This window comes from Desulfosarcina ovata subsp. ovata (assembly GCF_009689005.1).
Taxonomy (GTDB): Bacteria; Desulfobacterota; Desulfobacteria; order Desulfobacterales; family Desulfosarcinaceae; genus Desulfosarcina; species Desulfosarcina ovata.
Genome location: NZ_AP021879.1, coordinates 4,613,136 through 4,670,806, shown reverse-complemented (window position 1 = coordinate 4,670,806; position 57,671 = coordinate 4,613,136). Strand labels below are relative to the sequence as shown.

The window sequence follows — 57,671 nt, the reverse complement described above, 5'->3', positions numbered from 1 at the left end:
GCCGGTTATCCTTGATTTTGGTAACGTAATCCACAATCGCCTGCTCCACCTGGGCGTAACTCATGCGTTCGGCATGGCGGATCACCGGCACCACCAGTCCGCGCTCGGTACCCACGGCCACGCCGATATGCTGGTAGTTGTGATAGATAATGTCGCCGCCATCGATGAAGGCGTTGATCTCGGGGACCTCCTTGAGCGCCTGCACACACGCCTTGACGAAGAAGGACATGAAACCCAGGGCGACGCTGTGGCGTTTCTGGAAGGCATCCTTGTACAGCGAACGGATCTGCATGGCCCGTGACATGTCGATCTCGTTGAAGGTGGTCAGCATGGCCGTGTTCTGCTTGGATTCCAGCAGGCGCTCGGCGATGCGCTTGCGGATGGGCGACATGGGCTTGCGCGTTTCGAAAGCGGCCGGATCGTCAGCGGCCTGGACAGCCGGTGCCGACGGGACGTCGGGGATACCCGCAGGGGCTTTTTCCAGATGCAGCAGGATGTCACCCTTGCTGATGCGCCCGCCGGGACCGGTGCCCTGTATCTTGGAAATATCGAGGTTCTTCTCGGCAATCAGGCGGCGGACCGAGGGGGCCAGGGCCATGCCCTGCGGAATGACGGGTGAGCCCGCCGCTGCCGGTACCGCCGGTGTCGGCGCGACGGATTGAGGAGCCGCCGATTCCTTTTCCGGCGGGGTCACCGGTTCTTTCGCCGCCGTCGGTTGCGGAGCGGCTGCGGCAGCCCCCCCAGGCTCGATCGATCCGACCACTGCGCCAATGGCGACCGTTTCACCGGCCGGAACGGTAATGGTAAGGACCCCGTCGGCTTCGGCCACCACTTCCAGGGTGACCTTATCCGTCTCGATGACGAACAGGGGGTCGTCCTTGCGGACCGTGTCGCCATCCTGCTTGAACCATTCGGCCAGGACGGCTTCCTGAACCGATTCGCCAACACTGGGTATCTTGATTTCGATGGACATGGACGCTCCTTGGAAAAATTTAATGTTTGGATGGATTACCCGGCGACCTCACCCGACTGGCCGTGGAGGCCGATGGCCTGATCCATAATGCCATCCTGTTCCATTTTGTAAATCTTGGGGAACCCGGTGGCCGGGCTGGCCGACGCGTTGCGGCCCACATAGGCAAGTGTCTTTTTCAGCATCTCGCCCAGCCGGGGCCGGATATACTGCCAGGCGCCCATGTTTTCCGGTTCCTCCTGGGCCCAGATCCACACCGAGGCTTTTTTGTACCGGCCGATTACCGCCTTGAGCGCTTTTTCCGGAAAGGGATGCAACAGCTCCACCCGTACGATGGCCGTATCGTTGGCTTTGATCTGCTGGCGCCGGGCGATCAGTTGATAGTAAAGCTTGCCGCTGCAAAAGACTACCTTTTTGATCGAGGCGCCGGCCCCGGCATCATCGATCACCGGCGCAAAGGCTTCGTCGGTCAGCGACTTGAGAGAAGAGATCGCCATGGGGTGGCGAAGCAGGCTTTTGGGCGTCATGATCACCAGGGGTTTACGAAACGGGGCGTTGATCTGGCGGCGCAGCAGGTGGAAGTACTGGGCCGGTGTGGTCAGATTGGCCACCTGCATGTTGTCGCCTGCGCACAGCTGGAGGAAGCGCTCCATCCGGGCGCTGGAATGTTCGGGCCCCAATCCTTCCCAGCCGTGGGGCAAAAGCAGGGTCAGCCCGCAGAGCTGCTGCCACTTGGCCTGTCCGCTGGCGATGAACAAATCGATAACGCACTGGGCGTTGTTGGCAAAATCGCCGAACTGGGCTTCCCACAGGGTCAGCACATCGGGCCGGGTCACTGCATAACCGTATTCGAACCCCAGTACGCCGGCTTCGGCCAGAAGGCTGTTGTAAACGGCAAACGGCGCCTGATCCGGCATCAGTCGATTCAACGGAATATGCGGCTCACCGGTCTGGTAATCCCAGAGCACACTATGACGCTGGCTGAAGGTGCCCCGGCCCACATCCTGACCACTGAGCCGCACGGGGTGGCCCTCGGCCAGCAGGGAGGCAAACGCCAGGGCCTCGGCACCGGCCCAGTCGATCCCCTCACGGGCCGTGACCGCCTCCAGGCGCTGATCCAGCACGCGTTTCAGCCGTGGATGAACGGTAAAGCCGTCCGGCATATCGGCCAGGCGCTGGGCCAGGTCGGTCAACGTCTTTTTGGCAACCGCCGTTTTCACCGAATTAAAACTGAAGGTCCCGCCGACCCCGTCCCATTCCGGGAAAAAGCGCGGTTCCGGAAAAAGGCAGGTGGACCCATGGATCTCCTCGTAGGCGGCGTCAAGCCCCTCATTGATGGCCGCTTCAAATTTCTCGACGGTTTCCCTGGAGACGATCTTCTCGGCCATCAGTTGTTCAGCGTACACCCGATTGAGCGGTGGCCGTTCCCGGATGCGCTGGTACATGGTCGGCTGGGTGAAATAGGGTTCGTCGCCCTCGTTGTGACCGTACCGGCGGTAGCAGACCAGATCGATGACCACATCCTTGCCGAAGCGGTAGCGATAATCGGCGGCCAGGCGGGCCACGTGCACCACGGCTTCGGGATCCTCGCCGTGGACATGGAAAATGGGCACCATCAAGCCCTTGGCCACATCGGTGGAATAGCGGGTGGACCGGGCGTCTTCGGGAAGGGTGGTGTAGCCGATCTGGTTGTTGACGATCACATGGATGGTGCCCCCCGTACGGTAGCCCTTGAGCTGCGACATATTCAGGGTTTCCGCCACCACCCCCTGACCGGCAAAGGCCGCGTCACCGTGCAGCAGCACCGGCATCACCATCTGCTCCGGCCGCTCGGGAAGCCTGTCCTGCCGGGCCCGGACCATGCCCTCGACCACCGGATCGACCGCTTCCAGATGGCTGGGATTGCTCACCATGTAAAGGGTCAACGGATCCCCGCCGCCCATGTCCCGCTGGGAGAGGTAGCCGTTATGGTATTTGACATCTCCCGATCCCACCAGGTCCTGGGGATCGTAGCAGCTTTCGAATTCCGAGAAGATCTCCTCGGCCGGTTTGGCCAGGATGTTGCGCAGCACATTGAGGCGCCCCCGGTGGGCCATGCCGAGAATCAGTTCCCGGCAGCCGGCGTCGTGGGCCCGCCGGCAGAGGGTGTCCAGCAGGGGGATGAGGGATTCGCCGCCCTCCAGCGAGAACCGGGTCACACCCACATATTTTTTATTGAGAAAGGCCTCGAACAGCGCGGCCGCCGAAATCTGCCGCAGCAGATCGATGCGCGAATCCGGGGAAAGCTCGGTCCGGTTGCCGCCAGGCTCCATGCGTGCCTGCAGCCAGGCCCGCTCATCGGGGTCCTGAAGGTGCATATATTCGACCCCGACGCTGTGGCAGTAGGTCTGCTTCAGACGGCCGACGATCGCCTTGAGCGGTGCCGCGCCTGACGCCATCAGGTCCGGTGCGGCAAAAGTCCGCTCCATATCGGCGGCGTCCAGCCCGAAGGCTTCGAGATCCAGCAGGGGGTGGGATGTGGGACAGGCCGAAAGCGGATCCATGCAGGCCAACAGATGACCGATATCCCGGTAGCGATGAATCAGGGCTCCGACGTGGGCCTGGCGAAGGGCCTGTTCAGGGTCCCCATCGCCCGCCGATACGGGTGTTGCAGCGGCGATTTCGAATCCCCGGAAGAAAAACTGCCAGTCCTCTGGCACGGAAGCGGGATCGGACTTCCATTTGCGGTATTGGGCGTCGATAAAATCGGCGCTCAGGGTTTCGGACAGATTCATCTTCCGCACTCTCCTGTAAGCGCTATAGCATTCAAGATAATGTTTTTCGGCGGCGTTATCGGTCGTCGCGGTATAATTGATACAGCTTCCTCCCTCTGGCCTTGCCAAAAACATTATCTTAAACACTGATATGATGGGTTATTATTTTATTTCTCTATTAAAAGATCATCCGGCTGAAGCGCCGGTCACCGGCACGCCGGCCTGCCGGCAGAACCAGTCGGTAACCACACGACCGACCTGTTGCTGGTGCTCGGAACGGGAAAGCATGTGATCGCCACCCTCGACAATCAACAGCTCCACCCGTGCCGGATTGGCCTCCCGGGCCAGGTGGGCTTCAGACACGGGAATGATCGTATCGCGGTCACCGTGCACCACCAGCATGGGGATGTCCAGGGCGCGGGTGGCCGCCAGCATGTCGTAATGGTCGGCGTCGTCAAAAAAATCCCGTTTCAATTGAATCTGCTGTTCCATGCGATCTCCATGGAAAAATGCGGATCTTGCTCCCTATTATCAAGATCCATGCCACCACCGTCAAGGAGAAAGGCCCCGTAAAAGGGCCTTCTTCCCGTGGCTGAAGATAAAAACCATCACGTCGGGAACAACGGGCCGGCTGTTTTATGAGACAACGTGTCTCACGTTTCACGAATCATGGCGCACCCGTTTATGGATGCCGGTCTCTGAAGCTTTTGATGATAACGGGAATGAAAAATGAGAAAACAAACAGGCCGATGGAAAAAAACACCTTGGGGGAAATCAGTGCGGCCCAGTTCCCCGAAACCCAGACCGTTTTGAGGGTACCGATAAAAAAAGTGAAAATAAACGTCCCCACAACAATCCCCAGGCCAGTACCGGCAAAATAGTCTGCAAAACGCACCCGGGTCAAGCCCATGCCGAAATTCATGGGCGTAAAGGGAAAGTAGATCAGCCGCAAGTAGAGCACCGTGGCAAAACCGTTGCGCGCAATGGCGGCATCGTAACGGCTGAGCCGGTCTCCGATCAGTGAAGCGGCAAAATCCCGTCCCAGCGTCCGTCCGATGAAAAAACCGCCGACCGACCCGATCATGGCACCGATCCAGACCCACACGAAACCCCAGAAAGGGCCAAAAATAGCAGCGCCGATGCCGGTCAACAGGGTCCCGGGAATGAACAGGCAGATGCCCACGGCGTAAATGACCACGTAAACCACCGGCGCCCACCCGCCGGCCGTCGCCATCACCCCTGACAGCCCATCGGGTGTCAGGTAGGCACGAAGCGGGGAGTAGCGAATCAGGACAACCGCACCGGCAATAAACACGATCAGCAGCAAGGCTTTGATCCTGGCCCTGGTCTTGCTGGATTCGGAGGGTACCGATTGCATCATCAAACTCCCGTTCAGGATTCCGCCGGACCGTCACCCACCGAGGGTGTGCAGGCCCGCCCCTTAAGGTTAAAAAACAACTTGAGCCCCTTTTGCACCGTCTCGGAAAAGATCTTTGGCGAGAAGAGATTTCCGGCAACCCGCTTATTGATCTCCGCCAGCGTGGGGTATGGGTGAACGGCCGAGGCCAGGGAGGACAGCTTGGTACCACCGTTCAAAGTAGCCACCCACTCGGCAATCAGGTCACCGGCCCGCGGGCCGAGGATCTGCACGCCCAGGGGTTTTTCCTTTTTGTCCAGGATCAGTTTGATCCGCCCGTCGGTCTCCCCTTCGGCCAGGGCCCGGTCGTTGGCCCCGAACGATTCGATCAGCACCGTGCAGTCGATTCCCGACGCCCTGGCTCTGCGTTCGTTCATGCCAATGCTGGCCAGTTCGGGATCGGTGTAGGTACACCACGGCAGCCAGGTGTAATCGACTTTGCGCGGCAGATGAAATACGGCGTTGCTGACCACGATGCCGCCTTCGTAGCCGGCGGCGTGGGTAAACTGAAAGCCCCCATTAACATCTCCGGCAGCAAAAATGTGTTTCTGGCGGGTCCGCAAACGCGGGTCCACAACGATGCCGGCCGGCTCCACGGCCACACCGGCCGCTTCCAGCCGCAAATCCTCGACGTTGGGTCTGCGGCCCAGGGCTACCAGGAGCGCATCGGCCCGAATGTCGATTTTCCTACCCGAATCCAGCTGCAAACGCACGCATTTTCTCGGCCCGTCCGGGGATACCCGCTGCACGCTGGCCCCCAGGTAAAAGGAGACCCCTTCTGCGGCCAGACGGGCCTGGACCGCGTCAGCCATATCGCGATCCTCCCTGGACAGGATCTGACCGGACCGCCCCACGACCGTCACTTTCGTTCCCAGTCGGTTGAAGGCCTGGGCCATTTCAATGCCGATGGGGCCGGCACCCAGAATAATCATGCTGCCCGGCCGGGTTTCAAGGGAAAAAATTTGGCGGTTGGTTAAAAAATCAACCGCCCCAAGCCCGGGGATGGGCGGAACGGCCGGCGAGGAACCGGTGGCCACCACCCATGTTTTGGCACTGACACGGCTGCCGTTCAGGTCCACCGTGTGCGCATCCCTGAAAAAAACGCTGCCGAAAACCACCTTGGCCCCCAGCCGGCAGAAGCGTTCCTCCGAATCGTGCCGCTGGATTACGGCAATCACGTCCTGAATCCGTCTGGCGATCCGGGAAAAGTCAACCGGCGGCACATCCACCACCGACAGACCGAAGCGATCGGCGTGTTTGATCTGATGCCAAACGCGGGCCGAGTGGATCAGGGTTTTGCTGGGCACACAGCCGTAATGCAGGCAATCGCCACCGAGAGCAGGCTCTTTTTCCACCAAAAGGGTTTTGGCTCCCAGCTGGGCCGCCCCCGACGCCACCGTCAGACCGGCGGCACCGCCGCCGATGATCCCGATATCGTAATCGTAGACGGCCATGCGATTCTCCTCGTTTCAATGCCCGTCCAAAACCCGCGACGGTGTACAAACGGCTCTAAAATCTTACTCCTCACCGGGCCAGACAGCACCCCGCTTCTCTTCGGCCAGGTAGCAGAAGCGGTTCCAGTCGAACTCCTTGTGGCTGAACGGGCAGCGCAGCCTGACTTTGCGCTCGGTCACCCCCACCACCTCCCAGTCACCCTTGCGGGGACCGGATGCAATGTTGATTTTCTGCCCCACCACAAAGGGGTAGGGTTCGAATACGGCGACATCATGGGTTTGCATGGATCACGCTCCTTCATCGGCGGCATCACACAGCATCTGCCGCAACCGCTCACTCAGAAAAACGATGGATTCAATATCCAGATGCTCGATGACGGTTTCGTCAAAAAGCAATTTGGCCGTGGCCCCGAAACCATCCTCGGGATCTTCATCCCAGAAAAGCAGCATCACCGGTACCCGGGGGAAGGGATGAAAATGAACGGCGACATCGGCGCTGTTGGCCTTGCCGGTGGCGTCTTCGCCGCCCATACCGGCAGCGGCCGAACGCAACTCGTCAATCCGGCCACAAAAACGCGCCACCAGGGGGGCCTCCACATGCGCGGCCATGGTCTTGACCTTGGACACGGTGTTGGGGAATTCCTCAAACCCCTTCCACTTGCCGGTGGGCATCCGCCGCCCCCCCTGGGCCATATGGTTGTAGATGAACACCTTCTCCCAGCGGGTCAGGGCCGCCCCGTCCGCCCGCACGATATCGTCGCCACGGATGATCACGCTGGCCGTGTAGTAGGGTAGGTGCAGGGCCGGCTCTCCGTCTTCGTTCGTCAGATGCCCGCCGATACGTTCTGGCAGGTCGACCAGCCGCATGGAGGCGGAACGCTCCCTGGCCCACGTCAGGGCATCTTCGGCCAGATCCCGTTTGGTCCACTTCCCGGCCGCATATTGCCCGCCCAACTCCTGGTTGCAGCGTTCCACCACCTCCGGCGCCAGGTGCGGGCAGCCGTCCAGGGGGTGTTTCTCGGCAACCACCATCCCGGCAAAGGCCAGGCAGCTATTAAATCCGCAGTCGCCGCAATTGGTCCGTGGCAACACATCCCGGTATAGATCAACGACGGATAGCGCCATCGCTTACCATACCTCGGGATAGCCGATATCCACAAACGCGGATTCCATTTTCAGTTTGTGATCCCGCTCCATGGCGGCCAGATCCAGAAAGATCTTGCGTTTTTCCGCATCGTCACACAGGTTGGCCATTTCGGTGTACTGCTTCATGGCTTCTTCTTCCTTCTTCATGGCCAGAGCAAAGGCGTCGGCCGGTTTCATATCCATGGAGAGTTCCGGTGCATCCACGGTCTCTGCCACTTTGTAATCCCGTGTTTCCGAAAAATAGGTCTCCACGGTATCGCTGGTGTAGATTTTGGTGAGAATATCGCGATGTTTCTTCTCCTCTTCGGCCAGGGAGGCGAAGAGCTTTTTCAGGTACGGATCCTTAAGGGTGTTGGATGCATCCTCGTAAAACTTTCTGGCCTCGACTTCGTTGGCAATGGCCTGCTTGATGATGTCCTTGTACTCGCTCAAATTCATGGTTACGCCTCCTCCATAAGATGGTGAGAAATGGGCGCCGGTGGCCCGTACTTAAATCAACAGTAAGTCCGCGTCATAACTTCAAGCAAACTGTGTGCCATTCAAAAAAGTCATGGCTTCGCCCGTTTGTTTTATGTATAATCGATTCTTTTTTTCTGTTCCACCCCTATAATCCACAACTTTCAGCAAATGGAGGCCTCCATGAACTGGCGACAATTTCTGACCCCCGTAAAGTCCGTCGATGCCGATGCGGCCAAAGCCTATCTGGCCGATAAAAAAGTGGAAGATGTAACCATTCTGGATGTCCGTCAGCCAAAAGAGTATGAATCCGGCCATATTCCCGGGGCCGTCCTGGCGCCTCTGCCGGGGTTGACCGATCATCTGGACAAAATCGATAAAAACAAACCCGTAATGGTTTACTGCGCCGTTGGCGGCCGCAGCCGGGTGGCGGCACAGCTGCTTTCCGGGCAGGGATTTAAAAACATCCTGAATCTGTCCGGCGGATTCAAGGCCTGGACCAGCGACACGGCATTTCTCGGTGAAGAAAAGGGGTTGGCGCTTTTCGACGGCGTCACCTCCGTGGAGCAGGCCCTCACCGTGGCCTACTCCCTCGAGGCCGGCCTGAAGGATTTTTACGAAACCATGGCCGGCAAGGTAGACAACGATCCAGCAAAGCAACTGTTTCAAAAACTGTCTCAGATTGAAATCAAACACCAGGAGCGTATCTTGAAACAATACGCCGAAACCACCGGCAAAGCGGTCTCCCATGAAACGTTCGAAAACCAGGCCCTGCCCGGTGTCCTTGAAGGCGGCCTGACCACCGAAGAGTACGCCAATCTGCTCATGCCCAGCTATGACACGGTCAGCGAAATCATCGAACTGGCCATGTCCATCGAGGCCCAGGCGCTGGATCTCTACCTGCGGGCATCCGAAAAAGCGGTCAACGATGCCGGACGCAAGGCACTGGTCCAGATTGCCAATGAGGAGAAAACCCACCTGAGGCTGCTGGGCGAATTGATGGAAGAGACCCTGGAAGGGAAATAAAAGGAATTACAATGCAAAAAAAACTGGTTCTCATCGGCGGCGGCCACGCCCACATGGTTACCCTGGCCAACCTTGGGGCCATCACCGCCAAAGGCATTGACGTCACCGTTGTCGGCCCATCGGACGAGCACTATTATTCGGGAATGGGACCGGGAATGCTTTCGGGTACCTACCGTCCCGAACAGATTCGTTTCGCCACCCGCCATGTGGTCGAAAAACAGGGCGGAACCTTCGTCCGCGACAAGGCCGTACGCATCGAGCCCCAGAAAAAAATGGTCATGCTCGAAAGCGGCGGCAGCGTGCCCTACGACGTGCTTTCCTGCAATGCGGGCAGCCAGGTGCCAAAGCCACCCATTGACGGGGATCCCACGGATATTTTTACGGTCAAACCCATCGAACGGCTCATGGAAGCCAAACGACGCCTTGTGGATCATTTCGAACGGCACCAGACGCAAGTGGTGATTGTCGGCGGCGGACCCTCAGCGGCCGAAGTCGCCGGCAATGTCTGGCAACTGGCCAGAGATACCGGGAAAACGATGCCCCGGATCACCGTCTGCGCCGGCCGCACCTTCATGGGCCGCTTCAGCGACTCGATCCGACACCGGATCATGGGCAGCCTGCGCCGCCGGGGCGTTGTCATGCGCGAAGGCGGGTATGTGCGCGCCATCTCCTCAAACACCGTCACCCTGGACGGTGGTGAGACCCTGGCCGCGGACTTCATCTTCCTGGCCCTGGGCGTGCGGCCGTCACCGATTTTTGCGGATTCCGGCATCGCCACCGGGCCGGACGGCGGTTTGCGGGTCAACCCGTTTCTGCAAAGCACCCAGCACCCGGATATTTTCGGTGGTGGTGACTGCATCTACTTCCAAAAACAGCCGCTGGACAAGGTGGGCGTTTACGCCGTACGCGAAAATCCGGTGCTGTATCACAATCTCCTGGCCCGGCTGGAGGGCCGTGATCTGATGCCGTTCGATCCGGGCGGGGATTACTTGTTGATCTTCAATCTGGGCGGACGGACCGGTGTCCTGAAAAAACGCTGGCTGGAGTTTGGCGGCCGGCCGGCGTTTATCGTCAAGGACTACATCGATCGAAAGTTCATGCGTCAATTCCAGGCCATCGAATAAGGGCACCTGGCTGGCGCTGGTCTACCCCATCAGTTGCTCTGAATTGAATATCCGGGCAGATGTTGTTAAGATTCATTCTCATATAAATTTGGCATGCCGGTTGATCTTGTCAATTGGAAGCCACCTTTATTGCTGACCATTGACAGCAAAATGCCGACTTGCTATTAGCGGAAAGTGGTTTTCTTTTAAAAACATGCACCCGAAAGATGGCACGCCCATGTCCGATCCTGAAATCCGACTGCACAAAATGGTTGCCGCCTTGCGTGAAAACCAGTACCGCATCACCCCCCAACGCCTGGCCATCCTAAGAATACTGGCGGAAAGCAAAGGTCATCCCAGCGTCGAAGCCATCTACGCCCAGGTCAAACCGGACTTCCCCACCACCAGCCTGGCCACCGTCTACAAAAATATCTCGGTTCTCAAGGAACTTAATCAGGTCCTGGAACTGGGATTCAGTGACGACAGCAACCGTTACGACGGCAACAAACCCTACGATCATCCCCACGTGGTCTGTACGGTCTGTAAAAAAATCCTCGATCCGGATATTGCGGCGCTTTCAAACATGACCGCGGAACTGATGCGCGAAACCGGATTTACCATCACCCGCCATCGCCTCGATTTTTTTGGTGTCTGCCCGGACTGTCAGGCCAAGAAAAATCAGGGATCAAAATGAAAAGCCGGGCAACCGCCCGGCTTTCTGGCAAAAAATAATCAATTCTTGATGAAATTGTAAAATTCACAGTTCCGACGGATTCTCAATCATTCGAAATTCGGTTTTTCGAATCCGTCAGTTTTTGGGTGGAAAAAGCTGCCGGGCCTTGCCGAATCCGATGATCGTCCCCTGATCATCCACGGCCATGACCGAAAATTCGTATTTGTGACTCTGGTCCCAGGGCGGGCAAGGACCGTTATACCCCCGGTTGAGGGCACCGGCAGAAATCGTTCCCGACCCGTCATAGGCTACCTTGCCGCCCCCGTGATTCCAGGCCGGCTCATTGGTATCCTTGAGTCGGACCTGCAATTCCACGGTGCCTGCGGGAACACGGGTCACCTGGATTTCAGGCGAATCATGGGTACAGGTGTCGATGCCCGCCCAGGTAAAGGAGACCTCCATTTTGGTGGCATCCTTGGGAATCACAATCGGTTCGGGCCCGTGTTTCTTGCTGCATCCGAGCGTGAGAAGAAGCAGGGTGGCCAGCAGGAGCAGTGGAGTCCATTTTTTCATCGTTGCCTCATGCATTGGGAGGAATTGGGTCGGTGATATCGGCATGTGCCGTGTATACCACCCTCCACCGGTAGGTTCAAGGCATTGGTACTCGTAGCAGCCAATGATAGCTGTCATTGAGGCCCCATTAAACAAAAGGCCGGGCAAATTGCCCGGCCTGTTGAATTATGCCACTTCCTGGAACTCGGCATCAACCACATCGTCATCCTTGGAGGCGTTCGACCGTGCCTGGCCACCGCCCTGCCCGGCCTGCGATCCATCGCCCTTCGGGCCGGCCTGCTGTTGGTACACGGATTCCGCCAGCTTATGCGAAGCGCGCGTGAGCACCTCGGTCAGCGTACGGATCTGGTCGGTGTCGTCACCTTTGAGAGCCTGTTTGAGATTGGCCACGGCATCGTCGATCTCCATGCGCAGGGCGCCGTCCACATTGGCCCCCATCTCGTCCATGGACTTCTGGGTCTGGTAGATCAGGGCATCGGCATGATTCTTAACCTCGACCCGTTCTTTCTTCCGCTGGTCGGCATCGGCATTCAGTTCCGCGTCCTTGACCAAGCGCTCGATCTCTTCCTTGGAGAGACCCGATGAGGAGGTAATCCGAATGCTTTGGGCCTTTCCGCTGGCATTGTCCTTGGCCGAAACCTCCACGATACCGTTGGCATCGATGTCAAAGGTCACCTCAATTTGTGGGGTGCCCCGCGGTGCCGGCGGGATACCGGTGAGTTCGAAACGGCCAAGGGTCTTGTTGTCACCGGCCATTTCCCGCTCACCCTGGAGCACATGCACCGTCACCGCCGGCTGGTTATCCTCGGCCGTGGAGAAAACCTGGCTCTGACGGGTGGGAATGGTCGTGTTTTTCTGGATCAACTTGGTCATCACGCCGCCCAGGGTCTCGATCCCCAGGGAGAGCGGCGTCACATCCAGCAGCAGCACATCGCTGACATCGCCTTCCAGAACGGCGCCCTGAATCGCGGCCCCCATGGCCACCACCTCATCGGGGTTGACACCTTTGTTGGGTTCCTTGCCGAAAATCGTCTTCACACGCTGCTGTACGGCCGGCATGCGGGTCATGCCCCCCACCAGAATAACCTCGTTGATGTCGCTGCCGGAAAATCCGGCGTCCTTGAGGGCCGTTTGGCAAGGACCCTCCAGGCGCTTCAGGAGATCATCCACCAGGGATTCCAGTTTGGCTCGGGTAACCTTGACATTCAAATGTTTGGGGCCGCTGGCATCGGCGGTAATAAATGGCAGATTGATATCCGTCTCCATGGCGCTGGAGAGTTCCATTTTGGCTTTTTCGGCGGCTTCCTTGAGGCGCTGCAGGGCCATCTTGTCACCACGCAAATCGATTCCCTGCTCCCGTTTGAATTCGTCGGCCAGGTAGTCGATCAGGCGCAGGTCGAAATCCTCTCCACCCAGATGGGTGTCGCCATTGGTGGCCTTGACCTCGAAGACACCGTCGCCGATCTCCATGATGGAGACATCAAACGTGCCGCCGCCCAGGTCGAAAACGGCGATTTTTTCTTCTTTCTTCTTGTCCAGGCCATAGGCCAGTGAGGCTGCCGTGGGTTCGTTGATGATCCGTTGAACATTCAAGCCGGCGATCTTGCCGGCGTCTTTGGTGGCCTGGCGCTGGCTGTCATTGAAATAGGCCGGCACGGTAATGACGGCGTCGGTGATCGTTTCTCCCAGGTAGGCCTCGGCGGATTTTTTGAGATCGGCCAGAATATACGAAGAGATCTCCGCCGGGCTGTATTGACGCCCATTCAAGGTGATCCGTACGTCACCGTTGTCCGCCGGGCTGATCTCGTAGGGCAGGTTTTTCCTGTCGTTGCTCACTTCAGGGGCATCGTACTTGCGGCCAATCAGCCGTTTTACGCCAAAAACCGTATTCTGCGGGTTGGTCACCGCCTGGCGCTTGGCCACCTGCCCCACCAGGCGTTCTGCGCTGCCGGTAATGGCCACCATTGACGGGGTGGTCCGCCCGCCGTCGGCATTGTTGATTACCAATGCATCGCCGCCGTCCATAATGGCAACACATGAATTGGTTGTTCCCAGATCGATTCCGATGGTTTTACTCATGGTTTGTCTCCTCCTGTTTACCGGTGCGGCGATCCACACCGGTGATTTTTTGATAGACAAACCGTAATTCTTATTTTGCTTGTGTCAAATACATTTCATTACTTTTATTATTTTTCGATTTAGATAATGGCAAATTGTTTCGGCCGGCCGTTTTTTGTAACGACAATTGACATTCTGCGTCAAATCCACCGACCAAAAGCGCACGCCCAAGTAAAAGCATCTGTATTCAAATGAAATATAATATCATTGACAAATGGCATCGACCTTGCTGACAAATCCCGGAGGGTGAAAGACGGACGACCTGACACGCATTCACTGGTTGTGGTGGCCAGTTCGAATCACCGGCGAAATCACACTCAGGCGTTAAGAATTCCTGAAGAACGCCGACATGTCTTTCAGGCGGCAGGTCATGGGCGGCAATCGGCCTCAAACACAAAGAGTGAAAAATCAAAAACATGCGTGTTGAACCGAAAAAAATTTTTCTGGCAGGGATGCTTTTGCTGTTGATGGGATGCAATGATGAAAAAAGGGACTTTGACATCAGCGATGTCCAAAATCCCTACATGAAAATATCCCATGCGACCATCGATACCTGCGAATACGTCAGCGGGCAGCTTCGAATCAACGGCACCTGCAGCGATGAGGGCGACATCCTTATGGTTTTGCCCTTGACCCCGGGTGACAAGCGGATCATCGGCGCCCCCCGATGCAGTCACAGCAGATACGAGCTGCTGACGGCCACGTTCGGAAGGCCGCCATGCAAAGTGAGCCTTGAATTTGGCGGGGATCAGAGCATTCAAGCCAAGGTGGCGGGAACAGATATGTATTGTCCCTGAATGAGGGCCTGTCCTTCAGTATTTACTTCTCCTTCCACGTCGGTGTCCGCTTTTCCAAAAATGCCGACACCCCCTCCTTGGCATCAGCTGTGGAGCAGAGCCGGGCAAAGGCTTCATTCATGTAATTGAAGGCCTTGTCGTACTCGAGGTCGGCGGCGGCATAAAACGCCGATTTGGCATTCTGCACGGCAAGCGGGCTTTTGGCAGCCAGTACGGCGGCCCAGCGACGGGCTTCCATCTCCAGGTCGGCGGCCGGGACCACTTTGTTGACAAGCCCCATATCCAGCGCTTGCGGCGCCTTGATCAACTCACCGTAAAGCAACAGCTCCATGGCCCGTTTGCGCCCCACCGAGCGGGAAACCGGAACCACCGGGCCCACGCAATTCAGCCCAACGTTGATCGCGGTCAGCCCCATACCGGCCGTCTCAGCGGCGATGGCCAGGTCAGCGGCCGCCACCAGGCCAGCCCCATTGGCGGCCGCCACCCCATGGACCTGGGCGATGACCGGTTTTTTCATCCGGCTGATGGTCACCAGGGGCGTTTCCATGCACTCGATCCATTCGCGGTAATCCATGGTGCTTTTATCCGAGAAATCGGACACATCGATACCCGCGCAAAAAGCTTTGCCCGCACCCTTGATAATGAGCACCCGCACCGCCGGGTCCCCATCCAGTTGAAGTAGCGCCTGGTTCAGTTCCGATGCCAGGGTGAGGGTGAAGGTGTTGAGACTACTCGGACGATTGAGGGTAATTTCACCGATGTGATGATCCAGAGATGCAACCAAAACGCTTTCTGGCATATCGATTCTCCTTATGTTTGGGGGGATAAGGATCGGGAATTTTATTAATTGAACAAAATTGCTTGTTCTTGCGCCCGTCTTCGGCAGTAGTTTGATAATTAACATAGCATAAATATCGGTGCCGACAAACCGTTAAGACTCATCATTTCAGGCGGTCGCAACCCCGCTTGTCCCCCACTCACAGCATCCTTTACAATCCCTGCCGTTGGTGATAATGCATGCCTTTACACGCGATTATGGAAGTATTGATACCCATTCGATGATGAATTCGCAACCAACATGGACAGATCAGATGGAATTTATCCCTGTCATCGGCCTTGAAGTCCACGCCCAACTGAAAACCCGCACCAAAATTTTCTGCAGCTGTTCGACCGCCTTTGGTGCCCCCCCCAATACGCACACCTGCCCGGTATGCCTGGGGATGCCCGGGTCCTTGCCGGTGTTGAACAAAAAAGTGGTCGACTACACCATTAAAATGGCCCTGGCCACGGGTTGCACCGTGCAATCGGAAAGCCGCTTCGCCCGCAAAAACTATTTCTATCCGGACCTGCCCAAGGGATACCAGATTTCTCAGTACGAACTGCCCATCGCCACGGGCGGCCACCTGGACATCGACGTCGATGGCCAGGCCCTACGCATCGGCATTACGCGCATTCACATGGAAGAGGATGCCGGGAAACTGATCCACGATCCGGATCGTCCCATCAGCCGCGTCGACCTCAACCGCACCGGCACCCCGCTGATGGAAATCGTCAGCGAGCCGGATATCCGCAGCCCCGAGGCCGCCGGAGAATACCTGCGCCAATTGCGCACCATCCTGCGCTATCTGGATATCAGCGACGGCAACATGGAAGAGGGCAGTTTCCGCTGCGACGCCAACGTCTCCATCATGCCCAAGGGTGCCACCGAATTCGGCACCCGCACCGAAGTCAAAAACCTTAATTCGTTCAAGCATGTAGAAAAGGCATTGTATTACGAAATTGCCCGCCAAAAGGAACTCCTTCTGGATGGGGGCGAGGTCGTGCAGGAAACCCGGCTGTGGCAACCGGATAAAGGCCAGACCGTATCCATGCGCGGCAAGGAAGACGCCCACGATTACCGGTACTTCCCCGACCCGGATCTTTTGCCCCTGGTGGTCGACAATAATTGGGTCGAACGCATGCGCGGCGAGATGCCTGAACTGCCCGCCCAGCGCAAGGCCCGCTACGAGGCCGACTTCGGCTTGCCCGCCGCCGATGCCCGGGTTCTGACCGGAAGCCGTGAGTTGGCGGACTATTTCGAAGCCTGCCTGACCGCATACAACCAGCCCAAAACCGTAGCCAACTGGATCATGGGCGACCTACTGGGCCTGCTCAACGCCAGGGGCCTGGAGATCGAGAACTCCCCCATCACCCCCGACGGTCTCGCCGGCCTGCTTGAACTTCTGGATAGTGATGTGATCAGCGGAAAAATCGCCAAGACCGTATTCGAAGCCATGGCCGACACCGGCAAGCCGGCCAAGGCCATTGTGGAGGAAAAGGGATTGGTGCAGGTCTCCGACACATCGACCATTGATCCCATTATCGATTCGATCGTTGCGGCCAATCCCGACGAGGTCGAGCGCTACCGCGGCGGCCAGAAAAAACTGATCGGCTTTTTCGTCGGCCAGGTGATGAAGGCAACCAAAGGCAAGGCCAACCCAAAGGTGGTAAACGAGATCCTGATGAAGAAGCTAAAGTAGAGTGAGGGTGTCAGAAATATATCCAAATCCCGCTTTACGCGATCCAGGCCCATTGGCATTGATATAAAAGTTCAACCGATTCGCAGAGATGCCTCTTCCGCACAGATGGGTTCAGCAAGTGTTGAAAGCCAAGGCTCTGAACAATAGGAGACTCCATTGAACAACAAATCTCAAGTATCGTTGCATCGTACCCTTCTGCTTTTCCTGACCCTCCCCCTTATGCTTCTCATCGGTGAATCCGCTGCCTCTGCCGCACCAGCCCGCGTGGCGATTCTTCCATTTGATATCATCGCCGAAAGCGACCTATCCTTTCTTCAGGAAGGTGTTCTCGACATGCTTGCATCCCGGCTGTCCTGGCAGGACAATGTGGAGGTGATCAATAAAAATGAAACCCGAGCAGTGGCTGCCTCAGTTACCGATTTTGAAGGAGAGAGTCGCGCTTTGCTGGTAGGCGGCAAGCTCTATGCCGACTATGTTCTTTACGGAAGCTTGACGGTGTTCGATGATAGCGTAAGCATCGATGCAAAAATGGTGGATATCAGCGGCCTGCAACGGCCCTTGCCCTTCTTCGCCGTAACCCCTAGCATGGGTGAAGTGATTCCTAAAATCAATGCATTCGCCACTGACATCAATGCCAAGGTATTCGGGCGGGAGGTGGCCGGGCGGACGGGCGACGTGCAGAAGCAGCAAACGGGCGAGCAACAACCATACAACCCACGCATTCACCCCGAAAAACTGCTTCACCAGGGCGTCCAATAGCGCCAATCAATTTTACGATCTCTGCTTTGAAAAAATCTGGCTTCGGCTGTCCTTTAAGATTTTTGCAGGCGAAACCACGGAGAACACCACTTCTGTCTTACCGTCTGCATTCGTATCGCCAAGGCTGAAATCGCTGATATATCCGGACACGTTCTGGCCTTTATCCAGAACGATGAACCCGAGTTCATTCCAAAGGAGTTCATCGATATGACTCTTCCTGTAAAATCGTGTGCTTGTCAGCAGGCCTCTTGCCGTGTCGCTGTTTTTTACCACAACCAACCCGGTCTTCCCATCCCCATTCACGTCCGCTGCAAAAATCCGCTGCTGAAAAAAGATGCGATCCAACTGAAATCCATCGTCCTTGTTATAACGCATGCCTTTGTATTCAATATAGGCGGCGGACCCGCCATATTCGTCACTGCTCCGGTACAATTCCCTGCCTTCCTGGGAATAGAGTGAAATAATCCCCTTAAGGTCGAGAACAGCGGCAATCTCCTCCCCGTTGTTCATGAAATCACCAAAAGCAAGACCGAACACATTGTCGGCAAAAGGAAAGGATTTACCGGCGGGAACAAGGCTCTGCCCGCCTTGCCCAAATTCGAGTTCAACCACGGGGGTTTTCAGTTTCCGAGAATCATCTCCCAGTGTTTTCTGGCCCAGCAGCATGGGACCCGTTGCAGCATCCACGACCCTGAAAAGATAGTTTACCGGCCCCAGCAGCTTCAATAGCTCCCCGTTTTCCAACCGGTAAATCGAAGAAGCGGCCCGCAACTGGCTTTCATTTACTCCGGTAACACAAATTTCCTTTCGACCGTCCTTATCCAAGTCGATGGCGTCCAAAAAATAGCAACGGACATTGATTTCATCTATTTTATTTTTAGATATCGGCATCAGGCGCCCGCCTTCACGCCGGTAAATCTCAAGCACGTTTTCAGCCAGGATGAGGATTTCATCTTTCCCGTCATTGTCGATGTCCTGTACCTGAAGGCTATCAATTGTTTTTTTCAGAAACGGTCCCCGCCAAATAACCTGGGAAGAGAGCATGGCCGGCCCTTGATTGAATGCTTGCGCAGCGGGCGCCGTTGCAGTCGTTGGAACCGATGTGGCCGGCCCCGCAACCGGAGAAAGTCCCAATATGCGGGTTCTGACGCTATCTGCAAAAAGGTCGACATGCTTGATGACATCCCCCTTTTTGCTTCCCGTCTCATCGAAGCTCAGCTCAACCATGCCGGTATCCGCGTTTATCAGCTTAACGTCCGTGCTCACCTGCGCACCGAAAATTAAAATAGTACCATCGATGATATAATCGGCATCGAACCCGCTGCCTGTTTCAACATCCGGTGCAAACACAACCCTTGACCGCCCTTGTTCGGTGAGCCGTGTATCAAGCATTTTGTCGATCCCCTTTTTAAGAAAATCGAGCGGTTCTTCCGAGTTGATTTGAAACGGGGTTATCAAAAACGTTTTTTCTTGTTCAGCCGCGAATGCATTGGCCGCTGTCCCAATGGTCACCGCCAAAAGCAGCACAGTGAGTAAGATACGAAATTTTAAAGAGAAGAGTTTCATGATTCACCTTTTAAACAAAAAATGTCCTTCAATTCGCCTGCAACCTGCCGCCCAATTATTTTTTCTAAATAGCAGCTATCTGTTTTCACACAATTTCGTTTTCAATGATGTTTCCCCCGCAAGCGGTAATCTGCTTTTTCCATCCCCATCAAAATTGACGCGTTCACCTGTTCGTAGCAAATCGTTGTCGGTCCATTAAATACACCCAAATTATATCACCTCAACGCGAATAGGGGCTTTCCCAAGGCATATTGAATTGCACCGGGCAACGCGTTGATTCCCTTGGTATGCCCAATTGTCGCACACCATCGGTATAGGCACCCATACCCCTTTCAATTTCAGCAGCTTCGAAAGCATCTTGGTTACGCAATGAAGCTGACACCATCGCCTAACCGACGAAACCGCCCCCATCCATAGACCGAAAAGGATGGCGCCCCACCCTGATGCACCCAATTGTCGTACACCGCGGGCAGGCTTGGGGGACCCCGCCACCTCCATGAAATTGTCAAGCGGTCAGGTCTGCAGCACGATGGGGCTCAACCGGATTCATTACACCAACAAAAGGCCGGGTGTGTACATCAAAAATACACGCCCGGCCTTTATTAAGAGCACTTCAAATCAGCTATATCTGCTTAACGCATTTTAAAAGCTTAGAAGGCAACGCTGAACTGAGCACCGATTTCAATGGGATCCTCATCGTCGTGAACATCCATGGTGGTGGCATCGCCGGCAAACAGGTAAGCGGCGACAACATCCAGCTGCAAACCTTCCACGATGGTATAGCTTGCACTGAGGTCAATTTCAGTACCCAGATCCGTGTCGTCATTTTCGTTGTCCTCTGCCAACTGAGCATACCAGAGGTCGGCACCCAGGGACAGTTTTTCGGTTACCTTGTAGCTAACGCCCACATTAATGGCCCAGATATCGGAAATGTAGTCCGCGCAGGAACCGTTGGAAACCTGATTATCAAAGATACCGTAACCCATGATTTCAGACCAGTAGTAACTCTGGCCAACAGGAACGGTAAAAGCCTCCAGATCGTCAGCATCGTCATCTTGGCCGCTTGCATAGAAGGTCTCGAAGTGAAGCTCCATAGCATCGCTCAGATCCATACCGGCGCCGACGGCGAGCAGAAATGCGTCAACATCCACATCCGAGTTCAATTCGCCGCCTTCGTAAATAAAAGTCCCCCAGTAGCTCAATGCACCAGCAGCACCGTCAACGTCAAGTCCCAGGAACCAAACTTTCGGATCTTCTAATTGGATCTCATAGCCTTCGATTTCAACCTGGTCGTCGTATAAGTCGTAATAGGTGAAGTTCGGGGTAAGCGTAAGCCCACCCAGATCCAGGGCGTAGGCAAGCTGGAAGAGCTGCGCATCATCGGACGAACTGTCGCCATCCTCATCGATTTTGGCAAACCGGGCGGTCAGACCGGTAAGGCCGAGGGTGATACCGGAAAAATCTTCGTCAACGATGAAACCACGCTGGATAACACCACCCTGCGTACCCATTTTGACGTTGGCCGGGCCCAGGTTGAAATCGATATAGGCGTTCTTTGTCTCGATATTAACTGAATCGGCAGCGAACCTACCTTGGCTACCTTTACCGGAGTCATAGTACTCATTATCACCCCAGACAGAGTCAATCTCGAACTTGCTGACAAACTTGAGGTTGTCGTTGATGAGGGCGGTATAGTACAAACGGGTCCGGCTATCGATCAACTGGGCTTCAGTGTCGCGGCTCTTATCATCACCATCAAAATTGGTTTGGTTAAACATTCTGACGCGAAAGTAGCCGCCGAACTGGTTTTCCAGTGCAAAGGCCGGCGCGGTAAGCGCGAGACTGAGCACAGCCACAAAAAATATTGCTGCGAATTTCTTCATGCTTAATTCCTCCTTAACGGATTAAACCTACATTTACTGCAAACCTAATAATTGTCATCGTTACTGCTGATACCACAAACCTAATAACCTAATAACCTAATAATTCTCATCGTTAATGCTTTGGATCGAACATTACATCGCCTATTCCCCGACCACCTCCTTTCGAGTCAAATTTATTTTAAAACCTCGGGCCTTCAGCGAAGGAGCGAACGCCTGAAGCGTTAAAATACACCGTAATGGAAATTGGGTTGAATTTGCCAAGAGCAGCTGAATCCGCGAGAACACTTTAAAATAATTACAAATAAATCTTATTCACGCAGATTACCATAATGAATTAGCAGACTTCTACCAACGGGTTTTACCGGTGTCAAGCACTTTTCACCTTATTTTAATATCCATAGGTGGTTATGGTGGATTTAAAAGAAGAAGAAATCACTGGCCGGAACCACTATATTGTGAGGCGGATCAACTTTTAACGCTTAGATATGGTATTGTCTGCACAGTTTAAGGCAAATTAATGATCAAAGTAGCAACGCTATATTTAATTACGTATAATTAGTCAAATGCCGGAATCAATGTGCCGACGGCCCCCCACACTCCCCCGGTCGCTATCGTGGCCTCGATAAAAGTGTCCCATTGGCTAAGAATTCAATCGCCATTTCCATACACGGCGGATAAAAATCAAAAAGGGCCACAGATTTGAAAACCTGTAACCCTTTATTTTCATTTGGCTGAGGGACAAGGATTCGAACCTTGATTGACGGAGTCAGAGTCCGCTGTCCTACCGTTAGACGATCCCCCAGCAACTGGTAGCTGCCCGTTTACACAAAAGCGCCGGGTGAGTCAAGACCAAATTATCAATGATAAATGGAATCTCCAGCTCAGGCGGCCGACTCCATAAATTCGATGGCCGCCTTGAGACGGCTCAGCACCCGTGCCTTGCCCAACACCGCAATCATCTCGAAGATTCCCGGACTGACGGTAGTTCCGGTCAGTGCCACCCGCACCGGCTGGGCAATCTTACCGAACCCCAGGCCGGTCTCATCCATAACTTGTTTAAAGGCCTCCTCCTGGGCTTTCTCGGTCAAGTCGGGGAGTTCTTCCAGCAGTTCGGCAAGCCGCGCCAGGACCGGCGTCACCGCCGGCTTGAGAAATTTTTTGGCCGCCTTTTCCTCGTAAGGGCGCACATCGTCGCGATAGTAGAAATGGGCCCCCTCGGCCATCTCCACCAACGTCTTGCTGCGAGCGTGCAGGGTGTCGATAACCCCGTCCAGGTATTCTCCCTCTTGAGCGGCGTAACCTTTCTGTTTGAAAAAAGGAATCACACGAGGGGCCAACTGCCGGATCGATGCGGCCCGGATGTGATCGGCATTGAGGGCGGTCAACTTGTCCGGGTCGAACACGCCGGGCGATCGACCGATATTTTTCAGGCTGAATTTTTCCACCAGCTCCTGCCGGGTAAAAAATTCCTGGTCGCCGTAAGACCATCCCAACCGCGCCAGATAGTTGATAAAGGCGTCGGGCAGAAAGCCCATATCCCGGTAAGCCGTCACCGACATGGCGCCATGCCGCTTGGAAAGGCGCGTCTTGTCCTTGCCCAGCACCATGGGCACATGTCCAAAGACGGGCAGCGTTGCCTTGAGGGCCTTGTATAAAAGGATCTGTTTGGGGGTGTTCATCACGTGGTCATCCCCCCGGATAATCGTGTTGATCCCCATGGTGATGTCGTCCACCACCACCACAAAGTTGTATGTGGGTGTCCCGTCGCTGCGGCAGATGACAAAATCGTCCTGTTCGGTGTTCTGAAAAACGATATTGCCCTTGATCACATCCTCCACCACGGTCGTTCCCGAAAGTGGCGATTTGAACCGGATCACCGCATTGCCCGAGGGGCCCAGCCCGCGCTCACGGCAGCGACCGTCATATTTGGGTTTTGCGCCGGCGGCCTTGGCCTTCTGGCGCATGGCATCCACCTCTTCGGGCGTGCAGGTACAGTAGTAGGCGTCACCCGAATCAATCAGTTTCTGCAGATATTCGCGGTAAATATCGAAACGCTGGGTCTGAAAATACGGCCCATCGTCCCAGTCCAGCTCCAGCCACTGCATGGCATCGAAAATGGCATCCACGGAAGCCTGGGTTGAGCGGACCGTATCGGTATCTTCGATTCGCAAGACAAATTTGCCATTGTTATGGCGCGCATAAAGCCAGTTAAACAGAGCCGTCCGCGCCCCCCCAACGTGCAGGTATCCCGTTGGGCTGGGAGGGAATCGGGTAATGATGGGATCCATGTTGGTTTACCTTAAATAAAGTTGTTTGCTATGAGCACTGACATCACTGCTAGTGATAGGATAAGATATTTCAAGAAAAAATACCGCCAGTCTTGGCCAAAACCGCGTGTCGCCCAAATCATCCAGGAAATTTTCGCCAACACCGTTAACAGAAATACGGGGTGGCCCAAAACCCACATAACTATTTTATATTTTAACTTATATTAGTGATCTGGCATATCATCCGACCATTTCCGGCCACCTCAATAGCATATCCCAACAGGCGTAACAAGGGCGCGGAACAAAGAAATTCCGGAAAATCCTTGACAATCGACATCTTTTTAATTACTAGACCCCAGATTGTTGGCAGGCTCGACGGATTCTGAACAATACATAATATTTTCAATATATTAGGAGATTACTCATGGCCGTACCAAAGCACAAGACATCCAAGTCAAAACGGGATAAACGACGCACCCACAAAAAGATTGGCGCACCTGTCGTCAGCACCTGCCCGGAATGTGGCGAAGCCAAACTTCCCCACCACGCTTGCCCGGAATGCGGTGAATACAACGGAAAAAGCGCAATCACCCCCGGCGAGGAATAGCATCCGCAAGCCACCTGTTTGACGACGGTTTCGCAAGGCCCGCCATGGCGCTTTGTAAAACCGTCGGACCGACTTCCCAAAGGAAAAGTTAACATGACCGATACCGGAACCCATCGTCCGCCGGGAGGATTGGACGAAGAGACCCGGCAGATGGTGGTCGATACCGTTCACCAGCTGTCCAAGCGCCTGCTGACCAAGAAAGCCGTCCTGGAATGGGACCGTGACGAAATTTTCCCCGAAGCCGTTATCCGCGAGATGCTGAGTCCCGAAATCGGGCTTCAACTGCTGTTTGTCCCCGAAATTTACGGAGGCATGGGCGGCGGCGCCATGGACTGCTACATCGTGACCCGCGAAACGTGCAAGATCTGCCTGGGTGTGGGGACCGCGTTCTTCGCCATTCAATTGGGCTCGGATCCCATTATCGTCGGTGGTACCGACGCCCAGAAAGAGAAATGGCTGGGTGCCGTGGCCGAAGGCAACAGCCTGGTGGCCTACGCGGTAACCGAACCGGAAGCCGGCAGCAATCTGGCCTCCTTCAAAACCAAGGCCGATCCGATCACGGATGAGTCCGGCACCATTACGGGTTATCGCATCAACGGGACCAAACAGTTCATCTCCACGGGTGGCTATGCCGATTTCGTGACCGTTCTGGCCCAGACCCCCGAAGGGCCCACCTTCTTCGTGGTCGAAAAGGGAACGCCGGGCTTTGAACAGCACAAAGGCGAAGAAAAACACGGCATCCGGGCTTCCAACACCTCCCCGCTGACTTTTACCGATGTTGTCGTTCCCGTCGAGAATCTGATTGGCGGGGTCCCTGGAAAAGGACTCAAGCAGGCCAATCAGGTCTTCGGTTATACCCGCCTGATGGTGGCCGCCATGGCTCTGGGCGCCGGTGAAGCGGCCCTTGAAATCGCCATTCCCTATGCCAAGGAGAGAATCCAGTTCGGTGGCCCCCTTTGCGACAAAAAAGGCTATACCAACAAACTGATCGTCCCCCACTGGGTCAACATGAAAGCCGCAACCGCTTACATCGAATCCATTGCCCGGCGGCTGGACAGCGAGGATGAAGATCTTCAGGTGGAAGGGTCCATCGCCAAGCTCTTCACCAGTGAAGCGGCCAATCGCGCGGCTGACGATGCCATCCAGGCTCTGGGCGGCTATGGTTATATCTGCGAATTCGGCGTGGAAAAGATCAAACGCGATGTAAAAATCACCTGCATCTACGAAGGCACCAGCGAAATTCAGCAGAACATCATCTCTACCTTCCGCTGGAAAAAAACGCGCAAAAGCAAAGGCACCTATTACGAAACCATCGCCCAGGAACTTGAAAAATGCCACGCGGAATGCGACCAGGCCGGCTGCATGACCATGGCCGCCTGTGCCCGGACGCTGAACCGGCTCATCGATTTCGCCCACGCGAACCGTCTTACCCGCCATCAGCAGGTGATGTTCGCCCTGGCCGACACGATGACGCATGTGGAAGTCGGCGACGCCATGGCCCGCTCGGCCGCCTCGCCCGCCGACGGGCCCACGATGGCTGCCGCACGGGTCTTCGCTGCCTCTTGCGCCCGCCTGGTGGCCGACAAAGCGCGCCTGATCATACTGGGTTGCCAAACGATTGATGCCGCAGCGGCCGATGAATTTCTGCAGTCACTGGAACTGGCGACACTCGACGCCAGTTGCCGCGGCAGCATTGATGACATGGATCGCATCGCCGATCACATTTTCGAGAGGGCGTCATGACCGAAACCGCCGATCGTGTGGTTGTCGTCACCGGCGGGTCCCGGGGCATCGGGCGGGCCATCTGCACCGCATTGAGCGCACCGGAAACCGTGGTCTATTTCAACTACAGCAGCAACAGCGATGCCGCCGAAGCCACCGCCGAAGCGATTCGCGAAGCCGGGGGGAAGGCCTGTTACCATCAGGTGGACGTGGCCTCGACAGATGCCGTCGCCGACTACCTGGGGGGGGTTATTAAAGAAGCCGGGCGAATCGATGTATTGGTCAATAATGCCGGCATCACCCGCGACGGCCTGTTGGTGCGCATGAAGGAAAGCGACTGGGACGCGGTGTTGGATGTCAACCTGAAAGGTGCCTTCAATTGTATGAAAGCCGCCGGCAAGGCGATGATGAAGCAGCGCTACGGCCGCATCATCAACATCACCTCGGTGGTGGGTGCCGCCGGCAACCCCGGCCAGGCCAACTATGTTGCCGCCAAGGCAGGCATTATCGGCCTGACCAAAGCCGTGGCCAAGGAGTTGGCCAGCCGCAACATTACGGTCAACGCCGTGGCCCCCGGTTACATCGCTACCGATATGACCTCGGATCTCGGTGACAAGGCCAAGGCGGCCATGATCAGCCAGATTCCGTTGGCACGCATCGGAACGCCCGAGGATGTCGCCGCTGCGGTTGCGTTTCTCGCCTCCCCGGCTGCCGACTACATCACCGGTCAGGTCATCCATGTCAGCGGCGGCATGTATATGTAAGCGCCAGTTTTAAAATTGACTTACGGAAAAACGGGCATGGTTCATCACCATTGTCTGCCCGGATCCCATAATTCTTAATTTTGACCGTTTGAAAGGAGAACAACATGTCCGCAGAAGATAAAGTCAAAAAGATCATTGCCGAGAAACTCAGTGTAGATATCGCCGAAGTGGTTCCCGAAGCCTCCTTTGTTGATGACCTTGGTGCAGACAGCCTGGATCTCGTGGAGTTGATCATGTCCATGGAAGAAGAATTCGATGTGGATATTTCCGATGAAGACGCAGAAAAGATGGTCACCGTCAAAGACGCCTTCGACTACATCAAAAACCACTGAAACCAATTTTGAATTAAAAATTTAGAATTATTTTTATTACATTGTTCCAGAAGGGAAGGAATCGTTGAGCAGACGGGTTGTTGTTACAGGCTTGGGACTCATTACCCCATTGGGGGTTGGCGTTGATACGACTTGGTCGGCCCTTTGTGAAGGCCGATCCGGCATCGGTGAAATCACTCGGTTTGACGCCAGCGCCTTCACCACCAAGATTGCAGGGGAAGTAAAAGATTTCAATGCGGAAGATTTTCTCCCCAAAAAAGAGGCCAAACGCACGGAGAACTTTATTGCCTACGCCGTGGCCGCCGCCCGTATGGCCGTGGAGGATGCCCGTCTGACCATCGATGAAACCAACAGTCACCGCGTGGGTGTGATCACCGGATGCGGATTGGGTGGTCTGGAAATTCTCGAGAAGACGGCCCGTAACATTCAGGAAAAAGGGCCCAAACGGGTTAGTCCGTTTTTCATCCCCATGATGATCGGTAACATGGCGCCTGGAATGATCTCCATTCACGTAGGCGCCAAGGGACCCAACATTTCGGTGGCAACAGCCTGTGCTGCGGGCTCCCATGCCGTCGGCGATGCCTGCAACACCATCCGTCGCGGGCAGGCCGACGCGATGATTACCGGCGGGGTGGAATCCGTGATCACCCCCACCTGCATCGCCGGCTTCAATGCCATGAAGGCGCTTTCCACCCGCAACGACGATCCGCAAAAGGCCTCCCGTCCGTTCGATCGCGATCGCGACGGCTTCATCGTGGGCGAAGGTGCCGGCATGATCGTCATCGAAGAACGGGAGCACGCACTGGCGCGGGGCGCCACGATCCTTGCCGAAATGGTGGGTTACGGTCAAAGCGGCGACGGTTACCACATGACCTCCCCCAGTCCGGATGGAGACGGCATGATCCGTTGCATGCGGGCGGCCATTGAGAGTGCCGGCATCTCCTGTGAGGCGATCGATTACATCAATGCCCACGGTACATCCACGCCACTCAACGACCTTTACGAAACCCGGGCGATAAAAAAGGTATTCGGTGATTTTGCCCCGAACGTACCCATTTCATCCACCAAATCGATGACCGGGCACCTTCTTGGGGGCGCTGGCGGCATCGAAACCGCCTTTACCGTGCTGACCCTGAAGAACGGGATCATCCCGCCCACGATCAATCTGGAGAATCCCGACGACGAGTGCGACCTGGATTACGTGCCCAAGGTTGCCCGTAAGGCCGACCTGACCTATGCCATGTCCAACTCATTCGGATTCGGCGGAACCAATGCCAGCCTGGTGATCAAGCGTTACATCGATTGATCCGACACAACCGATTTCAATTTAAAACAGCCGCAATCAAATAGAAAGAATCCCGGGTGCGAACCATTTCAGGCACACCCGGGATTCCTTTTTTGTGATCGGAAAGTCGATCCTCGGCGGCGGGCGATCGTCCGTTGGGTACGGATCCCGCCTCCGGTTTTTTTTCTTGCGGTGATCCATGGTTCTGGATATGTAGACCCCTTAAACGTTGGAAGATCACCGTTTGCCCCCTGAAAGGAATCGACCACCATGACAGAAGCATCGATGCCCACGCGTATCATTATCGGCTGTGACCATGCCGCCTTGCGATTGAAAGAGACACTCAAAAGGGCCATGAAGGCAAGAGGAATTGCCGTTACCGATGTCGGCACCCATAGCGAAGCGTCCATGGATTACCCCGATACCGGCAAAATCGTCGCCGAAAAGATTTCATCGGGTGAATTCACCCATGGCATTCTCCTGTGCGGCACCGGACTGGGCATGTCCATGGTGGCCAACAAATACCCCCATGTGCGTGCGGCCCTGTGCAATGATCTTTTTTCCGCAGCCATGAGCCGCCGGCACAACAATGCCAATATCCTTGTCCTGGGAGGACGGGTGATCGGCGATATCCTGGCCCTGGAAATCCTGAACACCTGGCTGGAAACCCCGTTTGAGGGCGGACGGCACCAGCGCCGGCTGGACATGTTCGACACCATCTGATTCATCGGCATGGCCCCTTCGCCAAAATGAGCCCATCCGATACCGGCCGACGCCATGAACGCATAGAAAGTGAGAAGCAAACTTGAATACCGACCTGATTCGACAGACCGATCCCGAAATTGCCCGGGTGATCGACGATGAAGCAAAACGGCAACAATCCCACCTGGAACTGATCGCATCGGAAAATATCGCCAGCCGGGCTGTCATGGCCGCCCAGGGCAGCATCCTGACCAACAAGTACGCCGAAGGCTATCCGGAAAAGCGCTATTACGGGGGATGCGAATTCGTTGACCGTGCCGAGCAGTTGGCCATTGACCGGGTCCTCTCCCTGTTCGGTGCCGACACGGCCAATGTGCAACCCCATTCGGGCTCCCAGGCCAACATGGCCGCCTATTTTGCCCTGCTTGAACCCGGTGACACCATCCTGGGCATGGATCTGGCCCACGGCGGCCATCTGACCCACGGCGCCAAGGTCAGTTTTTCCGGCCGGCTTTTCAATTTCGTGCACTACGGCGTCAGCCGGGAAACCGAAACCATCGATTACGACCAGGTTGCTGAGAAGGCCAACCAACACCACCCCAAAATGATCGTGGCCGGGGCCAGCGCCTATCCCCGGTTCTTTGACTTCAAAGCCCTGGCGGACATCGCCCGGTCGGTCGATGCCCTGCTGATGGTGGACATGGCCCATATCGCCGGACTGGTTGCCGCCGGCGTCCACCCTTCGCCGGTCCCTTACAGCGACGTGGTCACGTCGACCACCCACAAAACCCTGCGCGGTCCCCGGGGTGGGTTGATCCTGGCCCGCGAGGCCTACGGCAAAAAAATCAACAGCCAGATCTTCCCCGGTATCCAGGGCGGCCCCCTGATGCACATCATCGCCGCCAAGGCCGTGGCGTTCAAGGAAGCCCAGGGCACCGCGTTCAAGGAATACCAGAAAACCATCGTGACCAATGCGGCGACCCTGGCCGAAACGTTAAGAGAGAAGGGCCTGGACCTGGTTTCCGGCGGCACCGACAACCACCTGATGCTGATCAACCTGACCCGTCTGGACATCACCGGACGGGACGCGGAAGACGCCCTGGGTCGTGCCGGTATCACGGTCAACAAGAACGCCATCCCCTTTGACTCACGCAGCCCCTATCTGACCAGCGGCATTCGCGTCGGGACCCCTTACGTTACCAGCCGCGGGATGCAGGCGGCGGAAATGCAAATCATCGGCGGTTTAATCGCCGACGTTCTGCGCAATCCGGAAGATGGCAACCGGATTGAAAAGACACGTGCTCAGGTTCAGTCGTTGTGTGACGCGTTCCCGCTTTACCCGGATTCGTAAGGACGAAGAAAAGGATGTTTTGTCAATGACCGAAACCAGCACCGGCAAACGAACCGGCTATCTCTCGTGGGATGACTATTTCATGGCTGTGGCGCTCCTGTCCGCCCAGCGCAGCAAAGACCCCAACACCCAGGTGGGTGCCTGTATCGTCAATGCCCAAAAGCACATCGTCGGCGTCGGATACAACGGGTTCCCCACCGGTTGCTCCGACGACACCCTGCCCTGGTGTCGGGAAGGCGCGTTTCTGGACACCAAATACCCATATGTCTGCCACGCGGAACTCAATGCCGTTTTGAACAGTGGGCCCGGGAACCTGACCGGATGCAGCATTTACACGGCCCTGTTCCCCTGTAACGAATGCGCCAAGGTGATCATTCAGGTCGGTATCCGCGAAGTGGTTTTCCTTTCTGACAAATATGCCGGCACCGATTCCGTTCGCGCCTCAAGAAGGATGTTTGACCAGGCCGGCGTGGTCTGCCGGCAGTTGATACCGGCCAGCTCGACAATCTCCATCCGATTGACCGAAAACGGATGACGTCCGCGCCGTCACATGGACGGGCGGATTTTCAACGTTACGCAGCCACTGGGAGGGTTTTGCATGAAATGTCCATTTTGCGGGGATCTTGACAACAAGGTGATCGATTCGCGGGTCAGCAAGGACGGCAGTGTGATCCGGCGCCGGCGGGAATGCATCGGCTGCACCCGGCGCTTTACCACCTACGAGCATATTGAAGAGATCCCGATCATGATCATCAAAAAAGATGGTCGCCGGGAGACCTTCAGCCGCGAGAAAGTCGGCTCCGGCATCCGCAAAGCCTGCCAGAAGCTGGACATCAGCATGAACGTCATCGAAGAATTCATCGACGACCTGGAACGGGATCTGCGGGAGACCGGCGAAAAGGAAATCCCTTCCCACGACATCGGTGAACGGGTCATGGTCAAGCTGCACGCGCTGAACGATATCGCTTATGTCCGATTCGCTTCGGTGTATCGCGAGTTCAAGGATGTCAACGATTTTGTTTCTGAACTCAAACGGCTGCTGAGCCATCCATCCACGTAGGGGCGAAAAATTTTTCGCCCCTACACGGTTAGGATTCCGTAAACACAACATTGCGTTGGCATTTACCCCATGAACGATCACGATTATATGCAGCTCGCCCTCGAGCTGGCTGAAAAAGGCCGCGGCTGGACATCCCCCAACCCCATGGTCGGTGCCGTGGTGGTCAAGGACGGGCAGATCGTCGGCCGCGGCTACCATCAACGGGTCGGCGGTCCCCACGCCGAAGTCAACGCCATCGACGATGCCGGTGAAAAGGCCCGCGGGGCGACCATCTACGTCACATTGGAGCCATGCAACCACTTTGGCCGCACCCCCCCCTGCACCCAAAAAATCATCGACGCCGGGATCCGGCGGGTGGTGGTGGCCATGGTCGACCCCAACCCGGATGTACAGGGCGGCGGCAACGCCACCCTCGAGGCGCACGGTATCGATGTTACCACCGGTGTCTGCGAAAAAGAGGCCCGGACCCTCAACGAGGGATTCATCACCTGGGTCACCACCGGACGTCCCTTTGTGATTGCCAAATGCGCGGCCACCATGGATGGGCGGATCGCCACCCGCACCGGGGATTCCCGCTGGGTGACCGGTCCGTCGGCACGTCATCTGGTCCATCGAATCCGTCACGGGGTCGACGGCATCATGGTGGGCGTGGAGACGGTCAGAAAGGACGACCCCAGCCTGACCACCCGCCTGGAAGGTGAAAACGGGTCCGACCCCACACGCATCATTCTGGACACACAGTTGTCCATGCCGCCGTCGGCCAAGATGTTGCGCCAGGATTCCAATGCATCCATATGGGTCATCTGCGGTCCGGATGCACCGCCCGATCGCCGGGCGGTACTGGAACATGCCGGGGCCCGGGTGATCACCGCCCCATTGAAAGACGATCGTATCGACCTTGACGCACTGATGACCCTGCTCGGTCGCATGGAAATCACCAGCCTGCTCATCGAAGGAGGCGGAACGGTCCTCGGCGCGGCCTTTTCCGCCGGCGTGGTGGACAAAATCTGTTTTTTTTACGCGCCCAAAATTCTGGGCGGCGACGACGGGGTTCCCATCTGCCGGGGCAACGGCCCTGCGAGCATGCAGCAAAGCCTGTTGGTCCATGATCTGTCGGTATCTCAAATCGATACCGACGTACTGCTGCAAGGCTATCTGAAACCTCGCTGACCGATTGACAACAACGGTTTTTACCTTATTTTTAAGACACTATGTTTACAGGAATTATTGAGGGGTTAGGCGCCATCGCCGCCATCCAGCCGACCGGACAGGGGCGCCGGATGGTCATCACGTCCGATTTCGACCTGAAAGGCACCCGCGTTGGAGACAGCATCGCCGTCAACGGAGCCTGCCTGACCGCCGTCACCCTCCAGGACCGGCAGTTCAGCGTGGATGTTTCTCCAGAAACCCTGCAGCGAAGCGTATTGGGAAAAATCAAAATTGGCGAGCGGGTCAATCTGGAACGGGCCCTCAGGCTCTCGGACCGGCTGGACGGCCACCTGGTTTCCGGTCATATCGATGGCATGGGGGTGCTGCGGGAAAGGAAAACCCTGGCCAACGCCATTGTCATCACCTATGCGGTACCCGCATCCCTGGCCCGCTACATGATCGAAAAGGGATCGGTGGCCGTAGACGGCACCAGCCTGACCATCAACCGCTGCGACAACAACACGTTTGACGTCAGCATCATTCCCCATACGGCCTCGCTCACCACCATCGGGTTGAAAAAGGTGGGGGATCCGGTGAACATCGAAACTGACATGATCGGCAAGTATGTGGAACGCTTTGTGGTCGGCAGCCGCTCGCCCGACCCTGGCGAGACAGACGCCAAGGGCAGGATCGATATGGCTTTTCTGGCCAAATCCGGATTTATCTGATAAGCATTTTCGATTTGAGATGGCGGCGGGATCTCGCTTAGCGCACCCCATCCGATAACCCCCTTCATCCTTCGCCGTTACGGTGATCGACGTTAACAAACAGCAGGAGAAACGATCAACCATGCCAAAAATTACCATCGAGCAAGCCATTGAAGATATCCGTAATGGCAAAATGGTCATTCTCGTAGATGACGAAGATCGCGAGAACGAAGGAGATCTGACCATGGCCGCGGAAATGGTGACCCCTGATGCCATCAATTTCATGGCCAAGTATGGCCGAGGGCTCATCTGCCTGTCGCTCACCGCTGACAAATGCGCTCAGTTGAACCTACCCATGATGGTGCAAAACAACACCAGCCCGTTCGAGACCGGCTTCACCGTCTCCATCGAAGCCAAGTGTGGGGTCACCACCGGCATCTCCGCAGCCGACCGGGCCACCACCGTGCGTGCTGCCGTGGCGGATGACGCCAAACCCGGTGACCTGACCCGGCCCGGCCACATTTTCCCGCTACGCGCCCGTGATGGCGGCGTCATGGTTCGTGTGGGGCAAACCGAGGGCAGCGTGGACCTGGCACGCCTGGCCGGCCTCAAGCCGGCGGGGGTGATCTGTGAAATCATGGACGACGACGGCACGATGGCCCGTATGCCGACCCTCGAAACATTCAGTACCCAGCATGGCATCGGCATCTGCACCATTGCCGACCTGGTGGAATACCGCGTGCGCACGGAAAGCTTTGTCCACCGCGCCGCCGAGACCGTCATCCCCACCTCCTACGGCGGCGATTTCAAGATGATTGCCTTTGAAAACGATATCGACAACCTCACTCACATCGCCCTGGTGAAGGGTGACATCGACCCTGAAACGCCCACCATGGTGAGGGTCCACTCCGAATGCATGACCGGCGACATTTTCGGTTCCATGCGTTGCGACTGCGGTGACCAGTTGCACAAGGCCATGGAAATGATCAATGCCGAAGGTGCCGGCGTCATCCTTTACTTGCGTCAGGAAGGACGCGGCATCGGACTGATCAACAAGCTCAAGGCCTATGAACTGCAGCGCTGCAAAGGCATGGACACGGTGGAGGCCAACCTGAAACTGGGTTTCAAGGATGACATGCGCGACTACGGCATCGGCGCCCAGATGCTGGTTAACGTGGGTGTTCGCAAAATGCGCCTGTTGACCAACAACCCCAAAAAAATGGTCGGGCTGGAAGGCTACGGCCTCAGCGTGGTCGAGCAGGTGCCCATCGAAGTCGCACCCAATGACTACAACCGCTGTTATCTCGAATGCAAAAAGCTGAAAATGGGCCATATGCTCAGTTTTGATGAAACCGTCACCCATCAATAAAGAGAGGAAAACCATCTCATGCCGAATATCATTGAAGCCGGACTGGTTGCCCAGGGCAAGCGGTTCGGCATCATCGCCAGCCGCTTCAACGATTTTATTACCGACAGGCTCGTGGGCGGTGCCGTTGATGCCCTGACCCGCAGCGGCGCTGAAGACAAGGATATCGACCTGGTCAAGGTGCCCGGTGCGTTTGAAATTCCCATGCTCGCCCAGCGCATGGCCAAAAGTAAAAAGTACCACGCCGTTATCTGCCTGGGTGCCGTGATTCGTGGCGCCACCCCTCATTTCGACTATGTCTGCGCTGAAGCATCCAAGGGGATTGCCCAGGTCAGTATGGAAACCGGCGTACCGGTGATCTTCGGAATTCTCACCACGGACACCATTGAGCAGGCCATTGAACGGGCGGGGACAAAAGCCGGCAACAAGGGCTGGAGCGCCGCCGTGGCAGCCATCGAGATGGCCAATCTCGTGGAGTTGGTGGGCAAGGAATAATTCATGGGAACCCGTCGAATATCCAGGGAGCAGGCCCTCCAGGCCCTCTTTTACATGGACATGCACCGCGATCCGGTGGATGATCCCGTGGGCCTCTTCTGCAGTTGTTTTACACAAGACAAACCGGCGGCCCCCTTCTTCCACCGTATTGTCAACGGTGTCCGCGAACACCGCGAAACGATCGACACGGAAATCGAACGCTTTTCCAGCAATTGGAAGCTGTCGCGCATGTCCTGTGTGGACCGCAATATCCTGCGCATCGCCGTGTTTGAACTGCTGTTTTGTGCCGACATCCCTCCCAAGGTCTCCATTAACGAGGCCATCGATGTGGGCAAACGGTTCGGCACCGATGAATCCGGAGCCTTCATCAACGGCATTCTGGACAGCATCCGAATGGCCATGGAAAGAGATGAAGTCAACCATGCGCCGAAGACCACGCAAGATGAAACAGGAGGAATACCGTGATTATCCGTCAAATGGCCCTGGGCCCGATTCAAGCAAATTGTTTTATCCTCGGATGCGAAGAGACCCGTCAGGCAGTGGTCATCGACCCCGGAGACGATATCGATCGAATTCTCACCACCCTGGCCGATGACCGCCTGACGGTGGTGCATATCATCAACACCCATGGTCACTTTGACCATGTGGGCGCCAACAAACGGCTCAAGGAGGTCACCGGTGCCGACATTCTGATTCACAGTGACGACGCCCCCATGTTAAGCAAGTTGTCGGCTGCGGCGGCCGCCTGGGGAATGTCCGCCGAAAACTCGCCCGCAGCAGACCGCCTGCTGGAGAACGGGGACACGATCACCTTCGGCGTCCACACCTTGACGGTGCTGCATACGCCGGGGCATTCCCCGGGCGGCATCTGTCTTTACACCGAATACCAGGAGGGTGGCGAGACGCGCAAAGCGGTGTTTGTCGGCGACACCCTGTTTGCCGGCTCCATCGGCAGAACCGATTTCCCCGGCGGCAGTTTTGACGTGCTGATCAACAGCATCCGGACGCGCCTGTTCTCACTGGATGACGATGTCAAGGTCTATCCGGGGCATATGGGCAGCACGACCATCGGCTATGAAAAGCGGTCAAACCCGTTCTGTGGCATCGGCTGACCCAGTGGCCACAATAACGTCGGGCGGCTGGAAGCCGATGCTGAAAATGGGTTCGCGATACCACCTTTCGTTTGATATTTCTCTGTTGAGGGTGGATAATAAGGCCCAGGCCGATTCACCAAAGGGTTGTCCCCATGGATAACCATGCATTCATGGCGCCCCCTGGCCAGCCCCGTATGCCCGGAGGCATTCGGCGCAGGAAAACCCGACGGATCATGGTGGGTGGAGTTGCCGTGGGAGACGGGGCACCGATCAGTGTCCAGTCCATGACCAACACGAAGACCGATGATGTCGCCGCCACCGTCGCACAAATCGGCCAATTGAGTCGGGCGGGCTGTGAGATCGTGCGGGTAGCCGTTCCCGATCAGGCTGCCGCCGACGCCATCGCCCGAATCAAGCAAGCGATCGATATCCCGTTGATCGCGGATATCCATTTTGATTACCGCCTGGCCATTGCCTCCGCCCGCGCTGGGGCGGATGGCCTGCGTTTCAACCCCGGCAACATCGGTAGCGCTACCAACGTCCGTGCGTTGGTTGACTGTGCCAAAGACTGCGGAATCCCTATCCGTATTGGCGTCAATGCCGGGTCGCTTGAAAAGGATATTCTGGAAAAGTATGATGGCGCCACCGCCCGGGGGATGGTGGAGAGCGCCATGCGGCATGTGGATCTTCTGCAGGATTTCGATTTCCACAACATCAAGATCTCCATCAAGGCGTCCGATGTGCCCCGGACCATTGAGGCTTACCGGCTGTTGTCCCAGCAGACGGACCTGCCCCTGCACGTGGGCGTGACCGAAGCCGGCTCGCTCTATTCGGGCATCGTCAAATCGGCCTTGGGAATCGGCAGCCTGCTGGCCGAGGGAATCGGCGATACGCTCCGGGTCTCCCTGACCCGTGACCCGGTCGAAGAGGTTCGCGTCGGTTACGAGATTCTACGGGCTTTAGGCATCCGTCACCGGGGACCGGAAATCATCTCCTGCCCCACCTGCGGGCGTTGCGAGATTCCCCTGTTCGATATCGTCGAGCGGGTGGAGAAGGCCCTTTTGACATGCACCACGCCGGTCAAATTGGCCATCATGGGCTGCGTGGTCAACGGTCCGGGGGAGGCCCGTGAAGCCGACATCGGCGTGGCCGGTGGCCGCGGCGTAGGCATCCTGTTTAAAAAAGGCCAGGTAATCAAAAAATTTCCCGAAGACCAGTTGGTGGATGTGGTCCTGGAAGCGGTGGGCCAGTTCGAACGGCAGCTTGCCAGTGAGCCCGGGGAACCAGCAGACAACCGATCAACGCGATAGAAAGACAGGCAACATGGGCAAACAGCAGAAAAACGCCATCTCGCCCACCCGGGCGGAAGATTATCCGGAATGGTACCAGCAGGTCATTAAGGCCTCCGATATGGCCGAACGCTCGCCGGTTCGCGGCTGCATGGTCATCAAGCCCTGGGGATACACCCTTTGGGAAAATATTGTGGCCCACATGGACGGCATGTTCAAGGCCACCGGTGTGAAAAACGCGTACTTTCCCCTTTTCATTCCGGTCAGTTTCCTGGAAAAGGAGGCTGAGCATGTGGAGGGATTCGCCAAGGAGTGTGCCGTGGTCACCCATCACCGGCTCGAACAGGGCGACGGCGGCAAGCTCATCCCCGGTGGCCCGCTGACCGAACCGCTGGTGGTCCGGCCCACCTCGGAAACCATCATCGGTGATTCCTTTTCCAAGTGGGTAAGCAGTTACCGGGATCTGCCCCTGCTGATCAACCAGTGGGCCAACGTGGTCCGCTGGGAAATGCGCACGCGCATCTTTCTGCGCACCAGCGAGTTCCTTTGGCAGGAGGGGCACACGGCCCATGCCACGAATGCCGAAGCCATCGAGCGGACTGGAATGATGCTCGAGGTCTATGCCCGCATGGTCGAGGACTATCTGGCCATGCCGGTGATCAAGGGGCGCAAGACCGCTGCCGAGCGATTCCCCGGCGCCGTGGACACCCTGTGCATCGAGGCCATGATGCAGGACCGCAAGGCTTTGCAGGCCGGCACATCGCACTTTCTGGGGCAGAACTTTGCCAAAGCCTCGAACATCCGTTTCCAGACGGAAAACGAAACCGAAGAATTCGCCTGGACAACCTCATGGGGGACATCGACCCGCATGATCGGCGGGATGATCATGACCCATGCCGATGATGATGGCGTCATCATGCCGCCCCGGGTCGCACCGGCACACGTGGTCCTGCTGCCCATCTTCCGAACCCCGGAGGACCGCCGGCAGGTGATGGACTATGTGCAAAAACTGGCTGCGGCATTGAGGGAGATAACCTATTGCCACCGACCGGTGGTGGTGGAAATCGATGATCGCGACATCGGCGGCGCCCGCGGGTGGGATTGGATTAAAAAAGGAATCCCCCTGCGCGTGGAAATCGGCCCCCGGGATATGGCCCAGGACTCGGTTTTTGTGGGCCGCCGTGACCACGCCCACCGGGACAAAAAGGCCATGCCGCGTGAAGCCTTCGTGGCCGAGGTTACCGCTATCCTGGACGATATTCAGAACAACCTGTTCCAGCGTGCGCTGCTTGTTCGGGAAGAGAACACCCGTCAGGTGGACAACCGCAAGGATTTTTACGCCTGGTTCACCCCCAAAAATATGGAAAAACCGGAAATTCATGGCGGTTTTGCCCTGTCGCACTGGTGTGGTGACCGTGCCTGCGAGGCAACCATTAAAGAAGATCTCAATGTCACCATCCGCTGCATTCCTTTGGATGCGTCGGCCGAGTCCGGCCAATGCATTTGCTGCGGCAAGCCCAGCGAGCGGCGGGTGGTCTTCGCCAAAGCTTATTAAACCGGTAGCCAGCCACACGCTCCCCATGTGGCCCATTCCGGTTGAACACAATACAATATGTGCTTGCGGAAATGATGGGGCACCGGCTTCTCCCGGCCGTCATCGGTGTAAATTGAAAGCCAAGCATGATTCGAATCACCGACATCCTGGATAAGGTTACTGAAAACCATCCTGACGCGGATGTAGACATCATCGATCGGGCCTACATCTTTTCGGCCCGGGTTCATGACGGTCAGATGCGTCTTTCCGGTGAGCCATACCTCTCCCATCCCCTGGAAGTGGCCGGTATTCTGGCCGACATGAAACTGGACTCGGTCAGTATCGCCGCCGGCCTGCTCCACGACGTGATCGAGGATACCCACGCCACGGAAGAAGAGATCGGTGAAATCTTCGGTCATGATGTGCTGCATATTGTTTCCGGCGTCACCAAACTGAGCAAACTGCCCTTCAACAGCGCCCAGGCCAGGGAGGCCGAAAGCATCCGCAAAATGCTGCTGGCCATGGCCGACGATATCCGGGTGATTCTGATCAAACTGGCCGATCGGCTGCACAACATGCGCACCCTCCAGTTCCATAAAAGTGCGGCCAAACAGAAGAAGATCGCTAAGGAAACCATTGACATCTACGCCCCCATCGGCGCCCGGCTGGGGATTTACTGGATCAAGAACGAACTGGAGAATCTTTCCTTCGAGTTTATCAACCCCGAGGCGTGGCAGGAAATCCGCCGCCGGGTGGCCAAGGACAAGCAGGACCGCGAAAGCTATATTACCACGGTCAAGAACTACATTCAGCGGAAACTGGATGAAAACCACCTCAAGGCCGAGGTGACAGGCCGCTACAAGCATTTTTACAGTATCCACCAGAAAATGCTGAGCCAAAACCTGTCCTTTGAGGAAGTCTACGACATCATCGCTTTCCGGATCATTCTGGATACCATTCCGCACTGCTACGAGGCCCTGGGCCTCATGCACAGCCTGTGGCGCCCCATCGCCAAAAAATTCAAAGATTACATTGGCATGCCCAAGCCCAACATGTACCAGAGCCTGCATACCACCGTGATCGGCCCCTATGGAGAACGCATTGAGATCCAGATCCGTACCCATGAAATGGACCGGGTGGCCAAATCAGGGATCGCCGCACACTGGAGTTATAAAGAGGGCAAGGTGATCGACGAAAATGTCTCCAAAACCTTTGCCTGGGTACAGAACCTGGTGGAGAACCAGGAAGCCTTCCGGGACCCCGATGAATTCCTGGAAAATGTACGCATCGATCTGTTCCCCGACGAAGTTTACGTCTTCACCCCCCATGGGGAAATCAAATCCCTGCCCAAAGGGGCCACCCCCGTGGATTTCGCCTACCTGATCCATTCGGAAGTCGGCGCCCAGTGTGTCGGCGCCAAGGTCAACGGCCGCATGGTGCCGCTTAAATACGAATTGCAGACCGGCGAAATCGTCGAGGTCGTCACCAGCAAAGGCCACCACCCGTCAAAGGACTGGCTCCACTTCGTCAAAACGGTCAAGGCGCGATCGCGGATCCGCCAATGGATCAAGACCCAGGAGAAGGAACGCAGCCTCTCCCTGGGCCGGGAAATGTGCGAAAAGGCCTTCCGCAAGTTCCGTTTGAATTTCAATGCCCTGATCAAAAGCGAAGAGATGCAGAGTGTCGTGGAAAGCTTCGGGTTCAAGCAGACCGACGACCTGATCGCCAGTGTGGGGTACGGAAAAATCACCCCGCTGCAGATCATTCGTAAAATCAGCCCCAAGGAAGAGGTGGACAACGCTGAGTCCCTGTTCAACAAAGTTGTCGCCAAAGAGAAAAAAAGACGCGATAAGGACGGGGTTGTGGTCAAAGGGATGGACGACATCCTGGTTCGCTTCGGCAAATGCTGCCAACCCGTGCCCGGAGATCCGATCATCGGTTATATCACCCGTGGATACGGCGTGACCGTGCACCGCACCACTTGTGTCAATGCCATGAAGATGAACCCGGAACGCCAGATCGAGGTGGAGTGGAATCAGGAGAGGACGGACTCCTACCCGGTCAAAATCCTGGTCAGATCCCTCGACCGGGTAGGGTTGTTAGCGGATGTGGCGGCCAACATCACCAAAAGTGGGGCCAATATCTTGAGCGCGCACACGGAAACCAAGGAGAACCAGACCGTAGACAGCTACTTTACCGTGTCGGTTCAGGGCACCGAGCACCTGACCCGTGTGGTCGAAGCGCTGAAGCAAGTCAGGCAGGTCCTGGATGTGAAGCGGCTGGGTTAGGGCGCTTTGACCACTTTGCCGGATTTTATGCACTGGGTGCAGACCACCATTTTCTTCACCTGGCCGTTTTGAAGGGTCCGAACACTCTGCAAATTGGGGTTGAAGCGACGTTTGGTGATGTTGTGGGCGTGGCTGATGTTGCTTCCCACCATGGGTTTTTTCCCGCATATTTCACACATTTTTGACATGACTGGGTTTCTCCGTTTCTATCCTTGAAAATGTTTCCGGCAAGTGACAAATGCATCAAACTTGGTTTTGTTACCTTAAACCAAGCCCCATGTAAAGTCTTTTTGCGCGCACTCAGGGCAATCGCATGTAACCTTGGTATGTGATGTGCCTTACAGGGCGATCGCGTACGGATCGTTACTATGATTCAAATCGAAATCAGGATCGCTATCTAAATCGAAAAGAAATGGGACGTAGACATGCAGACTGGATGTTCAGCGACTTGCAGTTAATGGTAATCGGCGCCATAGGAAACTGGAAAATCGGGAACCGTCTATCGCCCTTTTGTCAACCAGTGATTCCAATATACATCGTCGATTCCGATTTCGATTTCGATAAACCTGAGTTACATGCGACTGCCCTTTGCGCGCACTGTTTACACGTTGACATCAATTGCGTCGATTGATATTTAAATTAGGTTTATGTTAAGGGATTTTTCCCTTTTTTTATTTGGATACGGTTTGGAAATTGTGCAGGGCGAACACCACTGCCCGTTACCCAATCTGCAACCCAGTGGAATTAAAAACGACATGAAGCCGGCCCAAACAATAACCCTCCGGATCGTCAACACGCTCGGGCTTCACGCCCGATCGGCAGCCCAACTGGCCAAAGTGGCGGGCCGGGCCAAAGGCGGCGTGTGGATACAAAAAAATGGCGACCGGGCGGACGCAACCTCCCTGCTCGACATTTTGACCCTGGCCTGCCCCCAAGGCACGGAGATCACTGTCAGCATTGACGACGAAGCCGATCTGGAGACGCTGGAACGTATGGCGGAATTGATTCGTTCCGGGTTTGGAGAATAACTGTTCATGGAAGACCAGGAATCCCAGGAAATTATCCTCAACGGTATTGGCGGTTCGCCCGGCATTTGCATTGGCAAGGCTTACCTGGTGGATAAAGAGGGTGTTGATGTCGTAAAAAAATATATTGTTCGGGAATCTTTTCTCTCCGCCGAAGTGGGACGGTTTAAAACGGCGGTCAAGAAGGCCCGTGAATCGCTGCGCCAGATTATCGACAACACGCCCGAGGAGCTTCGCCAGCATGCCCAGATTCTGGAAACCCACATGCTGCTGTTCAAAGACAAAATGCTCTATGACCGAACCATCGAGGTAATCGAGAAAGAGCGTGTCAACGCCGAATGGGCCCTGAAAAAAGTGGTCTCGCTGGTCAAGCCCATGTTTGAAAACATGACCAACGACTACCTCAAGCAACGGGCCGAGGATATCACCCATGTCGCCGATCGCATTATGGAAAATTTGGTGGGCGGTGATCATGTCAACATTGCCCGCATCGACAAACGCGTGATTCTGGTGGCCCGGGACCTCTCTCCGGCAGAGACCAGCCAGATCCAACTGGAACGGATCAAGGGATTCGTCACCAATCGCGGCGGACGGGCCTCTCATACCAGTATCATCGCCCGAACCCTTGAAATTCCGGCGGTTCTGGGAGTGGGCAACGCCACCCTGAAGATTAACAACGACGATATTATTATTGTGGACGGTGGAGCCGGCACGGTGGTGGTCAACCCCACCGAACAGACCCTCCTGGCAACTGAAGAACGCCGGGGGCAGTATGAAATCCACAAAGCGCTGATGGTCCGGAACAGTTATCTGCCCGCCGAGACCAAAAACGGTCAGCGAATCTCGGTCATGGGCAATATCGAACTGCCTGAAGAGGTCGTCTCGCTGCTGGATCACGGCGGTGACGGCATCGGACTCTACAGGACTGAGTTCCAGTACCTCAGCCGTCCCGATTTCCCCAGTGAAAACAGCCTGTTCGAAAACTATAAAGATGTTATCGACGTGATGGGCCATCGCCCGGTGACCATCCGCACCCTGGACATTAACGGCGACAAGGCGGTCAACTACATCCGCGACAACCAGGAACCCAACCCCGCCCTGGGGCTCCGGGCAATCCGCTATTGCCTGAGAAAACCGGATATTTTTCAAACCCAGCTGCGGGCCATCCTGCGCGCCGCCGCCTATGGCAACGTTCGTATCCTGCTGCCCCTGATTTCCGGCATTGAAGAGGTCGAACAGGCCTTTGAACAGATTGATGAGGCGGCTGAAACGTTAGAAAAACAAGGTGTTGTCTACAAGCGGGACATCCCCGTGGGGGTCATGATCGAAGTACCCTCCGCTGCGGTCACCGCCGATATTCTGGCCGAAAAGGCCGACTTCTTCAGTATCGGAACCAACGACCTGATCCAGTACACCCTGGCCATCGATCGCGGCAACCGGCACGTGGCCCATCTCCACCAGCCGCTGCATCCGGCAATTCTGCGGTTGATCAAGGGGACCTGCGATGCCGCCAAAGCAAATGGCATCCCAACGTACATGTGCGGCGAAATGGCCGCCGAACCCATCTTTGCCCCTATATTGCTGGGACTGGGAGTCAATGAGTTGAGCATGAACCCCCAGACGATCCCCGTGGTAAAAAACGCCATCCGGTCTATCGACACAACGGGTATCGACGGTTTCATGGAAGAAATGATGCGGCTGACCACCCCTAACGCGATCCAGGATCTGCTGGCCCATCAATTTGGCAGTGTGGTGCCCCGGATCGGGCTTTCGGAACAGGAACGGTAACCCCGTGGAAAAAAATCATACCAAGCTTATCGCCGAAAACCGCAAGGCACGGCATGACTATATTATCGAAGACACCTTCGAGACCGGAATCGTTCTGGTGGGCACGGAAGTCAAGTCCCTGCGCATGGGCAAAGCCAATCTTAAGGATTCGTATGCGCGCATCAAAAACGGCGAGGTGTTTGTTTACCAGATGCATATCGGTGCCTACCCCTTTGCCTATTACGACAATCACGACCCCCTGCGGCCACGCAAACTGCTGCTGCACCATTATGAAATCAAGAAGCTCTATGGCAAGGTCAACGAAAAGGGGTATTCACTGGTACCCCTGAGGCTCTATTTCAAGGCTGGCAAGGCCAAGTTGTCCCTGGCCCTGGCACGTGGCAAGCGCAGCCATGACAAGCGTGAGACCATCCGGCGGCGCGATCAGAAACGTGAACTTGACCGGGAACGCAAAAACAACCGATGAGACAGGAAGCGGAACACATCATCCATGCTCCCTCCCCGATGCTTCGGGCCCGATTTGCAGGGACAGCGGCCACACCCATGAACCCAAAGAACAACCGTCTTAAGAAAAAGCCGCCGGTATTTACGGGGCCCCGGGAACGCTTCGGCCAGATGCTGGTGCGCATTCGCCAGCTGGAAGGCAATCCCCACTATATTGCCATGGGATTGGGACTGGGTATTTTCGTCTCCATCACACCGATCATCCCTCTGCAAACCCTTGTGGCCATCGCATTGGCCTATCTGTTTCGGGGAAGCAAATCCGCCGCAGCGTTGGGAACGTGGCTCAGCAATCCGTTAACCATTCCGCTGGTCTACTATGCCAACTACAAATTGGGGTGCCTGCTGCTGGGGTATCAGACCACCCTGGACAGCATCTCGTTCGATTCCTTCTCCCAACTGATGGCGCTGGGAATCGATGTCACCTGGGCCATGCTGGTGGGCGGAGTGGTGATCGGGGCGGTATTGGGAATCCTGGCCTACTTCATCACCTTCCGCATTTTTGTGACCATTCGCCGCAACACGCAGCCGGTCGATCCCGAATCGGGAATGGCGGCATGACCTCGCCCCGGACCCTTTTGACCGCCTGGAATATTCAGGCCAAAAAGCAGTTGGGCCAGAATTTTCTCTCCGATCCCAACGTGGCCCGGGCCATTGTCAACCGCGCCGGCATCGCTGACCGGGACGTGGTGCTCGAAATCGGCCCCGGCCTGGGAGCCATCACCGTTCCGGCGGCCAGTGTCGCCCGGCGGGTCATTGCCGTGGACAAGGATGGCCGCATCATCGACCTGTTGCGGGCCGAACTGCTTGCCGCCGGCGTAAACAATGTCGACGTCCGCGAGGCCGACATCCTGAAGACGGATATTGATGCAATTGGCCGGGAGGCCGGGTGCCCCTTGGTGGTCATGGGCAATCTGCCCTACAATATCTCATCCCAGGTGATCGTTCGGCTGATCCATGCCCGCGCACATGTCCGGCGGGCGGTCCTCATGCTGCAGAAGGAGATGGCCCAGCGCATCTGTGCGGGGCCGGGCTCCAAAACCTATGGCCGGCTGTCGGTGATGCTCGGCTATTGTGCACAAACCGAAACGCTAATGCAGGTCCGGGCGCCCCAATTCTTTCCGGCCCCCAAAGTCGACTCCACGGTGGTGGGAATCCATTTCAGCGACCGGCTGCCTTTACCTGACGATGATGAAGCGCTTCTGTTTCAAGTCGTCAAGGCAGCATTCGGCAAACGGCGCAAAACCATGCGCAATGCACTCTCGCAAAGTGACCTGAAGCTCGATCCGGCCACCTGCGAACAGATGCTGATCCAATCCGGAATCGATCCCATGCAGCGCGCGGAACACCTTCCCGTGGCGGCATTTGTCCGGTTATGCAACCAAATCGCAATCCATCGCTAAGGCAAAAAGCGGGCATCGCCCCCACCTCAACCTACTGTCGCCACTGCGCCGCAGCGGTCAAAAAAGAGATGGGGCTGGAATAACTACAGACAGCCTCGTTTCCCCCGTTCCGGATTCATTTTTGTTTCAGCGGGAAGGCAATAGGCCTTCCCTTTGCGTCGCCGTCGCATCAGCAGGCCATTCGACGGTATGCACGACGATGGTTTTTGAGCGTACCGTCCAGCGGACGTTGACATCGTACAGCCGCACGCCATACTCGGTCCGGCCGGACCGTGCATCCGCATAGGCCGGACGGGGGTCCGCCCCCAGCACCTGGCCCACCAGCGTGGCAAACGCCGGATAGCGCTGCTCGACCCGCGCCAGCATCTGCCGGGCCGCATCGGTGAATTCCACGGTCAGGGATGGCTGCGGCGTCTGACTGGCAAAACCGCCGGACGCCTCCGGAATCCGATCCGCATAGGGCAGATAGGGCTTGATGTCCAGAACCGGCGTTCCATCGAGGATATCGACACCGGACAGGTCGAGAAAAAGATGGCCCCGCTCCCGGCGGATGCCGTTCAGGGCAACGCTGGACATGCCAATGGGATTGGGCCGGAATCCGGAACGGGTGGCGAAAACCCCCATGCGCCGATTTCCTCCCAGCCGGGGCGGCCGGACCGTCGGCTGCCACTTTCCCGCGGCAATGCCATGAAAAACGAAGAGGACCCACAGGTGTGAAAACCGGTCGAGTCCGCGGAAGGCTTCATCGCGGTCAAAGGGGGGATACACCGCCAGGGTGGCCCGAGCCGACGGCGCCAGGCCGGGCTGACGGGGAATGCCGAATTTCTCGGTAAAGCACGAGTGAATGATGCCGATAGGTTGAAATGTAAACCGTTTCGTCATAAAAAGATCCTAATGGAAAGTACCGCATCTGACGGAGAACGATACCACATATTTACACGATTCGGAGACAAACCATGTTCAATCCAGAAAAACTTCTCGGTGGACTGATCCGCAACACCACCCGTGGCAGCCGGGGAGGGCTCGGCAGCCTCATCTCCGGTGGAATGGCCATGGGCGCACTGGGTGTGGCCATGGAGGCCTTTGACCATTACATGAACAAACCCCAGGGCACGGCAGCGCCGCCAACGGCACCGGGCGGATCTCCACCCCCACCTCCCCCGCCAGCATCCGCCAGCGGACGACCAGCATCCCCGCCACCACCACCGCCCATGCCCGCAACGCCGGCCTCCGCAACACCACCAGCGACCCCACAGATGTCCTCCGGCAGTACCGATGCGGTTCTGCTGATCCGCGCCATGATCGCCGCCGCCAATGCCGATGGGGTGATCGACCAGACCGAGCGCAACCAGATTCTTGAGCGGCTTGAAGCCGTTGAATTGTCCGCCGAGGAACATGCTTTTATCGTCCGGGAACTCCTCTCGCCGGCCGACCTGGAAGCCATTGTGGCCGGGGTTACCTCACCGGAGCTGGCCCAGCAGGTCTATTCCGTATCCCTGATGGCCATCGAGGTCGACACGCCCCAGGAGGCACACTACATGACCACTCTGGCCGGCCGACTGGGGCTCGATGCGGCCACTGTCAAATCGGTTCATCGCAGTCTGGAACTGGAATGATCGATGATGCATGGCGACCCAGCAAACTGGCAGTCGCCACATTCGCTTTCTGACAAACCCGGTTGAATGGCGGATCGACTTCGACTCTCGGCAGGCAAACCGTTAAAAAAGGAGATCGTAACCATGGCTCAATGGTATTTAAGCGTTGACGGCAACCAACAGGGACCGATGGATCTGTCCCAGGCCATCGCCAAGGCCCGGCAAACCCCCAACGGATACGCCTGGCGGGATGGGTTTGCCGAGTGGCAACCCATTGCCACAATCGCCGAACTCAACCCCACACCCGGCGCGCCCGTCCCGGCACCGCCGCCAATGACCGGTTCGGGTACCCGTGCGGACGAAATCGATTTCAAAATTTTCGGTGCCGAAATGCAATTCGTCGAGGTGGAACTGGATCCCGGCGAAAGCGCCGTGGCCGAAGCCGGCGCCATGATGTACAAGGACAGCGCCATCGACATGCAGACGGTCTTCGGCGACGGGTCGGCACCGTCCGGAGGCGGTGGCGGATTCATGGACAAGCTTTTGGGCGCCGGCAAGCGGCTGATCACCGGTGAAAGCCTTTTCATGACCGTTTTCACACACACCGGCCATGGAAAATCCCACGTTGCTTTCGGGGCCCCTTACCCGGGCAACATCATTCCCGTCCCCCTGCCCAGTGTCAACGGCTGTCTGATCTGCCAGAAGGACAGCTTTCTCTGCGCCGCCAAGGGGGTTTCCATCGGCATCCATATGCAGAAAAAAATTCTCACCGGTCTGTTCGGCGGCGAGGGGTTCATCATGCAGAAGCTCGAAGGCGACGGTATGGTTTTCGTGCATGCCGGCGGCACCGTGGTGGAACGCGAACTAAAACCCGGCGAGGTGTTGGATGTGGATACCGGCTGCATTGTGGCCCTTGAGCAGAGTGTCAATTTCGACATCCGCCAGGCGGGGAACATCAAGACGGCCCTGTTCGGCGGTGAAGGCCTCTTTTTCGCCACCCTCCATGGGCCGGGCAAGGTGTGGCTGCAGTCCCTGCCTTTCTCACGGCTGGCCGGCCGCATGCTCCAGGCCGCGCCCCAAAAGGGCGGCAGCCGCGGTGAAGGATCGATCCTGGGCTCCATTGGGGGGCTTCTCGACGGCGACAACAATTTTTGATCGTGTCGTTGCTGCACGGATGCCGTTCGACCCGAACGGCATCCAGCGAAGGGCATCAGAAAATGGCCAATTGGCTCGATTTTTTCGTTAAATAAGTTGATTTCGGGTCCATTTGGCTATTTCTGGACGGGCAATAGTTATAGCCAATCGATTTTTTCAGCAAACAATTCGTAGACGTCCTTTCGATGACCAACGTAATGGATCTCTATGATTTTCTCGGCTTCATTCAGTTTGTAAATAATCCGAAATCGTTTTGCCCTTAAGGATCGGTAACTGGACAATTCTCTTTCCAGATGTTTACCCTTAAAAGGTTTTTTTTGAAGTAAATCCAACCGGGATCGAATGATCGCTTTCAACTCGGGATGTAATTTCAAAATCTGTATTTTGGCGGTTTCAGAATAAACAAGGCGGTAATCATCCATTACTTACCACCCCATACCTCCTCGTCCGTATATGTCTTGCCGGTCTTAAAATCTTTGGCGGAGGACCGTAATCCGGAAAGGACGTGTTTATCGGCCAAAACTTCAATTGTTTCTAAAAATGCCTCGTAACGGTCAGGTGTCATCATCACGCCAACAGGTTCGCCGTTTCTTGTCAACGTAATTGTCGCATCTTCCTCTTGCATTGATTTAATAATATCAAGCAACCCTCGTTTAACCTTCGTAACAGGCATGATCTGTAAGATGTCAGTCATTGTGCACCCATGTCCGTAAATAGTAATCGACAAACATTTTTGTTCTTTATTATGGTCATAATAAATTACATCGGCTAAAGAATCAACAAATGATAAAGAATAGCAACCGGATGGCTGGATACTTAGGATCGGGAATTTTATTAATTGAACGAAATTGCTTGTTCTTGCGCCCGTCTTCCGCGTTGCATCAACGGCCACATACTCCCGGTATGCAACCCTTGATGCGCCTTGAAGAAGAACACAAGCCCGGCGCAATTACGTTCAATTCATTTCATCCCGGATCCTTACCGCCAGCGCCTGCCATGATCCGGTTTCAAAGAGAAGGCCTTCGCTCCATGGTCTCAGGAACTTCCAAACGTTTCAGCCATCACCCGCTCATACCACCCCGTCATCCGCCACCCTTCCAGAAACCCGTTATGTCCGCCGTGAGGCTGAACCATGATCCGGGTGGTGCCGCTGATCACCAAGTCGTAAAAATCGTCCACGGGAATGATGGGGTCATCCTCGGCGGTCACGATGGTGGTCGGCAGCTGAATTTCAGATAGCCCGTCGTTCACCAGATTATATCCATTAAAGTAGGCCATGGCGCTGTCATAGGCACTGTACCGCACCAGCAGCCGTTCGGTCATCTCGCGGATGGTTTCGCTGTTGATCAGATCGGAAAAATCGTACCGCTCGGGAAAAATGTGCTGTTTGGTGTTAAGCGACCGGCGCCACTTTTTCAGGAAATAATGGAGAATAAAGCGGTTTGCGTCAATCCGGTCGGTAGCCTTGTCCGGATCGAGCACCGGACTGATGGCGAAAACATGCCTGAGGCCGGGAATGGGAGCCTGGGCGCACTTGCGGGCGATGCGCAGGGCGAAATTGCCTCCCAGGGAGAAACCGGCAAGAAATATCGGCCGCCCGCGCTCTTTCTCGGCCACCTGGCGCACAGCATCGAATACCTCATCTAACAGCACCGCGTAAAAAATCCCCGGGTTCAGATGGTGACTGGAACCGTGGTCACGAAAATTGAGCCGAAAAACATCGAACCCGCGGCGAAACAGAAACCGGCCCGTGGTGCGAATGTAGGTGGAATTCGCACTGCCCTCCCAGCCGTGCAGCAAAACCACCGTTCCCCGCTGGTGGGGCCGGGGCTGGCGGCTCATGTACCCTAACAGGCGCACCCCCTCGGCGCTGGTCAGGACCGTCTCGCAGGCCGCGGCCAGCATGGAATTCTTGCCCCAGGCGCGCAGGGCGGCGCTGGCCAGCAGGGTTTGAATCATTGCCGGGCGCAGAAAAACGGGTGGACAGAAACGGGCAGGCGCCAGGGGCGAGGTCGGTGTGGCATCTGTCCGGCAGGCACGTCCGGTCACATCAGGCATCCAGCTTTTTCAGTTCCGCGGCCATCTCCGCCTCACTGATCTTGACCAGCATGCGCCGGGTGCAACGCGGGCAGCGGGTACCGGAAAGATCTTCTTTGGATCGGGTCAGGTGCCCGCAGTTCATGCATTGCCAGGGATCACCGGCAGCTTTGTCCCTTGCCGCAGCGCTGATCAGTGGCGCCATACATCCATCGACAAAAATCAGGGCGCCCAATCCCAGAATTCCAGAAAGCAGCCGTTTGAAAAACCCCCGTCGCGTCATTGTGTCCTCCTCTTTGTTAGAAGTGCTGTTCCGACCTTATCAGCGCAGGAAAATACCGGTCAATACCAATATCTCGGGGGGGCGATCCCGCTCAACGGACCTCACACCAGGCATTTCTGTTGACAGAGACACACCGGCCCATTAAAAACGGATCTGATATCACCAAGCGGCCTCAATTGCTGAAAACCCGGGCCAAACGACCACCAAGGAGAAACCTGAATGCAACCGAAAAGCATCGTTCTGACCAAAAATGACATTCCGCGCAAATGGTACAACATTCTGGCCGACATCAAAATGAATCCGCCCTTGGGACCGGACGGAAACCCCATTAGCCCCGACATGCTGGCACCGGTCTTTCCCATGAACCTGATCGAACAGGAGGTCAGCACCGAGCGCTGGATCGACATTCCGGAGCCGGTTCTGGACGTGCTTTCCATCTGGCGCCCGGCGCCGCTGACCCGGGCCAGCGCCTTTGAGAAGGCGCTGGGAACGCCAGCCAAAATTTACTTTAAAAATGAAGGCATGAGCCCGCCGGGCAGCCACAAGCCCAATACCGCCGTACCCCAGGCCTACTACAACAAGATGTTCGGGATCGAGAACATCACCACCGAAACCGGTGCCGGCCAGTGGGGCAGCGCCCTCTCTTTTGCCTGCGCCCAGTACGGATTGACCTGCAAGGTATTCATGGTGCGCATCAGCTTCGACCAGAAACCCTACCGCAAAGCCATGATGCAGACCTGGGGCGGTGAGTGCATTGCCTCGCCGAGCAGCGAAACCAAGGCCGGCCGCGACGCCTTGGAAAAAGATCCCAACACTCCGGGAAGCCTGGGGATTGCCATTTCCGAAGCTGTCGAGGCGGCGGTTGGCGATACCTCCGGCAAAACCCGATACTCCCTGGGCAGCGTCCTCAACCATGTCATGCTGCACCAAAGCATCATCGGGCTGGAAGCCAAAAAACAGTTCGAAATCGCCGGTGACTATCCGGACATCGTCATCGGTTGCGCCGGTGGGGGCAGCAACTTCGCCGGCCTGGCCTTCCCCTACGTGCTGGACAAGATCAACGGCCGCGATATCGAGATATACCCGGTGGAACCCAAGGCCTGCCCAACCATGACCCGGGCGCCGTTTGCCTATGATCACGGGGACACCGCCGGCTATACTCCGCTGCTGCCCATGCACAGCCTGGGGCACAACTTCGTACCCGCCCCCATCCACGCCGGCGGGCTGCGCTACCACGGCATGGCTCCCACCGTCAGCCAGTTGATTAATGAGGGGCTGCTCGCACCCAAATCGGTCGGTCAGATGGACGCTTACAAAGCCGGCATCCTGTGGGCACGCACCGAAGGCTTCATCCCGGCACCGGAAACCACCAGTGCCATCGCCCAGGTAGTGGTGGAAGCCGAGAAGGCCAAGGCGGAAGGAAAAGAGAAGACCATCGTGTTCACCTTCAGCGGCCATGGTCTGTTGGATCTTGGTGCCTACGAAAAATACTTTGCCGGGGAATTGTCCGATTTTACCCTGGAGGACGCCGAAATCGAGGAATCTACTGAGATTCTGAAAAATTACCCCAAACCGCAGGAAATGAAGAGCCGCTGATGGCACCCGACAGCCTTGAACGGCGCTGTCCCCGACTGGGCGGAGACGTGAATTTCAGCTATTGCCGGAGTTGCGGGGAGCAGCACGCCCCCTGTTTTAAGATATTCGACTGCTGGTGGGAACGGTTCGATGTGGTCGCACACCTGAAGGCCCACCTTGCAGCAGATGACTTTGAAAAGCTCACCCTTCGCCGGCCACCGCCGGACAAAGTGACCAGCCTGGTGGACCTGATCCGCCAGGCCCAGAAAAGGGCGGCAGAACCTTGAAATCGATGATCGTTAGCATAGTGGCAATGCGTATACTACGATACAAGTTTTCTGGCCATTCCATCGTTGCTCAGGAAAACAGTTCGGCAACCTTTGCCAGGAGCGTCTCCCGGCGGATCGGTTTGACAAGAAAAGCGTCGCACTGCTCGCGGGCCTTGACCACATAGTCCACCTTGCTGTGTGCGGTGACCATGATCTTTTTGGCCGGCGGCGTGCTGTTTTGCCCCTCCAGCTGGCAAAACCGGTTGAGCAGGTCAAGGCCGGTAATATCCGGTAGCTCGATATCAATGGCAACCAGGTCATAGGGCTGGTTCTCAGCGATCGCCTTGACGAAGTGTTCGGTCGCATCGATGCCGCTGGTCGCCTTGTCACACGTTCCCACCTTGGCCAGCATGATCCCCAGCTTGGTCAAGGCAATGGGCTCATCGTCAATCAGAAGAATGCGCATGATCACGATCCTTTCCATTGGGAGAGAAACTCCCTGAATTGGTTAAACCGATTTTCCAGGTCGCCGAAACCGGCGTCAATCTCCGCCGGCGTTCCGGATGGACTGATTTTCTCCAGATGCGCGGCAGCAGTGGAGAGGGCCCGCGCCTCCATGGTGGCGGCACCGCCTTTGATGGCATGGGACTCCTGGCGGATGCACTCCCGATCCTCCCGTGCCATGGCCTGCCGGATGGTCTCGAGTTGCCCGGTAACATTATCGATCAGTTGCCGGGCCACCATCTTCACGGTCTCGGCATCACCGAACTCGTCCACGGCAACGACCGTGTCCATGACCACAGCCGCCGGGGGTGTCGGTGTTGATGGTTTGTCGTCCGGCACCGATTGGCGGCGACCGGACCGCGGTTTCAATCCAATCCAGTGGTCCGCAGTTTTGATCAGCTGATGCCGGTGCACGGGCTTGATCAGATAGCCGTCCATGCCGGCATCCAGGCATTTCTGCTCATCGCCTTTCATGGCATTGGCAGTCAGAGCGATGATGGGGGTTCGCTCCCGGGAGTCCTTGCCACGCTCCCGTTGGCGGATTTTGGCAGTGGCATCAAAACCGTTCAAAATCGGCATCTGGACATCCATCAACACCAGGTCGTAACGATTGCGCGCGCACGCCTCCACAGCCTGCCGGCCATTTTCGGCCAGATCCACGCGGAAGCCGGCGGCGGTCAGATGCATGAAGGCCACCTGCTGATTGACCAGATAGTCGTCGACCACCAGAATATGGCCGTCACGGACGGGTGTCTGCGATTTGGTAGATGCGCCGGGTGATACCGTTTGCGGCTCTGCGGCCGCCGGCGCACCGGTCAGATCCGCCACCACTCGTTTTAATTCGGCAAACTTGATCGGCTTGGAAAAAGAGTTGTCAAATCCCAGTGATCGTGCGTCTCTGCCCGCCACCAACTCCTTGAGCCCGGTCACCACAATCATGGCGATGTGGCCGAACCCGGGAATCTGCCGCACCCGTTCCTTAAAAGCGAGGCCGTCCATGTCGGGCAGGCGGGCAGCGGTGATAATAGCATCAATCGCCCCCTCCGGCATATCGGTTTCAGACAGCCGGGCCAGGGCCTGCCCAGCATCAGCGGCGATTTCGGTGGATACCCCCAGGTGGTCTAAATAGGTGGCAATAATCCTGCTGGTGGTGGCATGGCTGTCCACGATCAGGATCTTCAGCGGTGAGGGCAGAGGCGCTGCCTCAGGCGTTGGAAAAAGGCTGCCCGACTGGATCGGAAAAGCCACCTTGAACCAGAAGGTGCTGCCTTCGCCCGGCTGGCTCTCAACACCGATTTCACCGCCCATCAACTCGACCAATTGTTTGCTGATGGTGGTCCCCAGCCCCGTACCGCCATATTGCCGGGTGGTCGTGTTGTCCGCCTGGGTGAAACTGGAAAATATTCGCGCCACATTTTCCTGGGCGATACCGACCCCAGTATCCCGGATGATAAACCGCATGCACACCCCATCATCGGTTCGGTGATCCAGGACGGCTTCAATGACGATCTCCCCGGTTTGGGTGAACTTGACCGCATTTCCCGACAGGTTCAGCAAAATCTGACGCAGCCGTACCGGATCCCCCACCAGGGCCGTGGGCACCGACGGGTCGATGAAGACATTCAGTTCGACTCCTTTTTCGGAGGTCTGAAAAATAAAACTCTCTCCGACCTCCTCCATCAAACGGCGTAGGTCGAAATCGATCTTCTCCAACTCTAACTTGCCGGATTCGATCTTCGAAAAATCGAGCACATCGTTGATCTGCCGCAGCAAGGAAAAGGATTCACGCCCGATGATTTCGACAAGTTGGCGCTGATTGGCATCCAGTGGGGTGGACAGGGCCACTTCGGTCATGCCGATAATACCGTTGAGCGGTGTGCGCAGCTCATGACTCATTTTGGCCAGAAAATCCCCCTTGGCCCGACTGGCCGCCTGAGCTTCCTCGGCCAGGGCATTGGCCCGCTCGATGGCCTGCTCCAGCTCCTGCTGGGACTGTGTCAGGGCGAGGGTGCGCTCGGCCACCTGGTGCTCAAGCAGGAGGCTCTGGTTTTTTAACAGATTGGTATAGGCAATGCTCTCCGCCGCATTGGCCACATGCAGCAAAATAATCGAAAGCAGGGTCATGGCCGTATCGGGCAGAGTCGTCTGGCCGACCGGCAGCAGCCCGCCGAACATTCCCTTGATCTGGTCGTGATAGGCAATCACATGCAGCAGATACTGGCGCGAATGATCCCTTGAGGAAATAATCACCCCCCGGCGTTCACGGATGGCCCAGGCAAAATAGCCTTTTTCCACCATCGCGTCGACCTCCTGCCGGATGGTATCACCACAATCCCGGGGGTAGAAGAATGCCGGCCGGAAAGAGGCGTCCTGTTCGTCGACCATGTAAAAGGCCAGCATCTCAAAAGGAAAAATAGCGTCGATGCGGCGTTTGGCCTCGGGGAGAAGGGTATCGAGGCCGGAGTGGTCACCGCCGATTTCGGCAAAAAAATCCTCGAAGGAGAGCACCATCTCCAGGGCATTTTGAATATACCGCCGGTTGTCCTCCAAACGGGAAATCCGAGCTTTCAAGGCATCGATGTCGTCTTCGGTTTTCATGGGTGACCCGCTATGGGAAAATCGTCATCAGGAATCCCAGATGATGGAGGGCCTGGGGGATCATCGTAGCCAGGGCACGGGGCGATAGGCGCAGTTTTTCCCAGGCGGCAATATCTAGAACCGGAATCCGCCACTCACCGCTTTTGCCCTCTCCCAGGCTGTGGGCGATCATGTCCGCCAGATGAACGATGGCGGCCTTGACCGGATCCTGGGCCGAAACCGGACGGTGATGAAAAATCACATTCTGGGTCAGGGCGACGGGAAATTTCCACTTTTCGAAAAGATCGACGGCAATGTCGGTATGCCGGAATCCCAGCGCCCGTTTTTCCTGGTCGTAGAGCGAACCGCCGGTGGGCGATGCAAGCATCTGGGCCGCCTCTTTCGAAAAATAGCGGAAAATAACCAGGCGACCGATATCGTGAAGCAGCCCGGAAACAAACATCTGCTCGGTGTTGCGGATACTGCCGCTGGCCGCCAAGATGCGGGCCAGCACCCCACAAGCCAGGCTGTGGTGGGTAAAGGCCTGCATGTCGAAGACCGTTTTGGGGATATCTTTGAACACCTCCAGGGTGGTGATGCCCACGGCCAGGGCGGAGACCTCCTTGGAGCCGATGATGGCCACCGCCCGGGCGATACTGTCGATACGCGAAGGGAAGCCGTAAAAGGCGCTGTTGACGATTTTAAGCAGCAGTGCGGAGAGGCCCGGACTTTTGGAGATCACCTGGGCGATGTCATCCGCCGAGGAAAAGGGGTCGGCAATGGTATCGTTGAGCCTGAAAATGAGGGTCGGAATCTCGGGCAGCTGGATATCGCGCGTTCGCAGGGACCTGCGCCGCGCGGTACCGTCGCTCGTGGGAGACGAAACGACCTTTACCGGCCGGTCGGCGGCGGCCGTTCGCTGGACGGTCCCTTTGCGGCAACGGTGCAGTATGGCTTGACGAAAAATTTCGGCCACTGCCGGATGGGTAAGATCGTTGTCCGCGAAAGCGGGTTGCAACCCTTCGGCCACCCGGCGCATGACGGCCGGGTCCAGGGCAGGCGCCGGATCGGCCGGAACATTTTCATCCTGGTCGACCGCCACTTCGGGTACGCCCCACATTTTAAACACCGTCAGGTGGTTGGCACCGATGGCCTGGCCCTTGGCAAGCAGCAGCCGGCCGTTGACATCGGCGACATCCTCGGACAGAATCATTCCCGGTTTGAGCTGCCGCGTCGGAATATAAGCCATACATTGAACACTTTGGTCTGCGGAGGATAGAGATCCCCTCCTTTTTCAATATCAATACGTTTAATATCGTTCAGCCATCGCCAAACTTTAGATTGTCCGGCATTCCGGTGATCTTCTCCGAAAATTGAAAATCGGCAGGTCATGGTTATTGTTTACCATTGCGCGTATGTCCATGATCTTCTTTACCACCCATCCACGCCAACAGGAGGAAAACCATGACCGATAATCAACAGGCAGCCGTTTTCGGCGCGTTTGTGGCCGATGCCCTCTCACTGGGGGTCCACTGGGTTTACAACACCGGTGTAATCGATAAAAAATTTGGCCGTGTGGAACGCTATTACGACCCGCTGACTTCTTACCACAAAGGCAAAAAGGCCGGCGATTTCACCCATTATGGCGACCAGATGCTGGTTTTGCTCGAATCGGTATCGGAAACCGGCCGGTTCGAGGCCCTGCATTTTTCCCGTACCTGGCGCCATTTTTTT

General features: G+C 56.4%; 57 protein-coding genes and 1 tRNA gene (2 of these 58 cut by a window edge). 34 read left to right on the top strand and 24 right to left on the bottom strand.

Going from position 1 to position 57,671, the window contains the following annotated elements:
* The 8 genes from odhB to GN112_RS20640 form a co-directional block, all read right to left on the bottom strand.
* Positions 1-973 carry the 5' portion of a 2-oxoglutarate dehydrogenase complex dihydrolipoyllysine-residue succinyltransferase gene (gene odhB, locus GN112_RS20675; protein WP_155311959.1) on the bottom strand. 287 nt of this gene lie to the left of the window's left edge, so 973 of the gene's 1,260 nt are visible here — the first part of the coding sequence; its start codon is at positions 971-973; the stop codon falls past the left edge of the window.
* Between the two features lie 35 nt (positions 974-1,008).
* Positions 1,009-3,744 carry a 2-oxoglutarate dehydrogenase E1 component gene (locus GN112_RS20670; RefSeq protein ID WP_155311958.1) on the bottom strand — a complete coding sequence of 912 codons (2,736 nt, stop codon included), beginning with the start codon at positions 3,742-3,744 and terminating at the stop codon, positions 1,009-1,011.
* Positions 3,745-3,909: 165 nt separating this feature from the next.
* The gene (locus tag GN112_RS20665) at positions 3,910-4,215 is read right to left on the bottom strand and encodes a prolyl oligopeptidase family serine peptidase (protein WP_155311957.1); all 306 of its coding nucleotides are present in this window, start codon (positions 4,213-4,215) and stop codon (positions 3,910-3,912) included.
* Between the two features lie 190 nt (positions 4,216-4,405).
* Positions 4,406-5,104 (bottom strand): TVP38/TMEM64 family protein, encoded by a 699-nt coding sequence (locus tag GN112_RS20660; protein WP_155311956.1) that lies wholly within the window; start codon positions 5,102-5,104, stop codon positions 4,406-4,408.
* A gap of 11 nt (positions 5,105-5,115) precedes the next feature.
* A complete protein-coding gene (locus GN112_RS20655; RefSeq protein ID WP_155311955.1) occupies positions 5,116-6,594 on the bottom strand; it encodes a dihydrolipoyl dehydrogenase family protein in 1,479 nt (492 codons plus the stop codon).
* Positions 6,595-6,657: 63 nt separating this feature from the next.
* Positions 6,658-6,879, bottom strand: a complete 222-nt coding sequence (locus tag GN112_RS20650) for a hypothetical protein (RefSeq protein ID WP_155311954.1) — start codon at positions 6,877-6,879, stop codon at positions 6,658-6,660.
* A 3-nt stretch (positions 6,880-6,882) separates the two neighbouring features.
* Entirely contained in the window at positions 6,883-7,719 is an 837-nt protein-coding gene (locus tag GN112_RS20645) for a DUF3786 domain-containing protein (protein WP_155311953.1), read from the bottom strand.
* Between the two features lie 3 nt (positions 7,720-7,722).
* On the bottom strand, positions 7,723-8,178 hold the full coding sequence (locus GN112_RS20640) for a ferritin-like domain-containing protein (RefSeq protein WP_155311952.1): 456 nt from the start codon (positions 8,176-8,178) through the stop codon (positions 7,723-7,725).
* Positions 8,179-8,379: 201 nt separating this feature from the next.
* Here GN112_RS20640 and GN112_RS20635 point away from each other — a divergent pair, with 201 nt between their 5' ends.
* The 3 genes from GN112_RS20635 (at position 8,380) to GN112_RS20625 (ending at position 11,019) form a co-directional block, all read left to right on the top strand.
* A complete protein-coding gene (locus GN112_RS20635) occupies positions 8,380-9,222 on the top strand; it encodes a rhodanese-like domain-containing protein (RefSeq protein ID WP_155311951.1) in 843 nt (280 codons plus the stop codon).
* Positions 9,223-9,233: 11 nt separating this feature from the next.
* Complete coding sequence (locus GN112_RS20630) at positions 9,234-10,346, top strand: NAD(P)/FAD-dependent oxidoreductase (RefSeq protein WP_155311950.1); 1,113 nt, start codon at positions 9,234-9,236, stop codon at positions 10,344-10,346.
* Between the two features lie 217 nt (positions 10,347-10,563).
* Positions 10,564-11,019, top strand: a complete 456-nt coding sequence (locus GN112_RS20625; protein WP_155311949.1) for a Fur family transcriptional regulator — start codon at positions 10,564-10,566, stop codon at positions 11,017-11,019.
* Positions 11,020-11,133: 114 nt separating this feature from the next.
* On the opposite strand, the gene GN112_RS20620 is transcribed toward GN112_RS20625, so the two are convergent.
* Together GN112_RS20620 and dnaK are read right to left on the bottom strand one after the other, a co-directional pair.
* Positions 11,134-11,571, bottom strand: coding sequence for a YbhB/YbcL family Raf kinase inhibitor-like protein (locus tag GN112_RS20620; protein ID WP_162459050.1), 438 nt, complete (start codon positions 11,569-11,571; stop codon positions 11,134-11,136).
* Positions 11,572-11,736: 165 nt separating this feature from the next.
* On the bottom strand, positions 11,737-13,650 hold the full coding sequence (dnaK, locus tag GN112_RS20615; protein ID WP_155311947.1) for a molecular chaperone DnaK: 1,914 nt from the start codon (positions 13,648-13,650) through the stop codon (positions 11,737-11,739).
* 455 nt (positions 13,651-14,105) lie between these two features.
* Between dnaK and GN112_RS20610 the strand changes: the two genes are divergently transcribed.
* Entirely contained in the window at positions 14,106-14,486 is a 381-nt protein-coding gene (locus GN112_RS20610) for a hypothetical protein (protein WP_155311946.1), read from the top strand.
* Positions 14,487-14,508: 22 nt separating this feature from the next.
* Here the strand turns inward: GN112_RS20610 and GN112_RS20605 are convergent, their stop codons facing one another.
* Positions 14,509-15,285, bottom strand: a complete 777-nt coding sequence (locus GN112_RS20605) for an enoyl-CoA hydratase/isomerase family protein (protein ID WP_155311945.1) — start codon at positions 15,283-15,285, stop codon at positions 14,509-14,511.
* A 292-nt stretch (positions 15,286-15,577) separates the two neighbouring features.
* On the opposite strand from GN112_RS20605, the gene gatB reads away from it, so the two are divergent.
* Together gatB and GN112_RS20595 are read left to right on the top strand one after the other, a co-directional pair.
* Positions 15,578-17,005, top strand: a complete 1,428-nt coding sequence (gene gatB / locus GN112_RS20600; RefSeq protein ID WP_155311944.1) for an Asp-tRNA(Asn)/Glu-tRNA(Gln) amidotransferase subunit GatB — start codon at positions 15,578-15,580, stop codon at positions 17,003-17,005.
* A gap of 156 nt (positions 17,006-17,161) precedes the next feature.
* Entirely contained in the window at positions 17,162-17,764 is a 603-nt protein-coding gene (locus GN112_RS20595) for a hypothetical protein (RefSeq protein WP_155311943.1), read from the top strand.
* Between the two features lie 12 nt (positions 17,765-17,776).
* Here the strand turns inward: GN112_RS20595 and GN112_RS20590 are convergent, their stop codons facing one another.
* From GN112_RS20590 to gltX, 4 genes are all read right to left on the bottom strand, one after another.
* Complete coding sequence (locus tag GN112_RS20590; RefSeq protein WP_162459049.1) at positions 17,777-19,156, bottom strand: FG-GAP repeat domain-containing protein; 1,380 nt, start codon at positions 19,154-19,156, stop codon at positions 17,777-17,779.
* A gap of 824 nt (positions 19,157-19,980) precedes the next feature.
* Positions 19,981-21,213, bottom strand: a complete 1,233-nt coding sequence (locus tag GN112_RS20585) for an alginate export family protein (protein WP_155311941.1) — start codon at positions 21,211-21,213, stop codon at positions 19,981-19,983.
* A 728-nt stretch (positions 21,214-21,941) separates the two neighbouring features.
* A tRNA-Gln gene (locus GN112_RS20580) sits at positions 21,942-22,015 on the bottom strand.
* 79 nt (positions 22,016-22,094) lie between these two features.
* Positions 22,095-23,501, bottom strand: a complete 1,407-nt coding sequence (gene gltX, locus GN112_RS20575) for a glutamate--tRNA ligase (protein WP_155311940.1) — start codon at positions 23,499-23,501, stop codon at positions 22,095-22,097.
* Positions 23,502-23,904: 403 nt separating this feature from the next.
* On the opposite strand from gltX, the gene rpmF reads away from it, so the two are divergent.
* From rpmF to GN112_RS20485, 18 genes are all read left to right on the top strand, one after another.
* Entirely contained in the window at positions 23,905-24,087 is a 183-nt protein-coding gene (gene rpmF, locus GN112_RS20570) for a 50S ribosomal protein L32 (protein ID WP_155311939.1), read from the top strand.
* 93 nt (positions 24,088-24,180) lie between these two features.
* Positions 24,181-25,830, top strand: coding sequence for an acyl-CoA dehydrogenase family protein (locus tag GN112_RS20565; protein ID WP_155311938.1), 1,650 nt, complete (start codon positions 24,181-24,183; stop codon positions 25,828-25,830).
* Positions 25,827-26,573, top strand: a complete 747-nt coding sequence (gene fabG / locus GN112_RS20560; protein ID WP_155311937.1) for a 3-oxoacyl-[acyl-carrier-protein] reductase — start codon at positions 25,827-25,829, stop codon at positions 26,571-26,573. Before GN112_RS20565 ends, fabG begins: the two co-directional genes overlap by 4 nt.
* 104 nt (positions 26,574-26,677) lie before the next feature.
* A complete protein-coding gene (acpP, locus tag GN112_RS20555; RefSeq protein WP_155311936.1) occupies positions 26,678-26,905 on the top strand; it encodes an acyl carrier protein in 228 nt (75 codons plus the stop codon).
* A 64-nt stretch (positions 26,906-26,969) separates the two neighbouring features.
* Positions 26,970-28,211 carry a beta-ketoacyl-ACP synthase II gene (gene fabF / locus GN112_RS20550; RefSeq protein ID WP_155311935.1) on the top strand — a complete coding sequence of 414 codons (1,242 nt, stop codon included), beginning with the start codon at positions 26,970-26,972 and terminating at the stop codon, positions 28,209-28,211.
* Positions 28,212-28,460: 249 nt separating this feature from the next.
* Positions 28,461-28,913, top strand: a complete 453-nt coding sequence (gene rpiB, locus GN112_RS20545) for a ribose 5-phosphate isomerase B (protein ID WP_231717081.1) — start codon at positions 28,461-28,463, stop codon at positions 28,911-28,913.
* A gap of 82 nt (positions 28,914-28,995) precedes the next feature.
* Positions 28,996-30,243, top strand: a complete 1,248-nt coding sequence (locus tag GN112_RS20540) for a serine hydroxymethyltransferase (RefSeq protein ID WP_155311934.1) — start codon at positions 28,996-28,998, stop codon at positions 30,241-30,243.
* Between the two features lie 25 nt (positions 30,244-30,268).
* Positions 30,269-30,778 carry a deoxycytidylate deaminase gene (locus GN112_RS20535; protein ID WP_155311933.1) on the top strand — a complete coding sequence of 170 codons (510 nt, stop codon included), beginning with the start codon at positions 30,269-30,271 and terminating at the stop codon, positions 30,776-30,778.
* A gap of 63 nt (positions 30,779-30,841) precedes the next feature.
* Entirely contained in the window at positions 30,842-31,303 is a 462-nt protein-coding gene (gene nrdR / locus GN112_RS20530; protein ID WP_155311932.1) for a transcriptional regulator NrdR, read from the top strand.
* 69 nt (positions 31,304-31,372) lie between these two features.
* A complete protein-coding gene (ribD, locus tag GN112_RS20525; protein ID WP_155311931.1) occupies positions 31,373-32,473 on the top strand; it encodes a bifunctional diaminohydroxyphosphoribosylaminopyrimidine deaminase/5-amino-6-(5-phosphoribosylamino)uracil reductase RibD in 1,101 nt (366 codons plus the stop codon).
* A gap of 41 nt (positions 32,474-32,514) precedes the next feature.
* Complete coding sequence (locus GN112_RS20520; protein WP_155311930.1) at positions 32,515-33,180, top strand: riboflavin synthase; 666 nt, start codon at positions 32,515-32,517, stop codon at positions 33,178-33,180.
* A gap of 121 nt (positions 33,181-33,301) precedes the next feature.
* Positions 33,302-34,528 (top strand): bifunctional 3,4-dihydroxy-2-butanone-4-phosphate synthase/GTP cyclohydrolase II, encoded by a 1,227-nt coding sequence (locus GN112_RS20515; RefSeq protein ID WP_155311929.1) that lies wholly within the window; start codon positions 33,302-33,304, stop codon positions 34,526-34,528.
* 18 nt (positions 34,529-34,546) lie between these two features.
* Complete coding sequence (gene ribH, locus GN112_RS20510) at positions 34,547-35,020, top strand: 6,7-dimethyl-8-ribityllumazine synthase (RefSeq protein ID WP_155311928.1); 474 nt, start codon at positions 34,547-34,549, stop codon at positions 35,018-35,020.
* A gap of 3 nt (positions 35,021-35,023) precedes the next feature.
* A complete protein-coding gene (gene nusB / locus GN112_RS20505; RefSeq protein ID WP_155311927.1) occupies positions 35,024-35,485 on the top strand; it encodes a transcription antitermination factor NusB in 462 nt (153 codons plus the stop codon).
* Entirely contained in the window at positions 35,482-36,132 is a 651-nt protein-coding gene (locus tag GN112_RS20500; RefSeq protein WP_155311926.1) for an MBL fold metallo-hydrolase, read from the top strand. Before nusB ends, GN112_RS20500 begins: the two co-directional genes overlap by 4 nt.
* Positions 36,133-36,266: 134 nt before the next feature.
* Positions 36,267-37,424 (top strand): flavodoxin-dependent (E)-4-hydroxy-3-methylbut-2-enyl-diphosphate synthase, encoded by a 1,158-nt coding sequence (gene ispG, locus GN112_RS20495; protein WP_231717080.1) that lies wholly within the window; start codon positions 36,267-36,269, stop codon positions 37,422-37,424.
* A gap of 13 nt (positions 37,425-37,437) precedes the next feature.
* A complete protein-coding gene (gene proS / locus GN112_RS20490) occupies positions 37,438-38,958 on the top strand; it encodes a proline--tRNA ligase (RefSeq protein WP_155311925.1) in 1,521 nt (506 codons plus the stop codon).
* Between the two features lie 125 nt (positions 38,959-39,083).
* Positions 39,084-41,225, top strand: a complete 2,142-nt coding sequence (locus tag GN112_RS20485; RefSeq protein ID WP_155311924.1) for a RelA/SpoT family protein — start codon at positions 39,084-39,086, stop codon at positions 41,223-41,225.
* On the opposite strand, the gene rpmB is transcribed toward GN112_RS20485, so the two are convergent.
* Positions 41,222-41,413 carry a 50S ribosomal protein L28 gene (rpmB, locus tag GN112_RS20480; protein WP_155311923.1) on the bottom strand — a complete coding sequence of 64 codons (192 nt, stop codon included), beginning with the start codon at positions 41,411-41,413 and terminating at the stop codon, positions 41,222-41,224. The two genes, GN112_RS20485 and rpmB, sit on opposite strands and share 4 nt — an antisense overlap.
* 507 nt (positions 41,414-41,920) lie before the next feature.
* Between rpmB and GN112_RS20475 the strand changes: the two genes are divergently transcribed.
* The 5 genes from GN112_RS20475 (at position 41,921) to rsmA (ending at position 45,942) form a co-directional block, all read left to right on the top strand.
* Positions 41,921-42,253: an HPr family phosphocarrier protein gene (locus GN112_RS20475; RefSeq protein WP_231717249.1), complete on the top strand. Its 333-nt coding sequence runs from the start codon at positions 41,921-41,923 to the stop codon at positions 42,251-42,253.
* A 6-nt stretch (positions 42,254-42,259) separates the two neighbouring features.
* Complete coding sequence (gene ptsP / locus GN112_RS20470) at positions 42,260-44,038, top strand: phosphoenolpyruvate--protein phosphotransferase (RefSeq protein ID WP_155311922.1); 1,779 nt, start codon at positions 42,260-42,262, stop codon at positions 44,036-44,038.
* 4 nt (positions 44,039-44,042) lie between these two features.
* The gene (gene smpB / locus GN112_RS20465; RefSeq protein ID WP_155311921.1) at positions 44,043-44,504 is read left to right on the top strand and encodes an SsrA-binding protein SmpB; all 462 of its coding nucleotides are present in this window, start codon (positions 44,043-44,045) and stop codon (positions 44,502-44,504) included.
* Positions 44,505-44,581: 77 nt separating this feature from the next.
* The gene (locus GN112_RS20460; RefSeq protein ID WP_162459048.1) at positions 44,582-45,100 is read left to right on the top strand and encodes a DUF2062 domain-containing protein; all 519 of its coding nucleotides are present in this window, start codon (positions 44,582-44,584) and stop codon (positions 45,098-45,100) included.
* Entirely contained in the window at positions 45,097-45,942 is an 846-nt protein-coding gene (rsmA, locus tag GN112_RS20455) for a 16S rRNA (adenine(1518)-N(6)/adenine(1519)-N(6))-dimethyltransferase RsmA (protein ID WP_155311919.1), read from the top strand. Before GN112_RS20460 ends, rsmA begins: the two co-directional genes overlap by 4 nt.
* 126 nt (positions 45,943-46,068) lie before the next feature.
* Here rsmA and tsaA read toward each other — a convergent pair whose 3' ends face one another.
* Complete coding sequence (gene tsaA, locus GN112_RS20450) at positions 46,069-46,824, bottom strand: tRNA (N6-threonylcarbamoyladenosine(37)-N6)-methyltransferase TrmO (protein ID WP_155311918.1); 756 nt, start codon at positions 46,822-46,824, stop codon at positions 46,069-46,071.
* Between the two features lie 74 nt (positions 46,825-46,898).
* Here tsaA and GN112_RS20445 point away from each other — a divergent pair, with 74 nt between their 5' ends.
* The gene (locus GN112_RS20445) at positions 46,899-47,558 is read left to right on the top strand and encodes a tellurite resistance TerB family protein (protein ID WP_155311917.1); all 660 of its coding nucleotides are present in this window, start codon (positions 46,899-46,901) and stop codon (positions 47,556-47,558) included.
* Positions 47,559-47,681: 123 nt separating this feature from the next.
* Positions 47,682-48,692, top strand: coding sequence for a TIGR00266 family protein (locus tag GN112_RS20440; protein ID WP_155311916.1), 1,011 nt, complete (start codon positions 47,682-47,684; stop codon positions 48,690-48,692).
* Between the two features lie 137 nt (positions 48,693-48,829).
* Here GN112_RS20440 and GN112_RS20435 read toward each other — a convergent pair whose 3' ends face one another.
* From GN112_RS20435 to GN112_RS20420, 4 genes are all read right to left on the bottom strand, one after another.
* On the bottom strand, positions 48,830-49,114 hold the full coding sequence (locus GN112_RS20435; RefSeq protein ID WP_155311915.1) for a type II toxin-antitoxin system RelE family toxin: 285 nt from the start codon (positions 49,112-49,114) through the stop codon (positions 48,830-48,832).
* Positions 49,114-49,584 carry a type II toxin-antitoxin system Phd/YefM family antitoxin gene (locus GN112_RS20430; RefSeq protein ID WP_155311914.1) on the bottom strand — a complete coding sequence of 157 codons (471 nt, stop codon included), beginning with the start codon at positions 49,582-49,584 and terminating at the stop codon, positions 49,114-49,116. The genes GN112_RS20435 and GN112_RS20430 overlap by 1 nt, the downstream gene beginning before the upstream one ends.
* Before the next feature lie 143 nt (positions 49,585-49,727).
* A complete protein-coding gene (locus GN112_RS20425; protein WP_162459047.1) occupies positions 49,728-50,741 on the bottom strand; it encodes a YheT family hydrolase in 1,014 nt (337 codons plus the stop codon).
* Position 50,742: 1 nt separating this feature from the next.
* A complete protein-coding gene (locus GN112_RS20420; protein WP_155311912.1) occupies positions 50,743-51,012 on the bottom strand; it encodes a TFIIB-type zinc ribbon-containing protein in 270 nt (89 codons plus the stop codon).
* Positions 51,013-51,231: 219 nt separating this feature from the next.
* On the opposite strand from GN112_RS20420, the gene GN112_RS20415 reads away from it, so the two are divergent.
* Both GN112_RS20415 and GN112_RS20410 read left to right on the top strand, forming a co-directional pair.
* The gene (locus tag GN112_RS20415; RefSeq protein ID WP_155311911.1) at positions 51,232-52,608 is read left to right on the top strand and encodes a TrpB-like pyridoxal phosphate-dependent enzyme; all 1,377 of its coding nucleotides are present in this window, start codon (positions 51,232-51,234) and stop codon (positions 52,606-52,608) included.
* Positions 52,608-52,874: a hypothetical protein gene (locus GN112_RS20410; RefSeq protein WP_155311910.1), complete on the top strand. Its 267-nt coding sequence runs from the start codon at positions 52,608-52,610 to the stop codon at positions 52,872-52,874. Before GN112_RS20415 ends, GN112_RS20410 begins: the two co-directional genes overlap by 1 nt.
* Before the next feature lie 70 nt (positions 52,875-52,944).
* Here GN112_RS20410 and GN112_RS20405 read toward each other — a convergent pair whose 3' ends face one another.
* From GN112_RS20405 to GN112_RS20395, 3 genes are read right to left on the bottom strand one after another with little or no spacing between them, the layout of a single operon-like run.
* Positions 52,945-53,322, bottom strand: a complete 378-nt coding sequence (locus GN112_RS20405; protein ID WP_162459046.1) for a response regulator — start codon at positions 53,320-53,322, stop codon at positions 52,945-52,947.
* A gap of 2 nt (positions 53,323-53,324) precedes the next feature.
* Positions 53,325-55,958, bottom strand: a complete 2,634-nt coding sequence (locus GN112_RS20400; RefSeq protein ID WP_155311908.1) for a hybrid sensor histidine kinase/response regulator — start codon at positions 55,956-55,958, stop codon at positions 53,325-53,327.
* A gap of 10 nt (positions 55,959-55,968) precedes the next feature.
* Positions 55,969-57,186 (bottom strand): HDOD domain-containing protein, encoded by a 1,218-nt coding sequence (locus GN112_RS20395; RefSeq protein WP_155311907.1) that lies wholly within the window; start codon positions 57,184-57,186, stop codon positions 55,969-55,971.
* Between the two features lie 215 nt (positions 57,187-57,401).
* Between GN112_RS20395 and GN112_RS20390 the strand changes: the two genes are divergently transcribed.
* On the top strand, positions 57,402-57,671 hold the beginning of the coding sequence (locus GN112_RS20390; RefSeq protein ID WP_155311906.1) for an ADP-ribosylglycohydrolase family protein. Its footprint extends 627 nt past the window's final position; only the first 270 of its 897 coding nucleotides appear in the window; its start codon is at positions 57,402-57,404; its stop codon lies off the right edge, out of view.

Bases quoted from the DNA above. Each gene is read 5' to 3' on its own strand.
- GN112_RS20625 (WP_155311949.1), top strand. From the start codon at position 10,564: ATGTCCGATCCTGAAATCCGACTGCACAAAATGGTTGCCGCCTTGCGT.
- nrdR (WP_155311932.1), top strand. From the start codon at position 30,842: ATGAAATGTCCATTTTGCGGGGATCTTGACAACAAGGTGATCGATTCG.
- GN112_RS20435 (WP_155311915.1), bottom strand. From the start codon at position 49,114: ATGGATGATTACCGCCTTGTTTATTCTGAAACCGCCAAAATACAGATT.
- GN112_RS20655 (WP_155311955.1), bottom strand. From the start codon at position 6,594: ATGGCCGTCTACGATTACGATATCGGGATCATCGGCGGCGGTGCCGCC.
- gltX (WP_155311940.1), bottom strand. From the start codon at position 23,501: ATGGATCCCATCATTACCCGATTCCCTCCCAGCCCAACGGGATACCTG.
- GN112_RS20610 (WP_155311946.1), top strand. From the start codon at position 14,106: ATGCGTGTTGAACCGAAAAAAATTTTTCTGGCAGGGATGCTTTTGCTG.
- GN112_RS20565 (WP_155311938.1), top strand. From the start codon at position 24,181: ATGACCGATACCGGAACCCATCGTCCGCCGGGAGGATTGGACGAAGAG.
- GN112_RS20620 (WP_162459050.1), bottom strand. From the start codon at position 11,571: ATGAAAAAATGGACTCCACTGCTCCTGCTGGCCACCCTGCTTCTTCTC.
- nusB (WP_155311927.1), top strand. From the start codon at position 35,024: ATGGGAACCCGTCGAATATCCAGGGAGCAGGCCCTCCAGGCCCTCTTT.
- GN112_RS20415 (WP_155311911.1), top strand. From the start codon at position 51,232: ATGCAACCGAAAAGCATCGTTCTGACCAAAAATGACATTCCGCGCAAA.
- GN112_RS20440 (WP_155311916.1), top strand. From the start codon at position 47,682: ATGGCTCAATGGTATTTAAGCGTTGACGGCAACCAACAGGGACCGATG.
- GN112_RS20640 (WP_155311952.1), bottom strand. From the start codon at position 8,178: ATGAATTTGAGCGAGTACAAGGACATCATCAAGCAGGCCATTGCCAAC.
- ribH (WP_155311928.1), top strand. From the start codon at position 34,547: ATGCCGAATATCATTGAAGCCGGACTGGTTGCCCAGGGCAAGCGGTTC.
- GN112_RS20395 (WP_155311907.1), bottom strand. From the start codon at position 57,186: ATGGCTTATATTCCGACGCGGCAGCTCAAACCGGGAATGATTCTGTCC.
- ptsP (WP_155311922.1), top strand. From the start codon at position 42,260: ATGGAAGACCAGGAATCCCAGGAAATTATCCTCAACGGTATTGGCGGT.
- rpmF (WP_155311939.1), top strand. From the start codon at position 23,905: ATGGCCGTACCAAAGCACAAGACATCCAAGTCAAAACGGGATAAACGA.
- GN112_RS20485 (WP_155311924.1), top strand. From the start codon at position 39,084: ATGATTCGAATCACCGACATCCTGGATAAGGTTACTGAAAACCATCCT.
- GN112_RS20520 (WP_155311930.1), top strand. From the start codon at position 32,515: ATGTTTACAGGAATTATTGAGGGGTTAGGCGCCATCGCCGCCATCCAG.
- GN112_RS20400 (WP_155311908.1), bottom strand. From the start codon at position 55,958: ATGAAAACCGAAGACGACATCGATGCCTTGAAAGCTCGGATTTCCCGT.
- rsmA (WP_155311919.1), top strand. From the start codon at position 45,097: ATGACCTCGCCCCGGACCCTTTTGACCGCCTGGAATATTCAGGCCAAA.
- fabG (WP_155311937.1), top strand. From the start codon at position 25,827: ATGACCGAAACCGCCGATCGTGTGGTTGTCGTCACCGGCGGGTCCCGG.
- ribD (WP_155311931.1), top strand. From the start codon at position 31,373: ATGAACGATCACGATTATATGCAGCTCGCCCTCGAGCTGGCTGAAAAA.
- proS (WP_155311925.1), top strand. From the start codon at position 37,438: ATGGGCAAACAGCAGAAAAACGCCATCTCGCCCACCCGGGCGGAAGAT.
- GN112_RS20445 (WP_155311917.1), top strand. From the start codon at position 46,899: ATGTTCAATCCAGAAAAACTTCTCGGTGGACTGATCCGCAACACCACC.
- dnaK (WP_155311947.1), bottom strand. From the start codon at position 13,650: ATGAGTAAAACCATCGGAATCGATCTGGGAACAACCAATTCATGTGTT.
- GN112_RS20605 (WP_155311945.1), bottom strand. From the start codon at position 15,285: ATGCCAGAAAGCGTTTTGGTTGCATCTCTGGATCATCACATCGGTGAA.
- ispG (WP_231717080.1), top strand. From the start codon at position 36,267: ATGGATAACCATGCATTCATGGCGCCCCCTGGCCAGCCCCGTATGCCC.
- rpiB (WP_231717081.1), top strand. From the start codon at position 28,461: ATGACAGAAGCATCGATGCCCACGCGTATCATTATCGGCTGTGACCAT.
- GN112_RS20410 (WP_155311910.1), top strand. From the start codon at position 52,608: ATGGCACCCGACAGCCTTGAACGGCGCTGTCCCCGACTGGGCGGAGAC.
- GN112_RS20590 (WP_162459049.1), bottom strand. From the start codon at position 19,156: ATGCTTGATACACGGCTCACCGAACAAGGGCGGTCAAGGGTTGTGTTT.
- GN112_RS20405 (WP_162459046.1), bottom strand. From the start codon at position 53,322: ATGCGCATTCTTCTGATTGACGATGAGCCCATTGCCTTGACCAAGCTG.
- GN112_RS20460 (WP_162459048.1), top strand. From the start codon at position 44,582: ATGAACCCAAAGAACAACCGTCTTAAGAAAAAGCCGCCGGTATTTACG.
- GN112_RS20650 (WP_155311954.1), bottom strand. From the start codon at position 6,879: ATGCAAACCCATGATGTCGCCGTATTCGAACCCTACCCCTTTGTGGTG.
- GN112_RS20420 (WP_155311912.1), bottom strand. From the start codon at position 51,012: ATGACGCGACGGGGGTTTTTCAAACGGCTGCTTTCTGGAATTCTGGGA.
- GN112_RS20660 (WP_155311956.1), bottom strand. From the start codon at position 5,104: ATGATGCAATCGGTACCCTCCGAATCCAGCAAGACCAGGGCCAGGATC.
- GN112_RS20535 (WP_155311933.1), top strand. From the start codon at position 30,269: ATGACCGAAACCAGCACCGGCAAACGAACCGGCTATCTCTCGTGGGAT.
- acpP (WP_155311936.1), top strand. From the start codon at position 26,678: ATGTCCGCAGAAGATAAAGTCAAAAAGATCATTGCCGAGAAACTCAGT.
- GN112_RS20630 (WP_155311950.1), top strand. From the start codon at position 9,234: ATGCAAAAAAAACTGGTTCTCATCGGCGGCGGCCACGCCCACATGGTT.
- GN112_RS20670 (WP_155311958.1), bottom strand. From the start codon at position 3,744: ATGAATCTGTCCGAAACCCTGAGCGCCGATTTTATCGACGCCCAATAC.
- GN112_RS20635 (WP_155311951.1), top strand. From the start codon at position 8,380: ATGAACTGGCGACAATTTCTGACCCCCGTAAAGTCCGTCGATGCCGAT.
- tsaA (WP_155311918.1), bottom strand. From the start codon at position 46,824: ATGACGAAACGGTTTACATTTCAACCTATCGGCATCATTCACTCGTGC.
- GN112_RS20515 (WP_155311929.1), top strand. From the start codon at position 33,302: ATGCCAAAAATTACCATCGAGCAAGCCATTGAAGATATCCGTAATGGC.
- rpmB (WP_155311923.1), bottom strand. From the start codon at position 41,413: ATGTCAAAAATGTGTGAAATATGCGGGAAAAAACCCATGGTGGGAAGC.
- GN112_RS20645 (WP_155311953.1), bottom strand. From the start codon at position 7,719: ATGGCGCTATCCGTCGTTGATCTATACCGGGATGTGTTGCCACGGACC.
- gatB (WP_155311944.1), top strand. From the start codon at position 15,578: ATGGAATTTATCCCTGTCATCGGCCTTGAAGTCCACGCCCAACTGAAA.
- GN112_RS20585 (WP_155311941.1), bottom strand. From the start codon at position 21,213: ATGAAGAAATTCGCAGCAATATTTTTTGTGGCTGTGCTCAGTCTCGCG.
- GN112_RS20665 (WP_155311957.1), bottom strand. From the start codon at position 4,215: ATGGAACAGCAGATTCAATTGAAACGGGATTTTTTTGACGACGCCGAC.